Genomic DNA, 55,422 nt, shown 5'->3' on the forward strand with positions numbered 1-55,422 from the left:
TTCACCAGCCCACAACCTGACATCAGCAAGGTCCCCACCCATGACCACATCAACGACCGAGCTGGCCAGCAGTCACGGCAAGCACCGTTGCAGTATTAGCCGCCCGCCCCGCACAGCGGTCCTTCGTATACGACCCGGCCGGTACGGCAGGTTCCCTGCACCTCGCGGCCGCCCGCGTCCTGGAGTCCAACTGGACGGGCGCCTCCACGGTCCCCTCGCGCGGGCTGTATCCGCACCAGTGGTCCTGGGACTCGGCGTTCATCGCGATCGGCCTGCGGCATCTGTCGCCGTTACGGGCCCAGACCGAGCTGGAGACGCTGCTGGCCGCCCAGTGGGGCGACGGACGGATCCCGCACATCGTCTTCAACCCCTCCGTGCCGCTCGACGCGTACTTCCCGAGCCCCGACTTCTGGCGCTCCTCGACCGCGGGGCGCGCTGCGGGCGCCCCGCGCACCGTACAGACGTCCGGGATCGTGCAGCCACCGGTGCACGCCCTGGCGGCCTGGCTGGTGCACCTGGCCGACCCCGGCCTGTCCCGCGGGCGCGGCTTCCTGGCCCGGGTCTACCCGAAGCTGGCGGCCTGGCACCGCTATCTGCTGCACCGGCGGGACCTGGGCGGCGGCGGCCTCGCCTCCGTCGTGCACCCGTGGGAACAGGGTATGGACAACAGCCCCTGCTGGGACGCCCCGCTGGCCCGCGTCGCCCCCGCCCCGGCCCGCTCCTTCCGCCGCGCCGACCTGGACCACGGCGCCCCCGAGGACCGTCCGACGGATCTGGACTACGGGCGGTACGTCCGGCTGGCGACGGACTACCGGGACGGCGGTTACGCCGACGGGACGGGCGCGTTCGCCGTGGAGGACCCGGCGTTCAACGCCCTGCTCATCGCCTCCGAGCACGCCCTGGCCCGGATCGCCCGCGAACTGGGAGCGACGGGCACGGCCCGCCACGCGCGCGCCGAGCGCCTGACGGGCGCCCTGGTGCAGCGCCTGTGGGACCCCGAGCGCGAGATGTTCTGCTGCCGGGACGTGCGCGGCGGCGGGCTGATCCCGGAGCGGTCGGTGTCCGGCCTGATCCCGCTGCTGCTGCCCACGCTGCCCGGCAGAACCGCCGAGGCCCTGGTGCGCACCGCCCGCGGCCCGCACTTCTCGCTCGGCGACACCACCCGTCTGGTGCCGAGCTACGACCTGCTCGGCGAGTCCTTCGACCCGCACCGCTACTGGCGCGGCCCGGCCTGGTTCAACACCGCGTGGCTGATCGAGCGCGGCCTGCGCACCCACGGCGAGCACCATGCGGCCGACGCGCTGCGCCGCTCGGTGCCGGAGCTGGCCGGCAGCTCCGGATTCGCGGAGTACGTCGACCCGTACACCGGCGCGGCCTGCGGCACCGCCGACTTCAGCTGGACCGCGGCGCTCGCGCTCGACCTGCTGCACGACGAGCCCGCGAGGGACACGTACGGCGTGAGGGAAGTCAAGGGAGGGGACCGGGGATGACGGACCGCCATCATCTGCTCGTGCACGGGGAGACGTTCGCCGCCGTGGGGGACGGCGGGGACATCAGCGGTGTGCGGGGCGCCGGCTCGCCGGACGGCTTGTTCGTCCGCGACGCCCGGCACCTCAGCCGCTGGCAGCTGACGCTGGACGGCGCGGTGCCGGAGGCCCTGACCCCGGTGGCCGACGGGGACACCGCCCGCTGCGTCCTGGTCCCCCGGGGCGGCCGCCAGGAGCCCCCGGCGTACACGCTCTTCCGCGAACAGGCGGTGGGGGACGGCTCGTTCGTGGAGTCGCTGCGGGTGACCAGCAACCTCCCCGTCCCCTCCACGGTCCGCCTGGCGATCACCGCGGACGCGGACTTCACCGACCAGTTCGAACTGCGTTCCGACCACCGCACCTACACCAAGACCGGCGCCACCCGCTCCCGCCACGTCCTCGACCACGGCCTGGAGTTCACCTACCAGCGCGGCGAATGGCGATCCCGTACGACGGTCACCGCCGAGCCGGCCCCGGACGCGGTGGAGGAGACCGGAACCGGGGCGCGGCGCCTGGTGTGGACCCTGGACCTGGACCCGCACGGCACGGCGGAACTGGCGCTGCGGGTGATGGCCCGCCCGCACGGCGACAAGCGGGCGCTGCGCGTACCGCGCTCCCCCGCCGCGCTGAACGACCAGCTGATCGCCCTGGAGGGCGAGTTCGTCACGGGCGTCTCCTTCCCCACCGGCTGGCCCGAGCTGGCGGCGGCCTGCGCCCGGGGCCTGGCGGACCTGGCCTCGCTGCAGATCCCGGCGACGGGCCTGGACGGCGAGGAGGTCCGGGTACCGGCCGCGGGCGCCCCCTGGTTCCTGACCCTGCTGGGCCGGGACGCCCTGCTCACCTCCCTGTTCGCCCTCCCGTACCGCCCGGCCCTCGCGGCGGCCGTCCTGCCCGCGCTGGCCGCCACCCAGGCCCAGGAGACGGGCACGGCCTCGGTGGCGCAGCCCGGCAAGATCGTGCACGAGGTCCGGCACGGCGAGCTGGCCCACTTCGGCCAGGTGCCGTACGGCCGCTACTACGGCTCGGTGGACGCGACCCCGCTCTTCCTGGTCCTGCTGGGCGCGTACGTGGAACACACCGGGGATGTCGCCCTGGCCCGCCGGCTGGAACCGCACGCCCGGGCCGCGGTCGCCTGGATGCTGGACCACGGCGGCCTGACCTCCCGCGGCTACCTGGTCTACCGCGCCGACCGCGGCGGCCTGGCCAACCAGAACTGGAAGGACTCCCCCGGCGCCATCTGCTGGGCCGACGGCACCCGGGCGAGCGGCCCGGTGATGGCGGCGGGCGCGCAGGGCTACGCGTACGACGCGCTGCGCCGCACGGCCGGGCTGTCGCGGACGGTGTGGGCGGACGAGACGTACGCGGCGCTGCTGGAGCAGGCGGCCGGTGACCTGCGGGACCGTTTCCAGCGGGACTTCTGGATGCCGGAGCACTCCTTCCCGGCGCTGGCCCTGGACGGCGAGGGCCGCCAGGTCGACGCGCTGGCCTCGGACGCCGGGCATCTGCTCTGGTCGGGCCTGCTGGACAAGGAGTACGGCGAACTGGTGGGCCGGCGCCTGCTGGAGGCGGACTTCTTCTCGGGCTGGGGCGTGCGCACCCTGGCCGCGGGCCAGCCTGCGTACCACCCGCTCTCCTACCACCGCGGCTCGGTGTGGCCGCACGACAACGCGCTGATCACCCTCGGCCTGTCCCGCTACGGCCTGCACGACGAGGCCCGGACCGTGGCGCACGCCCTGGTCGACGCGGCGACGACCACCGGCCACCGCCTGCCGGAGGTCCTGGCGGGCTACGGCCGCGACACCCACCCCGAGCCGGTCCCCTACCCCCACGCCTGCGTCCGGGAGTCCCGCTCGGCGACGGCCCCCCTGGCCCTGCTGACGGCGGTGGGCGGGGCGTAGCGTCCCGGGTGGCCGGGGGTTTCCCTGTTGTTCGCCGAGTAGTGGCGCGGACGGGCTGAACAAGCGCGGGTGCGGGCCCGTACGACATCACGGCGGGCCCCCCGCCACCAGGGACCGCACGGAAGGACCACCGGGTGCCCGCCTTCACACGCCTACACCGCCCACCGGGAACAGCGACCCCCGAGGCCACAACCACGGACACCGCGCCACCTCCGTCCGCCGCAACCGCCCCGCCTGGGGAAGGCGGGGCGGGTGGGGAAGGCGGCGCGGGTGCGGACGGCAACGCGGCCGGGGACGGCGACTCGGCCGAGGACGGCGGCACGGGCGAGGACGGCGGCACGGCCGAGGACGGCGGCACGGGCGAGGACGTCAACGCGGGTGAGGGTGGCGGCGCGGCCGGGGACAGCGGCACGGCGGAAGACATCGACGCGGCCACGGACGGCGGCACGACCGAGAACCGCAGCGCGGCCACGGGCAGCGGCGCGGTCGGGGACGTCAATGCGGGCGAGGACTGCGGCGCCGCCAAAGACGGCGGCTCGGGTGGTCGGGGCCGGAAGCCACTGACCGTCACCGTTCTCTGCGCAGCCCTCGTGCTGGGTGCCCTGCTGCTGCCCAACAGCCTCGCCGCCCTGCGTCCCAACCGCTTCACCCGCATCCCCGCGGAGGCGATCGTCGGTGCCGCCGTCCTGCTCGCGCTGCCCCGGCGTCCGCGCATCGCCCTCGCGGCGGTGGCGGGCACCGCCCTCGGGGCGCTCACCGTCCTCAACTTCCTGGACATGGGGTTCCGCGCCTACCTGGGCCGGGGCTTCAACCTCGTCCTCGACTGGTCCCTCCTCGACGACGCCCAGGGCTACATGAAGGACTCGATGGGCGCCGCCACCACGCTCACCGCGACCATCGGCGCCGTCCTGCTCGCCGTACTGCTCCTCGTCCTCACCGCCCTGGCCACCGTCCGCCTCGCCAACTTCCTGGCCGGCCACCGGCAGCGGGCCACCAAGGCCACCCTCGTCGCCGGGACGGTCTGGATCACCTGCTCCACCCTCGGCCTCCAGCTGGCCGGCATGCCTCTCGCCGCCGACCGGGCGGCCTCCGCGCTGGCGATCCAGGCGCGGCGGGTGCAGGCCACCCTCAAGGACGAGGCGGCCTTCGCGAAGGAGGCGAGGGCGGACACCTTCGGCGCGACTCCGCCCGCCCAGCTCCTGCCGGACCTGCGCGGCAAGGACGTGATCTTCACGTTCATCGAGAGCTACGGCAGAAGCGCCATCGAGGACCCGGTCATGGCGCCGGGCGTGACGGACACGCTCGACGCGAGCACCAAGTCGCTGCAGGCGGCGGGCTACCGCGCGCGGAGCGGCTGGCTGACCTCCTCGACCTACGGCGGCAGCAGCTGGCTGGGCCATTCGACGTTCCTGTCCGGCCTGTGGATCGACAACCAGCAGCGCTACACCACCGTCACCTCCGGCGACCACCTGTCCCTCACCAAGGCGTTCCGGAAGACCGGCGCCTGGGACACGGTGGGCATCATGCCGGGCATCCAGAAAGCCTGGCCGGAAGCCGACTTCTACGGCCTGGACAAGGTCTACGACGCCTTCCGACTCGGGTACCAGGGACCGAAGTTCAGCTGGTCGACCATGCCGGACCAGTACGCGCTGGAGGCCTTCCAGCGCATGGTCCACGGCAAGAAGCGCGACAAGCCGCTGATGTCGGAGATCATCCTGACCTCCAGCCACCAGCCCTGGGCACCGATCCCCACGCTGGTCGACTGGGACGACCTGGGCGACGGCTCGCTCTTCGACGCCGTCCAGCGGGACGGCAAGAAGGCGCAGGACATCATCACGGACACCACCAAGTCCCGGGCGGAGTACGGCAGGTCGATCGAGTACTCGGTGACGTCCCTGACCCAGTGGCTGGAGCGCTACGGCACCGAGGACACGGTCCTGGTCTTCCTCGGCGACCACCAGCCGATCGCAAGGGTCAGCGGCGACGACGCGAGCCGGGACGTCCCCGTCTCCATCGTGGCCAAGGACCCGGAGGTCCTGGAGAGGATCACGGACTGGAACTGGACGGAGGGCCTGCAACCCGCCCCCGACGCCCCGGTCTGGAAGATGGACGCCTTCCGCGACCGCTTCCTGACGGCCTACGGCTCAACACCCCACCCCACCAAGGACTGACCCCGCCAAGGACTGACCCCGTCAAGGACTAGCCGCCGGAGGTGTCCAGCTCCGCGTCCTCGCTCACACCCGCGCAGTCGTACGGGTCCTTCAGCCAGCCGTCCGGCAGGACGACCCGGTTGTTGCCCGACGTACGGCCCCGCGGCCCGTCCGCCCCGAGCGGCCAGGGCTGATCGAGGTCCAACTCGTCAAGTCCGTACCGCAGTTCCGCCAGCGACGAGGTGACGGCGAGCCGCTTGCGCATCTCGGAGCCGACGGCGAAGCCCTTCAGGTACCAGGCGACGTGCTTGCGGAAGTCGATGACGCCCCGCGCCTCGTCGCCGATCCACTCGCCGAGGAGCGTGGCGTGCCGGACCATCACGTCGGCGACCTCGCGCAGCGGGGGACGCGCGATGTCCTCGGGGCGGCCCTCGAAGGCGGCCACCAGGTCCGAGAACAGCCACGGCCGCCCCAGGCACCCGCGTCCGACGACGACGCCGTCGCAGCCGGTCTCCCGCATCATCCGGACCGCGTCCTCGGCCGACCAGATGTCGCCGTTGCCGAGCACCGGGATCTCCGGCACATGCTCCTTCAGGCGGGCGATGGCCTCCCAGTCGGCGGTGCCGCCGTAGTGCTGCGCGGCGGTACGGCCGTGCAGCGCGATCGCCGTGACGCCCTCCTCGACCGCGATCCGGCCGGCGTCGAGGTAGGTGATGTGATCGTCGTCGATGCCCTTGCGCATCTTCATCGTCACCGGCAGCTCCCCGGCCCCGGAGACCGCCTCGCGCAGGATCGCCCGCAGCAGATTCCGCTTGTACGGCAGCGCCGACCCGCCGCCCTTGCGCGTCACCTTCGGCACCGGGCACCCGAAGTTCAGGTCGATGTGGTCGGCGAGGTCCTCCTCCGCGATCATGCGGACGGCCTTGCCGACGGTCGCCGGGTCCACGCCGTACAGCTGGATCGAGCGGGGCTTCTCGGTGGCGTCGAAGTGGACCAGCTGCATGGTCTTCTCGTTGCGCTCGACCAGCGCCCGAGTGGTGATCATCTCGCTGACGAACAGCCCTTTTCCGCCGCTGAACTCCCGGCACAGGGTGCGGAAGGGCGCGTTGGTGATCCCGGCCATGGGGGCCAGGACGACGGGCGGCTGAACGGTGTGCGGGCCGATCTGCAGGGGCTTGGGCATGGCTCCATTGTGCCGTGCAATGAGTTCGCCCAATTCTTTAGTTAACCGCACTATCGAATTTCGGGTTACGCTGGAGTGCATGCCCGAGCTCAGCCCCCGCCGCCGCCTGCTGGTCCTCGCCGTCTGCTGCATGAGCCTGCTCGTCGTGAGCCTGGACAACACCGTGCTGAACGTGGCACTGCCGTCGCTGCAGGAAGACCTGCGCGCCGACACCGCCGGGCTCCAGCGGACGATCGACGCCTACACCCTGGTCCTCGCGTCCCTGCTGATGCTCGCGGGCTCCACGGCCGACCGGATCGGCCGCAAGCGGGTCTTCATGGCGGGGCTGGTCGTGTTCACGCTCGGCTCGCTGCTGTGTTCCCTGGCACCCAGCCTGGAGCTGCTGATCGCGGCCCGGACGCTCCAGGCCGTCGGCGGTTCCATGCTCAACCCGGTCGCCATGTCGATCATCACCAACACCTTCACCGATCCCCGCGAGCGGGCCCGCGCGATCGGCGCCTGGGGGGCGGTGGTCGGCATCTCGATGGCCGCCGGGCCGCTGGTGGGCGGGCTGCTGGTGGACTCCGTCGGCTGGCGCTCGATCTTCTGGATCAACCTGCCGGTGGGGCTCGCCGCGCTGCTGCTGACCCTGCGGTACGTGCCCGAGTCCCGGGCGCCCGAGCCCCGCCGGGTCGACCCGGTCGGGCAGGTGCTGGTGATCGCGCTGTTCGGCGCGCTGACGTACGCGATCATCGAGGCGCCGCACGCCCCGACCGTCGCCGTTCCCTTCGCGGTGCTGGCCGTGGTCGCGCTGGTGGCCCTGCTCCGGTACGCACCGCGCCGCGCCGAACCCCTGATCGACCTGCGCCTCTTCCGTTCGGCGCCGTTCAGCGGGGCGACGGTGATCGCGGTCGGCTCGTTCGCCGCGCTCGGCGGGTTCCTGTTCCTGTCGACGCTTTACCTGCAGAACGTGCGCGGGCTCAGCGCCCTGGAGGCCGGGCTGTGGATGCTGCCCATGGCCGTGCCGACCTTCCTGTGCGCCCCCCTGTCGGGGCGGCTGGTGGGCAGCCGGGGGCCTCGGGTGCCGCTGCTGGTCGCGGGGGGCTCGATGACGGTGAGCGCGCTGCTGTTCGCCCTGTTCGACGCGGAGACGTCCGACGCCGGCCTCTTCACCGGGTACGTCCTGTTCGGCATCGGCTTCGGGTTCGTCAACGCGCCCATCACCAACACGGCGGTCTCCGGCATGCCGCGCGCGCAGGCCGGGGTCGCGGCGGCCGTCGCCTCCACGAGCCGGCAACTGGGCCAGACACTCGGCGTCGCCGTCATCGGAGCGGTACTGGCGGCGGGCATCGGCACCGCGTCGTACCGGGAGGCGTTCGTGTCGGCCGCGGTACCCGGCTGGTGGATCCTCACGGCCTGCGGGCTGGCGGTCCTGGTCCTCGGCCTGCTCACCACCGGCCCCTGGGCCCGCGGCACCGCGGAACGCACGGCACGGCGACTCGAGACGGTGCGAGCGCGCGACCGGAGTCGTCTCCACGCGTAGCCGCCCATGGCCCGCAGGGCACAGGTTGGCCAACTCCCTGTGAAGAGGGTCCCTGTCGATCATCATCTTGCTGCACACTCCTCCATGACTTCCCGGGACTCTGGAGGCGTCGTGCCGCCGATCAACACGAGCAAGGTCACCCGCTGGGACCAGCACGGACGCGAGCACGTCGTACAGGTGCGGCGGGCCGGAGTGCAGCGCACGGTCAGGTGCGAGACCTGCGGGTGGCGCATCTCGGCGCAGTTCCTGCCGTGGCTGAAGGCCGAGGAGCATCTGGCTCAGGCGCACCAGGCGACCGTGGACCCGTCCGTCGCCTGACCCGGCGCACCGCGCGGCGTGAACGCCCGCCTGGCGAAAGCGTCTTGTGGGAGCGCTCCCAGACACGGCAGGATGCACGGGTGACCCCACTGCCCGCCGTACGCCCCTATCGCCCCGCGGACCGCGCCGCGCTCGACGACATCTGCGTCCGCACCGCCCATGTGGGCGGCGACAGCCGGCCCTTCTACGCGGACCCCGGCGTCTTCCCGGCCACGTTCTCCGCCCCCTACGTCGAGTTGGAGCCGGAGCTGGCCTTCGTCCTCGACGACGGCCAGGGACAGGCGGTGGGGTACATCGTCGGCACCGCCGACACCCCCCGCTTCGCCGCCGACTTCCGCCACAAGTGGCTGCCGGCGGTCGCCGACCGCTACCCGGCGCCCGAGGGCCCGCCCACGACCCCCGACGAGACGATCGCCGCGCTGCTCCACCACCCCGAGCGGATGGTCCTGCCGGAGCTGCTGGCCTACCCCGCCCATCTGCACATCGACCTGCTCCCCGACTGGCAGGGCAAGGGGCACGGCCGCGTCCTGATGCGGACGTTCCTCCACGCCCTGCACACCGGCGGGGTCCCGGCCGTCCACCTGGCCATGGCGACGGCCAACACCCGGGCGCGGGCCTTCTACGACCGGATGGGCTTCCACGAGATCCAGGTGCCGGACCCGGGCGGGGCCACCTACCTGGGGCGGACGACCAAGGAGACCTGAGCCGTCACACCGCCCGCAGCCCCCGCGCCAGCAGCTCCACCACGGCCTCGAACTCGTCCTGGGCCCCCGGCCGTTCCCACTCCCGGTGGTAGCCGGGGTCGTGGAAGCGCGCGGTGGCCTGGAAGACGGCGCGGGCGGTGGTGAGCGGGTCGGCGGAGGCGAAGGCGCCGGACGCCACGCCCGAGCGGACGATCTCGGCGAGCTGACCGGTCAGTTCGTCGATGTGCTCGTCCACCGCGTCGCTGTTCTCCGCGGTCAGCACGGTGTACGTGGCGAACAGCTCGGGGTCGTCCCCGGCCTTGTGCCGCTTGGCGTCGAACAGGGCCAGCAGCCAGGCCCGCAGCCGGGTCTCCGGGTCGCGTCCGCCCTCCGCGACGATCCCGGCCAGCACCGCCGACGTACGGTCCAGCCAGCGCTTGGTCACCGCCTCGCGCAGCGCCGCCTTGGTCCGGAAGTGCCGGTAGACGCTGCCGTGGCTGACGCCGAGCGCGCGGGCCACGTCCACCACGGTGGCCTTGGCCGGGCCGTGGCGGCGCAGCACGTCCTCGGTGGCTTCGAGGATGCGCTCGGCGGTCAGGGCTTCGGAGGTCGGTGCCATGCAGGAGACCGTACCGCCGGGTGCTACTTGCTGCCGAGGTGGGCCATCTGCGCGGCCGGGTAGCGGTCGCCCGCGGCGGCGTCGGCGGGCACCGCGCGCTCGATCGCGGCGAGGTCGGCGGCGTCCAGCGTGACGTCGAGGGCGCCGAGCGATTCGGTCAGCCGCTGCCGGGTGCGGGCGCCGACGAGCGGCACGATGTCCTCGCCCCGGGAGAGCACCCAGGCGATGGCGGTCTGCGCGACGGTGACGCCCTTGTCCTCGGCGATCGTGCGCAGGGCCTCGACCAGGTTCAGGTTGTGCCGGAGGTTGTCGCCCTGGAAGCGGGGCGACAGGGAGCGGAAGTCGTCGGGGGCGAGCCGGCGGTCGCCGGTGAAGTGGCCGGAGATCAGGCCGCGGGACAGGACGCCGTAGGCGGTGATGCCGATGCCGAGTTCGCGGGTGGTCGGCAGGATCTCCTCCTCGATACCCCGGGAGATCAGCGAGTACTCGATCTGGAGGTCGGCGATCGGGGCGGTGGCGGCGGCCCGGCGGATGGTGTCGGCGCCGACCTCGCTCAGGCCGATGTGGCGGACGTAGCCCTTCTCGACGAGTTCGGCGATGGCGCCGACGGTCTCCTCGATCGGCACGTCCGGGTCGAGCCGGGCGATGCGGTAGACGTCGATGTGGTCGACGCCGAGCCGCTGGAGGGAGTACGCGGCGAAGTTCCGCACCGCGGCGGGCCGTCCGTCGTAGCCGCTCCAGCCGCCGTCGGGGTCGCGCAGGGCGCCGAACTTCACGCTGACCAGGGCCTGTTCGCGGCGCTCGGCGGGGGCGCCGCGCAGTGCCTCGCCGATCAGCATCTCGTTGTGGCCCATGGCGTAGAAGTCGCCGGTGTCGAGCAGGGTCACGCCGGCCTCCAGCGCGGCATGGACGGTCGCGATGGACTCGGCCCGGTCGGCGTCGCCGTACAGCGCGGACATGCCCATGCAGCCGAGGCCGAGGGCGGAGACCCGGGGGCCGCTGGTTCCGAGGGTTCGGGTGTTCATCGTCATGCCTCCACCTTGCCCCAACGGCTGACAGATTTCAATATCTGTCAGTCCATACTTGTCAGCCCGGCCCTTGCCGGTCAGCCGGACGCATCGGGCCGCTCGGCCGGGACCCCGAGGACGTCGAGCATCGCCCGGGTCGCCGGGCTGGGGTTGAACCGGCTCCACGCGAGCACCTCGATGCGGCGTGGTCCGCCGACCACCGGGACCAGCGCCAGTCCGGGGTCACCGGCCGCCAGGGGGCGGGCGAAGGCCGACGGCAGCAGGGCCACCCCCAGCCCGCGCGCCGCCAGCCGGACGATCAGCTCGACGACGCCGACCTCGTACGCCACGTCCCGCGCCAGCCCTGCCGCGGTGAACGCCCGGTCGGACTGGGCCCGGGCGGGCGTGCCGGGCATGAAGTCCACGAACGTCTCGCCCGCGATGTCCCGCAGGGTGACCCGGGAGGCCGCCGCGAGCCGGTGCCCGGCCGGTACGACCAGCACATGCTCGTCATGGTCGAGCACCAGGGTCTCCACCGTCGCGGGCCGCTCGCCCTCGGGCAGACCGAGAAAGGCGATGTCCAGCTCCCCGGCCCGGACCGCCGCCACCAGATCGTCGCTGCGCCCGGAGCGCAGCACGACCCGGACCTCCGGGTGCCGCGCGCGATACCGCTGCAACAGCTCCGGCACGTCGACCGCGGCGGTGGTCACGATCACGCCGACGGCGAGCCGGCCCCGTACCACCCCGGCCGCCGCGGCGGCGTCCGCGGCGGCGCGGTCGGCGGCGGCCAGGCACTCCCGGGCCCGCGCGACGAACGCCTCACCGGCGCTGGTCGGTTCCACCCGCCGGCTGGAGCGGGCGAACAGCCGGACCCCCAACTCCCTTTCCAGGGCGGCGATCCGGTGGCTGAGCGAGGACTGCACCACGGCGCACCGCTCCGCCGCCCGCGTGAAGTTGCGGGTCTCGGCGACGGCGACGACGTACCGCATCTGCTGAAGATCCATCGAACGATGGTCCTCATTCATCGCTGCCATGGCAACCATGCTTTGGAGCCATGACGGGGCCCGGCCGAGACTGCACCCCATGCAGACCTCGACCGCACGGGCCCCGGCCGCGCGGCACGCGGCGACCGTCGCGCTGACCGCCCTCGCTCCCGCGTCCTGGGGCACCACCTACGCCGTGACCACGGAGCTCCTGCCGCCCGGACACCCGCTGTTCGCCGGGCTGATGCGGGCCCTGCCCGCCGGGCTGCTCGCCCTGGCGGTCACCCGCGTGCTGCCGCGCGGCGACTGGTGGTGGAAGGCCGCCGTCCTCGGCACCCTCAACATCGGCGCGCTGTTCCCCCTGCTGTTCGTGGCGGCCGAACGGCTCCCCGGCGGTGTCGCGGGCACCCTCAGCGCCGTTCAGCCGTTGCTGGTCGCCGCCTTGGCGATCGGGGTGCTGCGCCACCGGCCGACGGCCTGGACCTGGACGTGGGGGGTGCTCGGCGTGGTCGGGGTGGGGCTCGTGGTGCTCGGGCCCCAGGCCCGGCTGGACGCCGTCGGCGTGCTCGCCGGCCTCGGCGGTACGGCGGGCATGGCGGCCGGCGTCGTCCTCACCAAACGCTGGGGCCGCCCGGCGGGCATCGGCGCGATGACGCTGGCCGGCTGGCAACTGACGGTCGGCGGGCTCGTGTTGCTGCCGCTCACCGTCGCCTTCGAGGGGGCACCGCCGGCGGTCGGCGGGCAGGCCCTCGCCGGGTATCTGTGGCTGGGCGGGATGGGCGGGCTGATCTCGTTCACCCTGTGGTTCCGCGGGATCGGCAGGCTGCCGGTCGGCGCGTCCGCCCCGCTGGTGCTGCTGTCCCCGCTGGTCGCGACCCTCGTCGGGCTCGCGCTCGGCGAGACGCTGAACCCGCTCCAGGCCCTCGGCTTCGCCCTCGCCCTGGCCGCGCTGCTGGCCGCGCAGTTCACCTCCCCTGACGTGTCACGCCTGTTCAGGCGGGACGCGGCCAGGACCCCCGTACCGGAAGACCGGACCCAAGGAGAGCGGATCCCATGACCACAGGACTGACGACAGGACAGACGACGGCCGTGCTCGGCGCCACCGGCATGGTCGGCAGCCGGGTGATCACCGAGGCCGTCGCACGCGGCCACCGGGTGCGCGCCCTGTCCCGGAAACCCGCCGATGAGCGCCCGGGTGTGACACCGGTCCCGGTCGACGCGAGCGACCCGGACGCCCTGCGCGCGGCCCTCACCGGCGCCGCCGCCGTCGTGGTGGCCGTGCGGACCGAACCGGCCGACCGGGACTTCCTCGTCGGTACGACCCGTGCGGTGCTGGACATCGCGGCCGGGACGGGAATGCGCGTCCTCGTGGTCGGCGGCGCCGGCGTCCTGCGCAGCCCCGGGAACCCCGCGCTGCTGGTCGCCGACAACCCCGCGTACGTTCCCGCCGAGGTGACGGCGGTCGCCGCGGCCGGGGTGGCCCAGCTGCGGGCCTGCGAGGCCCACGCCCACGACGACTGGGCCTGTCTCGCGCCGCCCGCCCTGCTCGCCCCCGGCAAGCGGACCGGCCGCTACCGGCGCGGCACCGGCACCCTGCTCACCGCCGCCGACGGCCGCTCCTGGATCAGCGCCGAGGACCTGGCCGTCGCCGCGCTCGACGAACTGGACTCCCCCGGCGCCGACCGCCTGTTCACCGTCGTCCATCACGGCTGAGGAACTACCGGGCGGTGAAGGCCAGTTTCGCCCCGAGGGCCACGAAGGACCCGGCGAAGCTGCGGCGCAGCCAGGCCATCACCCTCGGCCGGGCGACGACCTGGTCGCGGACGGAGGCGGCGAGGACGCCGTAGAGCGCGAAGACGACGAAGGTCGCCGCCATGAACACCCCGCTGAGCGCCAGCATCCGCGGCACCGCGCCCGGCCCTTCCGGGTCCACGAACTGGGGCAGGAAGGCGAAGAAGAACATCGTCAGCTTGGGGTTGAGGAGATTGATCAGCACGCCCCGGACGATCATCCGCCCGGCCGACATCGGCGCCGCCGTACGGTCCACGGTGATCGTTTCCTTGTCCCGCAGCGTGGCCCAGGCCATGTAGAGGAGGTAGGCGACACCGGCGTACTTCAGGATCTGGAAGGCCGTGGCGCTGGCGTGCAGCAGGGCGGCCACCCCGGTGATCGTGGCCAGCATGTGCGGCAGGATCCCGAGGGCGCAGGCGAAGGCGGCCACGACACTGGCCCGCCGCCCGTGCGACAGACCGGCCGCGAGGGTGTAGACGACCCCGGTACCGGGGGTGGCGACGACGACCAGCGTGGTCAGCAGGAATGCGAGGCTCATGCGGACCAGCCTGGCCTCACGGTGGCCCCGGCTACAGGGCCAATGAGACGCCTCTATGCGGGACCACCACGACGCCCCCGCCGGACGAGCTGGTGCGCTCGTCCGGCGGGGGCGTCGGCGGTCGTCAGCAGCCCAGCAGGCGCTGGGCCAGGTAGCCCTCGATCTGGTCGAGGGAGACCCGCTCCTGCTTCATCGAGTCGCGCTCGCGGACCGTCACCGCGTTGTCGTCCAGGGTGTCGAAGTCGACGGTCACGCAGTACGGCGTGCCGATCTCGTCCTGGCGGCGGTAGCGGCGGCCGATGGCGCCGGCGTCGTCGAACTCGATGTTCCAGTTCTGCCGCAGCGCCTGGGCGAGGCCCTTGGCCTTCGGGGAGAGCTCGGCGTTGCGGGACAGCGGCAGCACCGCGACCTTCACCGGGGCCAGCCGGTGGTCGAGGCGCAGCACCGTGCGCTTCTCCATCTTGCCCTTGGCGTTCGGCGCCTCGTCCTCGATGTAGGCGTCCAGCAGGAACGCCAGCATCGCGCGGCCGACACCGGCCGCGGGCTCGATGACGTACGGCGTCCAGCGCTCCTGGGCCTCCTGGTCGTAGTAGGCGAGGTCCTGGCCGGAGGCCTTGGAGTGCGCGGAGAGGTCGTAGTCGGTGCGGTTGGCGACACCCTCCAGCTCGCCCCACTCGTTGCCGCCGAACCGGAAGCGGTACTCGATGTCGGCGGTGCGCTTGGAGTAGTGGGAGAGCTTCTCCTTGGGGTGCTCGTACCAGCGCATGTTCTCCTCACGGAGACCCAGGCCGGTGTACCAGTTCCAGCGCTGCTCCATCCAGTACTCCTGCCACTTCTCGTCCTCGCCCGGCTTGACGAAGAACTCCATCTCCATCTGCTCGAACTCGCGGGTGCGGAAGATGAAGTTGCCGGGCGTGATCTCGTTGCGGAAGGACTTGCCCATCTGGGCGATGCCGAACGGCGGCTTGCGGCGCGAAGTGGTCTGCACCTGGGCGAAGTTGGTGAAGATGCCCTGGGCGGTCTCGGGGCGCAGGTAGGCGACGGAGCCGGAGTCCTGCGTCGGGCCGAGGTGGGTGGAGAGCAGACCCGAGAACTGCTTGGGCTCGGTGAACTGGCCCTTGTTGCCGCAGTTGGGGCAGTTGACGTCCGCGAGGCCGTTCTCCGGGAGGCGGTTGTGCTTGGCCTCGTAGGCCTCCTCCAAGTGGTCCGCGCGGAACCGCTTGTGGCAGGAGGTGCACTCGGTCAGCGGGTCCGTGAAGGTGGCGACGTGGCCGGAGGCGACCCAGACCTCGGAGGCCAGGATCACGGACGAGTCGATACCGACGACGTCCTCACGCGACGTCACCATGTAGCGCCACCACTGGCGCTTGAGGTTCTCCTTGAGCTCGACACCCAGGGGTCCGTAGTCCCAGGCGGCCTTCTGCCCGCCGTAGATCTCACTGCAAGGGAATACGAAGCCACGGCGCTTGCTCAGGCTGACGATGGTGTCGATCTTGTCGGCGGCCACGGTGCTCTCTTCATGACGAATGGACGGCAGCGAATGCCCCAGGTTACCGGCGGGGCCACCCCCGGTATCAAATCGGTCCCGTGACCGGCGTTTGTTGACAACCGTTTCCACATTCATTGAAAATGACTGTCATGAACGTACGACGACAGCACATATCCGGGGTGGCCGTGGCGGCCGTCACCGCCCTCGGTCTCGGCACCCTCTCCGCCTGCTCCGGCAGCGCCGCCGCGGGCAACACGGAGAAGTTCGACGTCGTCGCGTCGTTCTACCCGATGGCCTACCTCGCCGAGCAGATCGGCGGGGACCACGTGAACGTCACCAGCCTCACCGAGCCCGGCCAGGAGCCGCACGACCTGGAGATCAGCGCCCAGCAGACCGCGCAGCTCCAGGAGACCGACGCGGCCCTCTACCTCAAGGGCCTCCAGCCCGCCGTCGACGAGGCCGTCGCGCAGGCCGGCGTGAAGACCACGATCGACGCCGCCACGCTCACGAAGCTCGAGGACCACGGCAGCCTGGAGGACAGCCACGAGCACGCCGAGGAAGAGGGGCACGCGGAGGAAGAGGGGCACTCCGAGGAGGAGGAGCACGCCCTCGACCCGCACATCTGGCTCGACCCCGTGAAGTACGCCGAGGTCGCCAAGGGCGTCGGCGCCGCCTTCGAGAAGGCCGACCCGGACCACGCGGCCGACTACAAGAAGAACACCGAGGCCCTGGTCGAGAAGCTGAACAGCCTCGACACCCGGTTCGAGGAGGGCCTGAAGAACACCGGGACCAAGGTGTTCTTCACCAACCACGCCGCCTTCGGCTACCTCGCCGAGCGCTACGGCCTGACCCAGGAGGCCATCTCCGGACTCGACCCGGAGAGCGAGCCCAGCCCGGCCCGGATCAAGGAGCTCCAGGAGGAGGCCAAGGCCGACGGCGTCACCACGGTCTTCTACGAGACACTGGTCTCGGACCGGACCGCGAAGACCCTCGCCAAGGACGCCGGCCTCAAGACGGACGTCCTCGACCCGGTCGAGGGCATCACCGACAAGTCCGAGGGCGAGGACTACATCCAGGTCATGGATGCCAACCTCAAGGCCCTCCAGGCCGCGTTGGGCGCCAAGTGACCGTTTCGGAGGACCGCATGAGCGAGCCCGTCATATCCCTGCGCGGCGTACGCGCCGACCTGGGTTCGCGGCCCGTCCTGCGCGGCATCGACCTCACCGTGTCCCGCGGTGAGGTCGTCGCGCTGCTCGGCGCCAACGGCTCCGGCAAGTCCACCGCCGTGCGCAGCGTCATCGCCCAGGTGCCGGTGAGCGCCGGCGAGATCGAGCTGTTCGGCACCCCGCGCCGCCGCTTCCGCGACTGGCACCGGCTCGGTTACGTCCCCCAGCGCACCACCGCAGCGGGCGGCGTCCCGGCCACGGTGACCGAGGTCGTCTCCTCCGGCCGGCTCTCCCGCGCCCGCTTCGGCCTGCTGCGCAAGGCGGACCGGGCGGCGGTGCGCCGGGCCCTGGAGCTGGTCGGCATGGCGGACCGCGCGAAGGACTCCGTGGACGCGCTCTCCGGCGGCCAGCACCAGCGCGTGCTGATCGCGCGGGCGCTCGCCGCCGAACCCGAGCTGCTGATCATGGACGAGCCGATGGCGGGCGTCGACCTGGCCAGCCAGGAGGTGCTGGCGCGGACCCTGCGCGAGCAGGTCGCGGCCGGTACGACGGTCCTGCTCGTGCTGCACGAACTGGGCGCCCTGGAGCCGCTGATCGACCGCGCGGTGGTGCTGCGCGACGGCTGTGTCGTCCACGACGGCCCGCCCCCGAAGGCCGTCGGCCAGCACGCGCTGCCCGGCCACGACCATGTCCACCCGCACGCCCCCGCGGGCGCCGAGCCGATCCGCACGGGACTGCTGAGCTGATGGAAATCCTCGACTACGCCTTCATGCAGCGGGCCCTGCTCGCCGCCGTCCTGGTCGGCATCACCGCCCCCGCGGTCGGCATCTACCTGGTCCAGCGCCGCCAGGCCCTGATGGGCGACGGCATCGGCCACGTGGCGATGACCGGCGTCGGCCTGGGCTTCCTGCTCTCCTGGTCCCCGATCTGGATGGCGACCGTCGTCTCCGTCCTCGGCGCGGTCCTCATGGAGCTCATCCGCTGGTACGGCAAGACCCGCGGCGACCTCGCCCTCGCCATGCTCTTCTACGGCGGTATGGCCGGCGGCGTGATGTTCATCAACCTCGCGCCGACGGGCTCCAACGCCAACCTGACCTCGTACCTCTTCGGCTCCCTGTCCACGGTGAGCGAGTCCGACGTCACCGCGATCTGCGTACTGGCCGCCTTCGTGGTGCTGGTCACACTCGGCCTGCGCCGCCAGCTGTTCGCGGTGAGCCAGGACGAGGAGTTCGCCCGGGTCACGGGCCTGCCGGTGCGCGCCCTGAACCTGCTGACGGCGGTCACGGCGGCCGTGACGGTGACCGTCGCGATGCGCGTGGTCGGGCTGCTCCTGGTGTCGGCGCTGATGGTGGTCCCGGTGGCCGCCGCCCAGCAGCTCAGCCGCAGCTTCGCCGCCACCTTCGCCATCGCGGTGGCCATCGGCGTGACCGTCACGATCAGCGGCACGGTCACCTCGTACTACCAGGACGTGCCGCCCGGCGCGACGATCGTGCTGCTGACCATCGGGGCGTTCGTCCTGCTGACCGCGCTGGCCACGCCGCTCGCCCGGCGCCGCGCGCGGGCCCTGGCCGCCGCGCAGGGCACCGGGGACCCGGCGGAGTGCGTGATTCCGCCGAGCCGGGGTCCGGGCGGAAAGGTCGGCGTCTGACCGCGCCGACAGCCCGGGCTGGCACAATGGCCCGGCAGGCAGACCTGAGGAGGCACCCCGTGACGACCGCTGGACCGCCCGTGAAGGGCCGATCCACCCGGCAGCGGGCCGCCGTGGCGGCGGCCCTCGACGAGGTCGACGAGTTCCGCAGCGCGCAGGAACTGCACGACATGCTCAAGCACAAGGGCGACTCGGTCGGTCTGACGACGGTCTACCGCACGCTCCAGTCCCTCGCCGACGCCGGCGAGGTCGACGTCCTGCGCACCTCCGACGGCGAGTCCGTCTACCGCCGCTGCTCCAGCGGCGAACACCACCACCACCTGGTCTGCCGGGTCTGCGGCAAGGCGGTCGAGGTCGAGGGCCCCGCGGTCGAGAAGTGGGCGGACGCGATCGCGGCCGAGCACGGCTATGTCAACGTGGCCCACACGGTGGAGATCTTCGGCACCTGCGCGGAGTGCGCCGCGCGCTGAGCGGCCTCGCGTCCTCCGGCGCCGGACAGGCTGTGCATGCCTGACCGGCGCTGAGAAGTCCGTTCAGTCCTCGGTCCGGCCCTCCATGGCCAGCAGTTCCTCGTTCGGGACGGCGCCGCCGAAGCGGCGGTCCCGGGAGGCGAACTCCACGCAGGCCCGCCACAGGTCGCGCCGGTCGAAGTCGGGCCACAGGACGTCCTGGAAGACCATCTCGGCGTAGGCGCTCTGCCAGAGCAGGTAGTTGGACGTGCGCTGCTCACCGCTCGGCCGCAGGAACAGGTCCACGTCCGGCATGTCCGGGTAGTACAGGTACTTGGCGAAGGTCTTCTCGGTCACCTTCGACGGGTCGAGCCGCCCGGCCCGCACGTCCTCCGCCAGCGCCTGCGCCGCGTCCGCGATCTCGGCGCGCCCGCCGTAGTTCATGCAGAAGTACAGGGTCAGCTTGTCGTTGTCCTTGGTCTGCTCCTGGGAGATCTCCAGCTCCCTGGCGACCGACTTCCACAGCTTGGGCATCCGCCCGACCCACCGCACCCGCACCCCGAGCTCGTCCAGCTGGTCCCGGGTCTTGCGGATGAAGTCGCGGTTGAAGTTCATCAGGAACCGCACCTCGTCGGGCGAGCGCTTCCAGTTCTCGGTGGAGAAGGCGTACAGCGAGATCGCCCCGACGCCCATCTCGATCGCGCCCTGCAGCACGTCCAGCACCCGCTCGGCGCCGACCTTGTGCCCCTCGGTGCGCGGCAGCCCGCGCTCCTTGGCCCAGCGCCCGTTCCCGTCCATGACGATCGCCACATGCTTCGGGACGAGCTCCCCGGGGAGCTTCGGCGCACGGGCCCCGGACGGATGCGGCTCCGGCGCCCTGTACTCCCGACGCTGCCGCCCCAGGATCCCGCGTACGACCATGTGCCCCTCGTCTCCCTTACTTTTCCACGTACCGAAGCGAACGCAGCCCGCGCTCCAGATGCCAGTGCAGATAGGCCGACACCAGCCCGCTGCCCTCCCGGACGTGCCGCGCCTCGCAGGCGTCGGCGGTGTCCCAGTCTCCCGTAAGCAGCGCACCGAGCAGTTCCAGGGTGGCCGGCGAGGGTACGACGCTACCGGGCACCCGGCAGTCGACGCATACCGAGCCTCCGGAGGCCACCGAGAAGAAACGGTTGGGTCCCGGCATCCCGCACTTCGCGCAGTCGCTGAAGCTCGGGGCGTAGCCGTTGACGGCGAGGGACCGCAGCAGGAAGGCGTCGAGCACGAGGTGCGGGGCGTGCTCACCGCGGGCGAGCGTCCGCAGCGCCCCGACGAGCAGCAGATACTGCTGCACGGCCGGCTCGCCCTCGTGGTCGGTGAACCGCTCGGCGGTCTCCAGCATGGCCGTCCCGGCGGTGTAGCGGGCGTAGTCGCTGACGATGCCGCCGCCGTACGGCGCGATGGTCTCGCTCTGCGTGCACAGCGGCAGCCCGCGCCCGATCAGCTCGCTCCCCCGGGCGAAGAACTGCACGTCCACGTGGGAGAACGGCTCGAGCCGGGCCCCGAACTTCGACTTGGTCCGCCGCACCCCCCGAGCGACGGCCCGCACCCGCCCGTGCCCCCGCGTGAGCAAGGTGATGATCCGATCCGCTTCGCCCAGCTTCTGGGTGCGCAGGACGACGCCGTCATCGCGGAACAGACTCATGGCGCCATTCTCCCGTACGCCGCGGGTCAGCGGGGACGGTCGGGGTGGCTCACCGTGAGCGTGCTCGCGCGGAGTCGTTCGGCGGGGGTGGCGTGGCGCAGGGCGTCCGGCGCCACGTCCCATTCGCGGCCCCCGCCGTACGGTCTGAGCTGGACGTACGGGCCTTCGTGGCCCATGACGATGCCGATCCTCCCGGTACAGACGTCCACCACGTGCGAACCGACGGCTGGCTTCACCGCTGTCATTCCTTCCCCGCTGCCCCCGCTGTCCCCGCTGCCTCAGTCGGCGCTGCTGGCCTCCCACAGAGTGTCGAATCGTTCGATGCGCTCCGCCACATGGCCCGGCGTCATCTTCAGCGTGGTCTTGGTGGGCGCGGCCCGCACATCGGGCTCGATCTCGTAGCAGAGCTCACCGTCGAAGATGATGAAGTCGTTCACCGAGGTCACCGGCGCGTTGTCCAGCTCGGACTGGTCGACGATCCGCGCGTCGATGCCGTACCTGCGCTGCCGCTCGCACAGCTTGCGCAGCGCCTCCGTGATCTCGTCGGGGCCGTCGACGAGGAACAGCCGCCGTATCTCCACGCCCCGCTTCCTGATCGCGTCGCCCTGCGCGACCAGGTACCGCTTGCCGGGGCCACTGGACCAGAAGTCCCGGTCGACGGAGGTGCTGGTGGCGTAGAGCGTCTTCTTGGTGCACGCGGTCAGGTCGATCAGCCACTCGTGGTTCTCGCCGGGGCAGTCCGCGGTGCCGTTGCTGAGGCTCTCCATCAGCAGCGCGAGACTGGCGATCTCCTCCTGCGCGAACCGCTTCACGATCTCCGAGCCGTGCTCGCCGACCTGGGTGTACTTGCGGGCCAGCCGCGTCACCCCGTCGGAGCGCAGGACCGAGCGGTCGACCTGGCTGAACAGCTCGGTCGCCGCGTTGATCTTGGCGAAGCTCTCGTCGACCGCCGACCGCATCTCCCGGTGATGGTCGGCGAGACTGTCCCGCATCCCCCGGATCCGGCGCGTCTGGGCCTCCTCCACGGCTTCCAGCCGCTCACCGAAATCGACCAGGTACTGCATGATCAGCACGGCGCTGCCGACCACCACGGGCATCGTCCACTGCCACTGCTCACTCGCGTCCGGGCTCAGGACGTTGGTCAGGACGAACGTCCCGGTCGCCAGTAACACGGTGACCAGCGTCTTGCGGAACAGTTTCGACCGGCGTTCCTCCTCGGGCGGTGGTGCCGTCCTCACGTCCCCCGTCGTCGCTCCGTTCATGTCGCTCCCCCGTCGGGTGTGTCGTTCGGGCCGCCCCTCAGCGCGTACTCAGCGCCTGGTGCAGCAACGGAATGGTCTGTACGGCCAGTTGGTCACGGATCCGCTGGACGAGGCTCTGCCACTGCCGGGTGAACCCCGGCTCTCGTTCCAGCTCGTCCCAGAGATGGCCCAGCGCGCGGTCCACATGGGCGCGCGGCATCCACAGGTGCAGCAGATGATCGACGGCCGGCCGCAGCGCGAGCACGGCCGCGGGCCCGTCCGCCGCGCCGAGCCGACTGCTGTCCAGCAGCCGCACGACGGTCGTCAGCAGCCAGTCGTGCAGCGCGAGGTCCTCGCACAGTCCGGCCGCCGCGCTCGCCGGGGTGTCCGCCGGCAGCCGCAGCTCCATCGTCCGCAGCCCGTCCTCGGCCAGCGTGAAACGGGTCAGCGCCGGGCCCTCGGCGTCCGGGGCCCGCCGCGCGGTCCACCGCAGGTGGGTACGGCGGGACTTGAAGGGCGCCTTGTGGTCGAGCAGGGGATGGCGCGCCAGCTGGGCCAGCAGCCCCTCGGCGATCGCCCCGAGGTCCAGCTCGCCCCGCCCGGCGCCGCGCAGCACGCCCTCCGCGGTGGCCTGCTCGGGCAGCTTCCCGAACGGCTCGACGAGCCCGGGCCGGACCAGGTACTGCCCCCACGGCCGGCGCAGATCGGGACCGGTGGCCGGGGCGCTGAACCAGGCGGTCGCCTGGAGCACCCGGCCCTCGGTGAGCGCGGCGCGGGCGGCCACCGTGCCGACGGCCCGCACCCGGGCGCCGTTGGAGGTGGGCAGCCGGCAGTCCACGCCGGTCAGCACCTCGGGCGAGCGGACGTACAGATTGGGCCGCTCGGAGACCCGGACGGGTTCGTCGGCGCGCAGCCTGAGCAGCTGTGCCGCGGCCCGGCCGTCCAGCGCCTGGAAGGACGGCAGCAGACCGGTGCGCACCTCGCCGCAGACGAGGACCGGACGTGCCGACGGTCCGGGGGCCGCCATCTCAGGCCCCTTCGGGGGCGGGCTCGGCGGGCTCCTCGTAGAAGACGTAGGAGGCGCGCTGGGCGACCGCGGCGGGGACCTCGACCTGTTCGCCGCGCGAGCGCCGGTCGACCTGTTCCAGCGCCCGGGCGTCGACGTCTATCTGGTCCAGGACCAGCCGGACGGCGTCCTCGACGGCGAGGAAGCGGTTGGGCATCAGGGTGCAGGTGCGGTAGGCGCTGAACGGGTCGGCGTCCGGGTTCAGCTGGAGCAGCGGCGGCAGCCGGTCCCAGTCGTGCGGGAAGCCGGTGCCGTCCCAGGGCTTCGGGGTCAGCACCGGTTCGCCGAGGTGGCGCAGGAGGCCGAGCCGGGCCAGTTGCCAGACGGCGGCCAGGAAGGGGCAGGACCACAGGCGCCGGCCGTCCTTGTCGGACCACAGCTCGACGTCCATGAAGACGGAGTGGTTGCGGGCGGCCGTCTCCTGGGGCGGCTGCCAGGCGGTGACCTCGGCGAGGGCGGCGCCCCGGCCGGGGCTGCGCTGGCCGTTGGCGAGCCAGCCGGTGCGGCTGACCGGCGGGCGGGACCCGGAGGAGCCGGGCGGCGGCGACTCGACGAGGCGGTGCATCACGGACTCGGCGAGGTCGACGCGGCCGGCGACCGCGCAGCCGGACTCGCGGGCCAGGTAGTCGATGGTGAGCCCGGCCTCCTCGGCCTCCTTGAGGATCAGGGGGAGGAGTTCGGCCGGGGTGGAGAAGCGGCTGAAGTAGTCGTCGACGAGGAAGCAGGTGCTGATCCGCGGCCGGTTCGCGCCGGCCCGGCGGGCGGCGGAGGCGCGGGCGGCCTCCACCCAGATCCGCACCTCGGCGAAGTGCTCGCCGAGCCGCTTGGGCCCGGCCTCGAAGTCCTCCATGTAGAGGTGGCCGAGTTCGAGGGAGAGATGGGACAGCGGTACGGCCTGGGTGCGCGGCTCGGCGCTGGTCTCCCGGAAGACGACATCGCTCATGCCTGCTCCCAGTACTTGTCGTCGGTGAGCCGGCCGGCCAGGTCGCTCAGCGCCTGCCAGGTCTCCATGTTGGCGATCTGGCTGTCGAGCACGTCCTCGTCGGTGATCAGCTGCTCCCGCCACTGGAGCACCGGTTCCAGCGGTACGGCGCCCAGGACCTGGCTGTAGCCGATGCCGTGCGAGGAGGCGAGCTGCTTGAGGTCCCGGTCGCACTCGCGCATCCACGCCGACTGGGTCGCCGAGACCTGCGACCACAGCGCCGACGAGGGATCGGGCACGGCGGCCCGTACGAACCGGATGGAGCCGCGCAGCGCGTCCTCGTCGTGGCCGCGGGCGACCCCGCCGGCGACGATGCCCCGCTTGCCGAAGACCAGTCCCGCGGCGGCCGCCACATGCTGCCGGGTCCAGCGGTGGAAGATCAGCCAGCGCGCCTCGACGCCCCGCATCTCGGGCACCGAGGTGGCTTCCAGGGCCATGTCGACGGCGTAGGAGCGGCCCGCGCTGAGGTCGACGACGATCAGGTCGAACTCGGAGTTGAGCCGCAGCAGCAGATCCACGCAGCGCCGGAGGTTGTCGTCGTCGGTGGCGAACTCGCCGCCGCTGAGGTCGCCCGGCATCAGCACCAGCCGGCCCGAGCCGGGCGGCCGGTTGCGCAGCACCCGGTGCTCGGTGTCCGCCCAGACGTCGACCCGGACGGGTTCGCCGACCTCGCCCACCAGGTAGGAGTGCAGTCCGCGGTCCTCGGCGGCCTGGCGGGCGTCGGGCACGTCGAAGACGGCGGAGGCGGTGGGCGAGCCGAAGTCGAAGTCCAGGTAGCAGACGTCGTCCCCGGCCAGCGCCCGGTGGTAGGCGAGGTTGGCGCTGGTCACCGAGCGCCCGGTGCCTCCTTTGTCGGAGGCGGCGAAGATCAGCACCGGGTCACACTCCCTGGGCCGCGGCTTCGCGCGCCCGGCCGAGGGCGTCGAGCTGCCCGAGGACGTCGAGGGCCAGCGAGTAGGCGGTGCCGGGCTGTTCGTCGACGAGGAGCCGGGCGCGGCGCAGCTTGACCTCGATCTGGCGCAGCTGCATGCCGTGCCGGCCGTCGTCCTTGGGGGCGGGCTCCATCTGTTCGTTGCCGAGGAGATGGGCGGCCTCGGAGAGCAGCGCCTTGGCCAGCTCGATCAGTTCGAGGCTGCGGATCGGGGGCTGCTGGTACATCTGGTGGGCCTGCACCATCACTTCGGTGACGCGCTCGGTGATGCTCCAGGACACCGGGACGCGCCGCTTGAGGATGTCGGCCTCGGGGTAGGCGGCGTGGACGTTGTCCCAGAGTCCCGCGCCCTCGCCGTCGCGGATCCGGCGGCGCCACATGTGGTCGAAGATGGCCTCGGCGAGCCCGAGCAGCCGGTCGTGCGCGGTCAGGTTGCGGGAGAGCGTGCACAGTTGGACGGTCCGCTTCAGCAGCTGCGCGGAGAAGTCGCTCATGGACCAGGTCATCAGCGGCCCGAGCCGGTCGCTGCCTTGCAGGGGCAGGGCGACGCCGACGTTGTGCAGGGCGTGGACCATGGGGTCGTCCACCGTCATCCGGCTGGTGATGCGGCCGCGTTCGGCGAGGCGCTCCATGATGGTGACCGTGCGGTTGAGGTCCTCGTCGGTGGCCCGGCGGCGCATCAGGTCGTGCACGAGGATGGCGGCGACGGAGAGGGAGAAGTACTCGGACTCCAGCTTCTGTCCCGTCGTACGCCAGGGGATGTCCTCCAGGGGCCAGCGGTCGGCGTCGAAGCGGGCGATCCGGGACCAGTACTGCTGGGTGAGCTCCCAGCGCAGGCGGAGCGCCTCGGCGAGCCGTTGCTGCTCGGTGTTGAGCAGGCCGAGGGTGAGGGTGCGGTCGGAGAACAGGTCCTGGATGCCGTCGAGGGCCACGACGGTGAAGTACAGGTAGGGCACGGCGTTGGCGGTGCCCTCGGGCTGCGGTCCGATGGGTTCGTCGGTCTCGACCTCGGGGGCGTCCTTCACCAGGGTCCAGGCCCAGCCGCACTCGAAGAGCTGGCTCTCGTCCTTCAGGCCTTCCTGGACGTCGATACCGAGCTGGAGGCTCTCGACGATCGCGGCCCGCAGCGGGCGGAAGCGGTCCTGGAACTTCTTCAGCACCTGGCGCTGCGACATCCGCCCCTGGCCGAGGAGTTCGCACAGGGTCTGGCCCTGGGAGGAGTCGGTGTCGAAGACGTTGACGGTGAAGGAGCGCAGCAGGCTGACCATGGCGGCGGTGAGCCGGCTGCTGGTGGCGGAGCGCAGTTCGGCGATGGTCTCCTTGATGTCGGTGCGCCGGGTCTTGTTCTCGTAGACCTTGAGGAAGCCGAGGGTGGCCAGGCACAGGGTGATCGACATCGAGTAGGAGTCGACGACGCCGAGCCGGCGCTGTTCCTCGGTGAGTTCCTCGGACGGGTCGCGGGCGCCGAAGTAGTAGCCCCCGGCGAACGTGGGCCGCTTGTCCTCGCCGGTGTGGGTGCGCATGAACTCGGCGGCGGCCGTGACGAGGTTGGCGGGGATGTCCAGGCGCCCGCCGGCCTTCTTCAGCACCTGCTGGACGTCGTCCTGGGTGGTGTCCGGATCGTCCAGCCGGAACGCGGGAATCTCGGTGGCCGGGTAGAAGAGGCAGAGCAGCCGCTCCGCGTCGGCGACGCTGCTCTCACCGCCGTACTCGCCCCAGTTCCACTCCCCCGCTTCGAACGAGTGGCGACCGAGCGCCTGCCAGATGTCCAGCAGATGCTGGCGTGGCTTGATCTGCATCCCATGCCCCTCACACAGGCCGCACTGCCAGGAATGGAGGAAAAACCCCTCCGCTGTTTTTCAGTCACCCAACGGCGGAATCCGGGAATCCGAATTCCGCCGGCCATAGGCGACGATCATTCCGGAATACCCGTCCCGCACCGCGGCCGAGGATTTCAGACGGACGCTCGTGAAATCGTCGGAGAACCGCTCCAGACTGGCGGACACCTCCGACTCCCCCACATCGCAGGCGGGGAAGAAATGCGCACCCGCGTGATAGCCCTTGGAATGCTCCATGAAGGCCGCGGCAAAGGGCGCCCCGGGGGCCAGGGCGCGCAGGAAGCACTCGACGCCCCGGTCGAACTCCTCGTGGGAGGAGGTCATCGACTCGGCGACGAAGAACATCGTCCCCATCGACCACCGGCCCTCGTGCCGCACCAGCTCGAAGAGGTTGCCCTCGGCCACCCGGGCGACGTCCCGGAAGCGGGCCCGCGGGTCCATGTCCAGGGCGCCGTAGGCGTCGTTCTTGCACAGCACGCGCCAGAACTGGTCCCAGTTCCCGTCGTAGGAGTCCACCTGGGACCTGAGGTAGCGGACGTTGGCGGACGAGCGCTCGAAGAGCGTGATCTCGTCGCACCAGGGCAGCATGGCGAGCGCGGGGTAGAGATTGGCGCCGGCGCCGACGTCGATTCCCGAAACAGGTCGGACACCACGGTTCGGAAAATGATCGCCGAAATGATCCCTGATGATGGAAAGGATCTCCGCGTCTTCCGCCTGCAAGTCGCGGTAGTTGTGATCCACATAGGCGATCGGGTCGAATGCCGCCCAGGACACATCCGCATTCAGCTGGGCATCCCCCGAGGAGCGCAAGGTCATTCATCAACGGTACCAACGGCGGGAGCACCACGGATCCCCCTTGCACCAATCCGGCAGAACAACGACCCCCGGTGGGGCGCACGCGGGGCGCATGGGGGCGAATGGATTCCCGCGACCTGATCCGGCCTTGAACGGCCCTGTCGTCCCCCGCAAGATGGTCGGAACTCTGCCGAACACACCCGAAAGGCAGACCCCTCGCGTCTCGCTCGTACCACCCGTACGGGTGTCAACGCGCAATTGACCCGGACCCGCAGGGGGGCGGCATGGCGGTTCTTCCAGAGGAACGTTTCCCTTCGCGCGGCGGCCGCACCGGCCATGCGCTCCTCCGCGACCGGGCGTTCATCGACCGGCCCCTGACGATGAGAGGCGTCACCGAGGCCGACCTGCCCGAGCTCGTCCGCGTCGACCGCGAGGCGTTCCCCGAGGAGCCCTACCCCTACTTCATCCTGCGGCAGTTGTACGACGTCCACGGCGACCGTCTGCTGGTCCTGGACGACGGCGAGCGGCTGCACGGCTACGTCCTCTTCCCGACCACCTCGGACGGCCGCCGGGGCTGGATCATGAGCCTGGGCGTCACCCGGGACCAGCGCGGCCGGGGGCTCGGCCGGCGGCTGATGCTGGAGGTGCTGCGCCGGCTGCGCACCGAGGGCGTGCGCGAGGTCGGGCTGACGGTCGAGCCGACCAACGCCGCCGCGATCATGCTGTACCGGTCGATCGGGTTCTCGTCGCAGGAGGGCGTGCGCGAGGACTACTTCGGGCCCGGCGAGGACCGACTGGTGATGACGCTGAACCTGTGACCCGGAGGGGTCACCCCGAGCCCGGAGATGGGGGTAATCCCCCGGGAACACAGGGCCGTTACCCGGATGTGACGTGCCGTCACGATCCGCCAGGCTGCTGTGCATGCAGCAGATCACGAGAAGTGCAGCCCTGATCGCCGCGACCGCGGTCGTCCTCGGTCTCGCCGTACCGGCCGGCGCCTTCGACGGCGGCGGCGGCCGTGCCGAGGCGCTGGAGTGGAGCGCGTGCGAGGGGGACGGGCTCGATCCACGGCAGCGGTGCGCGACCGTCCCGGTTCCGATGGACTACTCCGACCCCGGCGGCCGGACGATCGACATCGTCATCTCCCGTATCCCCAGCGAGAATCCCGCGGCCCGCCGGGGCGCCCTGCTGTTGATCCCCGGCGGCCCCGGCGGCGACAGCCTCGGCGACCCGTCGGGCAAGGGCCAACGGCTCCCGCAGAAGGTGCGGGACGCCTACGACCTGATCGGGTTCGCCCCGCGCGGGATGGCCCCGTCCACCGCCGTCGGCTGCGACGTGGAGTACGGCGACCTCGCCGCCTCCAAGCTGCGGCCCTGGCCCGCCGTCGACGGCTCCGTCACCGAGAACATGGCCACCGCCCGGCGCGTCTCCGCCGCCTGCGCCGAGAACGGCGGCGAGCTGATCCGGCACATCAGCACCGCCAACCAGGCCCGCGACCTCGACCGCGTCCGGGCCGCGCTCGGTGAGCGGAAGGTGTCCGCGTGGGGCGTGTCGTACGGCACCTATGTCGGCGCCGTCTACGCCCAGCTGTTCCCGCACCGCACCGACAGGTTCGTGCTGGACAGCAACAACAACCCCGATCCCGACCGGGTGGTGCGGGCCTGGCTGGCCGCGTTCGAGCAGGGCGTGGAGGACGTCTTCCCCGCGTTCGCCAGGTGGGCGTCCCGGCCCGGCAACCCGGACCGGGTGGCCCGTACTCCCGAGGAGGTGCGTGCGCGGTTCCTGGCCCTGGCCGCCCGGCTGGACCGCGAGCCGCTGCCCCGGCCCGGCGCCAACCCGCCGGTGCTGGACGGCAACGAACTGCGCCAGGCCATGCTCTCGGCCATGTACGACCCGGACGACTTCCCCGGCCTCGCGCGGCTGATCCGGGCCGCGGAGAGGGGCGAGGTGCCGCCCGCGCCGCCGTCCCCGCCCGAGGAGGTGCTGCAGAACTACCTCGGCGTCGGCGCCGGGAGCATCTGCAACGACTCCGCGTGGCCGACGGACGCCGCCGTGTACCAGAAGGGCGTCACCGAGAGCCGCGCGAAGTACCCGCTGACGGCGGGCATGCCGCGCAACGCCATGCTCTGCGCGGCCTGGCCGTTCCCGCAGAAGGAGCCGGCGGTGCGGATCACCGACCGCGGTCCGTCCAACATCCTGCTCATCCAGAACGAGCGTGACCCGGCCACCCCGCTCGGCGGCGCGAGGAAGTTGCGCGAGGCGCTCGGCGAGCGGGCGGTCATGGTGGTCAACGACGCCACCGGCCACGACGCCTACCTCGCCAACGGCACCGAGTGCGGCGACCGGCTGGTCTCCCGCTTCCTGGCCACCGGTGAGCGGCCCGCCCGGGACGTCCACTGCGACTGAGGCCCCGGCACCGCTCAGCCGAACCGCCGTACGTACCGCCGCTGCCACGGCGTCTCCACCGCCCGCGGGTCGTAGTGGCGGCGGACGTACGCGACGGCCTCCCCGGCCGGTACGCCGTCCAGTACCGCGACACAGGCCAGCGCCGTCCCCGTACGGCCGCGTCCGCCGCCGCAGGCGAGTTCCACCCGCTCGCCCGCGGCCCGCCGCCAGACCTCGGCCAGCACCGCGCGGGCCGCCGCACGGTCGGCCGGGAGCCGGAAGTCGGGCCAGCGCAGCCAGCGGGACTCCCAGGGGACCTCGGGCGGCCGCCGGCCCAGCAGGTAGACGCCGTACGACGGCGGCGCGTCCGGGGCGAGGGGGCGGCGCAGCGCCCGGCCCCGGATCAGCCGCCCGGAGGGCAGCCGGAGCACTCCGGGGGCCCGCTCGTCCCACTGTTCCTCGCCGGTCATGGCGGCAAGCTGTACCAGCAGTCGTTCCTCGACAAGGGCGACTGGGCGCTCCCCTTCCGGTGGGGCGTGGTCGGCACCGTCGACCCCTCCTCGGTCGCGAAGGTCACCGTCTCCTACGGCGGCGTCACCAGCGAGGCGGCCCTGGACCACGGCTGGTTCGCCGCCTCCGGCGTCCTGGACGAGCAGGTCACCGTCGCGCCCCGGATCAAGGGCTACGACACCGACGGCACGCTGGTCTACGACTCCGACCAGGACACGTCGTACGAGAAGACGCTGCCGTAGCGGCGCGGGAGGGGGTGCCGCACAGGGGTCGGCACCCCCTCGGGCGCCCACTGCGCTACTGGTCCGATTTATCCCGGTCTAGGCCATCCGCGCGGGATGTCTTGACCGTCCCCATCGCCCCTCCTATGGTCGCGGCTGACTGGCAGGACCTAGGACGTCGCATCTCCCCTCCCCCCACCCCGTCCTCCTGGAGGAACCGTGCACGACGTGACCCGCGGCGTGCCGGCGCCCGGTCGCCGGACCTTCCTGAAGCACACCGGCGCGCTGGGCGCCGCCGCCTCCGCGTCCCTGTCGGCCTGTTCGGTGGGGCCCGCGTCCACCATCGACACCGGCAGCGGGGCGGGCGGCGCGAACCGGACGCTGACCGCGGTCATCGGCTACGGCAACGACGGCAGCTGGGACCCCACCCAGACCGCGTCGGCGTTCTGCACGGCCGCCAACAACCACATCTACGAGGGCCTGCTGGACACCGACCCGATCTCCCGTGAGCCGTACGCGGCCCTCGCCACCCGGGTGCCGGCCGACCCCGACGCCACCACCTGGCGGTTCACCCTGCGCGAGGGCGCGACCTTCCACGACGGCGAGCCGGTCACCGCCGACGACGTGGTGTTCGTCTTCGACCGGATCCTCGACCCGAGGACCCAGACCCTCGCCAAGGGCTTCTTCGCCGGCTGGCTGGAGGAGGTCCGCAAGGTCGACGCGCGGAGCGTGGAGCTGGTGCTCAAGTTCCCGTTCCCGGAGGGGCTTTCACGGCTCACCCTCGCCAAGATCATGCCGGAGCACGTCTACTCCCGGCCCGGCGGCTGGGACGACGCCATCCGGGGCAAGGCGATCGGTTCGGGGCCCTACCGGCAGACCGCGCACCACCCGAAGTCCCACACCACCTTCGAGGCGTTCGCCGCCTACAACGGCCCGCGCAGACCCGCCTTCAAGAAGATGAACTGGCTGACCATCGTGGACGCCGCCCCCCGCGTGGCCCGCATCTCGGGCGCCGGCGCCGGCGCGCAGATCTCCGACAACATCCCCTACGCCAACATCGGGCAGCTCCAGAGCAGCGGGCTCACCGTCGGGGGCGGGGCCGGGATGAACAACCTGTTCCTGATGTTCAACACCCGGCAGCGCCCCTTCGACGACGTCCGCGTCCGCCAGGCCCTGCACTACGCCATCGACACCGAGAAGCTGGTCGAGGTGGCCCTCAAGGGCCACGGCAAGCCGTCGAGTTCCTTCCTGAACGAGGCCAACCCCGCCTACCGGCGCGCCAGGACCGTCTACGACCACGACCCCGACCGGGCGAAGGCGCTGCTGAAGGAGGCCGGGGTCAGCGGGCTGGAGATCGACATCCTGGCGGTGAACGTCAGCTGGATCGTGGACTGCCTGCCGACCATCAAGTCCTCCTGGGACGCGATCGGCGTGCGGACGACCCTGTCCCCGCAGGAGACGACCGCCGTGTTCACCAAGCTGGACCAGAAGCAGGACTACCAGGTCGTCGCCGCCGCCTCGAACCCCAACCAGTTCGGCCTCGACGCCGACCTGATCATGCGTTACAACTACGGCCCCGACAACCTGTGGATGGGCTACACCCGCTGGGCCACCGACCCGGTCGCCCGGCAGCTCTTCAAGGACATGGACCGGGCCGCCCAGGAGCCGGATCCGGAGCGGAAGAAGACGATGATCCAGGAGTACATCGACGTCGTCGCCGAGCAGGCCGTGCTCTACCCGGTCGTCCACAACGAGCTGATGACGGCCTGGAACGCGGGACTCCTCGCCGGGATAAGGGCACAGCCGTACCCCGGCATCAACGTGCTCCAGGCGAAGTGGGCCTAGCGGCATGACCGCGGTCCTGCGGATTCTGCTCCGCCGTGTCCTGCTGCTCGTCCCGCTGATGCTCGGCATCGTGCTGTTCGTCTTCGTGGTGATGCGCTTCTCGGACGTCGACCCGGCGTCCGCCTTCTTCCAGGGGGCGAACCCCACCCCCGAGCAACTGCACCGGTTCCGCGAGGACAACGGCCTGCTGGACCCGATGCCGGTGCGCTACCTCGCCTTCGTGGGCGCCCTGCTCCACGGCGACCTGGGCATCAGCGCGCTCACCCGCGGCGAGGTGATCGACCAGGTGCTGACCGCCCTGCCGCTCACCATGCAGCTCACCTTCCTCGGCCTCGGCATCGCCATGGTGCTGGCGCTGTTCGGCGGCGTCACCGCGGCCGTCTACCGCGACCGGCTGCCGGACCAGATCATCCGGGTCGTCTCCCTGACCGGCGTGGCCGCGCCCGGCTTCTGGCTGGCGCTGCTGATGATCCAGTACCTGGCGGTCGACCTGGGCTGGTTCCCGGCGGGCGGCTACATCAACCCGGCGGACTCCTTCACCGGCTGGCTGAAGACGATGACGCTGCCCGCGCTCGCCCTGTCCCTCCCGGTGGCGGCCCAGCTCACCCGGATCGTGCGGACCTCGGTGGTGGAGGAACTGGACAAGGACTACGTCCGTACGGCGATCGGCAGCGGTCTGCCGCCCCGGGTGGTGGTGGGCCGGAACGTGCTCCGGAACGCCCTGGTCAATCCGCTGACCGTGCTCGGACTGCGGGTGGGCTACCTGCTGGGCGGCGCGGTCGTCATCGAGACGATCTTCTCGCTGCCCGGCATGGGCAAGCTGATGATCGACGCGGTGAAGAACGGCGACCCCGCGGTCGTCCAGGGCGTGGTGCTGACCACGGCGTTCGGCTTCGTGATCGTCAACCTCGTGATCGACGTGCTCTACCTGCTGGTCAACCCGCGACTGAGGGATGCGACCGCATGATCATGACGCGCAGGAGCCTCACCGAGGCCCTCTCCCGCCCCGGCATCCGGCTGCGCGGCCGGCGGCGGCTGCCCCTGATGTCGAAGCTGGCGCTCTGCTTCCTGGCGCTGGTGGTCCTCGTCGCGGTGTTCGCGCCGCTGCTGGCCCCGTACGATCCGCTGGACCAGCAGCCGCCGGTCGACGGCACCGGGCATCCCTCCACCGCGTACTGGATGGGCCAGGACAGCCTGGGCCGGGACATCCTCAGCCGGCTGATGTACGGGGCCCGCTGGTCCCTCGCCATCGGCCTCGGCGCCACCGGGCTCGCCCTGGTGGCGGGCGCGCTGATCGGGGCGGTCGCGGCGACCTCCCGCAAGGCGGTCGACGAGACGCTGATGCGCTGCCTGGACGTGGTGATGGCGTTCCCCGGGATCGCCCTCGCGGCCGTCCTGGTGGCCGTGTTCGGCGGCGGGATCACCGTCCTGATCTGCGCCATCGCCTTCCTGTTCACCCCGCCGGTGGCCCGCGTGGTGCGCGCCAACGTCGTCGACCAGTACGGCGAGGACTACGTCACCGCGGAACGGGTGATCGGCGCCCGCACCCCGCACATCGTGTGGCGGCACGTGGCCGTCAACTGCGCGGCCCCGGTGCTGGTCTTCTGCACCGTGCAGGTCGCCGAGGCCATCGTGTTCGAGGCGTCGCTGTCCTTCATCGGCGCGGGGGTGCGGCCGCCCGACCCGTCCTGGGGCAGTGTCATCGCGGACGGCAAGAACATGGTGCTGACCGGGGGCTGGTGGGCGACGGTCTTCCCGGGCCTGGTGATCCTGTTCACCGTGCTCTCGCTGAACATCCTGTCCGAGGGCGTCTCGGACGCGTGGGCGGCACCGGCGGCCCGGGAGGTGGAGGTCCCGAAGGAGGCGGACCCGGTCGAGGCGCCCGAGCCGGGCGGTGGCGCGGTGGTCGCCCTGCCCGGCCTGGCCGAGGCGGCCCGCCGGCTGCGGACCCGGGCCCGGCCGCTGCCCGCGGGGGCCCAGCCGGTGCTGGCCGTGGAGAACCTCGCCATCGGCTTCGAGGGGCGTCACCGGGGCGTGGACATCGTCGACGGCATCAGCTTCGAGGTGCAGCCCGGCGAGGTGCTGGGCCTGGTCGGCGAGTCGGGCTGCGGCAAGTCGCTCACCGCGCTGACCGTCATGGGGCTCCAGCCCCGGGGCGCCCGGGTCAGCGGCCAGGTCCGCTTCCACCACCGGGACCTGCTGGCCGAGCCGATGCGGGCGCGGCGCAGACTGCTCGGCCACGAGATGGCGATGGTCTACCAGGACGCCCTGTCCTCCCTGAACCCGGCGATGACCATCCGCGCCCAGCTCAAGCAGGTCGTACGGCGCGGTGGCCGGCGCAGCCCCGGGGAACTGCTCACCCTGGTCGGCCTCGACCCGGAACGCACCCTGCGCAGCTACCCGCACGAGCTCTCCGGCGGCCAGCGCCAGCGCGTGCTGATCGCCATGGCCCTGTCCCGCGACCCGCAGCTGATCGTCGCCGACGAGCCGACGACCGCGCTGGACGTCACCGTGCAGGCGCAGATCATGGCGCTGCTGCTGCGGCTGCGCGAGGAGCTGGGCTTCGCGCTGATCCTGGTCTCGCACGACCTGGCCCTGATCGCGGACGTCACCGACCGGGTGGTGGTGATGTACGGCGGACAGGTCGTCGAGACCGGGGTGACCGCCGACCTGGTGGAGGCACCGGCCCACCACTACACGCGCGGGCTGCTCGGCAGCGTGCTGTCGCTGGAGGGGGCCGCCGAGCGGATGACGCAGATCAAGGGCGTCGTCCCGTCCCCCGCGGACTTCCCCGCAGGCTGCCGCTTCACCGACCGCTGCCCCCGGGCGACGGAACGCTGCCGCACCACCCCGCCCGACCTGCTGGGCACCCCCACCCACACGGCCGCCTGCCACCACCCGGCGGTCGCCCTGGCGCCGACGGAGGCCGTGCAGTGAGCACACTCGACGGAGGCCGTGAGATGAGTGCGATCGTCGAACTCTCCGGCGCCGACGTCGTCCACAAGGCCCGCAGCGGCGGGCTGTTCGCGCGGGACCGGGTGTACGCGTTGACCGGTGCCGATCTCACCGTGGCGCCCGGTGAGACCGTCGGGGTCGTGGGCGAGTCGGGGTGCGGGAAGTCGACGCTGGCGAAGGTGCTGGTGGGGGTGGAGCGGCCGACCGCCGGGACGGTGGCCTTCCGGGGGCGTGACCTGTGGAGGATGTCGGCGGACGAGCGGCGCAGGACCGTGGGCCGCAGCACCGGCATGATCTTCCAGGACCCCTCGACCGCCCTGAACCGGCGCCTGCCCATCCGGCGGATCCTGCGCGACCCGATGGACGTCCACGAGGAGGGCACCCGACGCGAACGGGAGGAACAGGTAAGGGAGTTGATGGCCCTGGTGGGTCTGCCCCGGGCCCTCGCCGACGCCCTTCCCGGCCAGCTCTCCGGCGGTCAGCGGCAGCGCGTCGCCATCGCCCGCGCCCTCGCCCTCGACCCGGACCTGGTGGTGGCGGACGAACCGACCAGCGCGCTGGACGTGTCGGTCCGCGCCCAGATCCTCAACCTCCTGCTCGACCTCAAGGAGCGCCTGGGCCTGTCCCTGGTCTTCGTCTCGCACGACATCCAGACGGTCCGCCGGATGAGCGACCGCGTGATCACCATGTACCTGGGCCGGATCGTGGAGGAGACCCCGGCCGACCGGGTGACCGACCGCTCCTGTCACCCGTACACCCGCGCCCTGTTCTCCGCCACCCCCGGCCTGCTGGACCCGGTCGACCCGATCCCGCTGACCGGACCGGTCCCCTCGGCCACCCGGCCGCCCAGCGGCTGCCCCTTCCGGACGAGGTGCTGGAAGGCGACGGAGCTGTGCGCACAGCAGATGCCCGGATTCTCCGACGCGTCCACCCCGGGGCACCGGTACCGCTGCCACCATCCTGTCGAGGAGGACCGGTCGACCCGCGACCTGGCACAGCCCGCAACGGAGCCCTCATGAACACGCTCACCGGTGTCGTCCCGCCCGTCTGCACGCCCCTGACACCGGACCGCGAGGTCGACGTCCCCTCGCTGCTCAGGCTGGTCGACCATCTGATGGACGGCGGAGTGCACGGCCTGTTCGTGCTCGGCTCGACCTCCGAGGCGGCCTACCTGACGGACCGCCAGCGTCGGCTGGTGGTGGAGACGGTGGCCCTGCACGTGGGCGGCCGGCTGCCGGTGCTGGCCGGGGTGATCGACATGACGACCCCCCGGGTGCTGGACCACGTGGGCGAGGTGGTCGCGGCCGGGGCGGACGCGGTGGTGGCGACGGCGCCGTTCTACACCGCGACCCACCCCGCCGAGATCGCCCGCCACTACCGGCTGATCGCCGCCGAGAGCCCGGTCCCCGTCCTCGCCTACGACATCCCGGCCGCCGTGCACACCAAGCTCCCCGCCGAGCTGGTCCTGGACCTGGCCGCCGAGGGCGTGCTGGCCGGGCTCAAGGACTCCAGCGGCGATCTGGCCGGGTTCCGCGAGATCGTCACCGGCGCCCGCGCCCGCCCCGGCCTCACCGGCTTCACCCTGCTCACCGGCTCCGAGCTGCTCGTCGACGCCGCGCTCGCGCTGGGCGCGGACGGCGCGGTGCCCGGCCTCGCCAACGTCGACCCGCACGGCTACGTCCGGCTGGACCGCCTGTGCCGGGCCGGCGACCGGCACCGGGCCCGGGCCGAACAGGAGCGGCTGTGCGCCCTGTTCGGCATGGTCCGGACCGGCGACCCCACCCGGATGGGCGGCAGCTCCTCGGCGCTCGGCGCCTTCAAGGCGGCCCTGCATCTGCGCGGGATCATCGACTGCCCGGCGACCGCGGAGCCCCAGGTGCCGCTCGGCGCCGAGGAGACCGAACGGGTCGGCAAGCACCTCGCCGCGGCGGGGCTGCTCTAGAGCGCGTCCACCGGCAGCCGGCGGAACTCGATCGTCTCGTACGGGCTCTTCGCCCCCGTCTCGTACAGCACCCCGACCGTCGCCGGGTCGACCTGGACCAGGTCGGAGTAGGCGGCCCGCTGCTGGGACAGGGTCACCGCCTTGGTGAACGTCGCCCCGCCGTTGCCGCTGCGCCACACCGCCATGGCCTGCCGCGAGGTGGGCACCGACGGACCGGAGAACAGCAACGGCGCGCCGAACCCGGGAAGTTGCAGGACGCTCGCCTGCACCACCGGCACCTCGTTGAGGGTGGGCTGGATCGCGTACGGGCGGGCCAGGGTCCGCGCCCCGTCCGCCGACCAGCTGTCGATCCGGTGGCCGATGTCGGCGCCGTGCTGGTCGCGGGCGTTGAAGTAGAGCCTGCCGTCGGGGAGTTCGGCGGCCGCGGTCTCGTTGGCGTTGTGGCTGTTGTCGTAGACGTCGTCCATGAAACCGATGTGCCAGGTGGTGCCGCCGTCGTCGCTGTAGATGGCGTGGCCGCCGTAGTACTTGGGCTCCTGGCCGGAGTCGGCGGAACCGGGCGCCGGGGCGGCCGAGTGGTTGGACGGGACCACCAGCCGGCCCGGGTGCGCGCCGTGGCGGAGGGCGACGGCGTGTCCGGGGCCGGTGGCGTACCAGCGCCAGTTCGCCCGCTTCACCTGATCGGTGATGTCCCGCGGCGCGCTGAAGCGCACGCCGTCGTCCCAGCTCTTCTGGACGAAGACCCGGCGGCTCTGCTCCGGTGTCACCTCGCCCCGCATGATCTGACCCTCGGTCACCGTGCCGCCGTTGTAGGAGGTGACCAGGACGATCGCGCCCGTAAGGGGGTCCACCACCGGCGACGGGTTGCCCCGGGTGTCGCCGTTCCCGGCGGCCACCACTCTCAGGGGGCCCCAGGTGCAGCCGCCGTCGGAGGAGCGTCGGACGACGACGTCGATGTTCCCGGTGTCGCCCGCGCCGTCGTGCCGGCCCTCGGCGAAGGCCAGCAGGGTGCCCAGGCGGGTGGTGATCGTCGCCGGGATGCGGTACGTGTCGTAGCCGCCCTGCCCCGAGACGTACGGGACGGAGGACGTGCATTCGGCGGCCGCCGAGGCCCGGCCGGTCGCGGTGAGCGGGGTGAGGAGTACTGCGGTGACGAGGAGTGTGCGGGTCAGGAGGGTCATCGAGCTCCCTTGACGGAATGTCAGGCATTGACCTGTCCGTCACATGGTTCCCGGAGTCACCAGACCCGACTCGTAGGCCACGATCACCAGCTGGGCCCGGTCACGTGCCCCGAGCTTGCCCATGATGCGGCTCACGTGGGTCTTCGCGGTGAGCGGGCTGAGCCCCAATGCCTCAGCGATCTCAGTGTTGTTGAGGCCGCGCGCGACCAGTGTGAGCACCCCGCGCTCCCGCTCGGAGAGGCACTCGGGACCGCCCACGGCCGGGGTCGAGGGGCTGCGCAGAAATCGCGCGATCAGCCGTGCCGTGGGGCCCGGCGACAGCAGTGCCTCACCGGCGGCGACCGTGCGGATCGCGTCCAGGAGTTCCGCCGGACGGGTGTCCTTGACCAGGAAGCCGGAGGCCCCGGCCCGCAGCGCCTCCACGATGTGCTCGTCGGTGTCGTACGTCGTCAGCACCAGCACCCGCACCCCGGCCAGGTCCTCGTCGGCCGCGATCAGCCGGGTGGCCTCGATGCCGTCGAGGTCGGGCATGCGGATGTCCATCACCACCAGGTCGGCCCGCTCGGTGCGGGCCAGCTCCAGCGCCTCCCGGCCGGTGCCGGCCTGCCCCACGACCTCCATGTCCGGCGCGGACTCGACGAGCATGGCGAACGCGGCCCGGACGAGGGTCTGGTCGTCGGCGAGCAGGACGCGGATGGTCACGTGGCTCCTCCCAGCGGTAGTACGGCGGTCACGGGGCTGCTCCCAGCGGTAGTACGGCGGTCACGGGGTTCCGCCGAGGGGCAGTACCGCGGTCACCCGGAAGCCGCCCCCAGGGCACGGCCCGGCGTCGAGGGTGCCGCCCACGCTGCGGGCGCGCTCGCGCATGCCGACCAGCCCGAAGCCCGGCGTCTTCCCGGGGGCCGGCCCGGAGCCGTCGTCGCTGACCGCGAGGTGCAGGGCGCCGTCCTCCTCGTGCAGGTCGACGGCGACGGCCGGTTCGGGTCCGGCGTGCCGTACGGCGTTGGTGAGCGCCTCCTGCACGATGCGGTAGGCGGCGGCGCCGACGGCGGGGGGCGCCTGCCGGACCCGTACCGTCTGCTGCACCTTGGCGCCCGCGAGCCGGGCCGCCGCCACCAGGTCGGGCAGTCCGTCGAGGCCGGGCAGCGGGCCGCGTCCGTCCGTGCCGGGCTCGCGCAGCACCTCCAGGGTGGTGCGCAGTTCGCCGCGCGCGCTGCGGCAGGTCCCGGCGATGTCGTCGAGGGCCTTGGCGACCGTCTCCCGGTCCAGGCGCTCGGGGTCGGCGGCCAGCACGTGGGCGGCGACGGAGGTCTGCACCCCGATGAGGGTGATGCTGTGGGCGAGCAGGTCGTGCAGGTCGCGGGCGATGCGCAGGCGTTCCTCGGCGACCCGGCGGCGGGCCTCCTCCTCGCGGGTGCGCTCCGCGCGGTCGGCCCGTTCGACGATGGCGGCGATGTACTGGCGGTAGTAGCGCACGTCGATGCCGACGAAGATGACGGCGAGGACCCAGCCGTAGATGCGCAGCAGTTCGGCGGCCTGCTTGTGCTCGCCGAAGGTGAGCATCGCGGCCAGGGAGAGGCCGAGGCCGGCGGTGGTCACCAGGAGGGTGCGGGCGGGGCGTTGGGTGACGGTGACGGTGTACAGCGCGATGAACGATGCGGGGACGGGCGCGCTGTGGTTGTTGTCCAGGGCGTGGTACGGCAGGACGAGCGCCACCACCGCCGCGAACACGAGCAGCGGCCCGCGCCGCCGCCACACCAGCGGCACATGGGCGGCGATCAGGAGCGTCCAGCCGAGGGCGTCGGGCCGGCGGGCGTCGTCGCTGACCAGCGCCAGGCAGACGGCCGCACCGGCCGCCACCGCGGCGAGCAGCGCGTCGTTGCGGGTGCCGTGCGGGGCGGTGGTGGGGTCACGGTTGATCGCGGCCATGATCCGCTCGCCGATCCGGGGGCGCGCCGCTGGGGTGTTTGGCTGCACGGGGTCATCTTCCGCTGCGAGGGCGCCCCTCCGGGAGGGAGGGGCGCCCGGTCGGTCAGTGAGCGGCTGCGGTGATCCGCTCCGGTTCCTTCGGGGGTACGGGGTTCTCGGGCTCCTCGGACAGGGCGCCCGGCCACCACAGCTTGCGGCGCAGGGCGACGCTGGCGCTGGTCACCAGGTAGGTGCGGACCAGGAAGGTGTCGAGGAGCACGCCGACGGCGATGACGAAGCCCAGCTCGACGAGCTGCACCATCGGCATGCTGGTGAGCACCGCGAAGGTGGCGGCGAGGACCAGTCCCGCGGAGGCGATGACACCGCCCGTGGTGCGCAGCGCGGTCAGCGCGGCCGGGACGGGTTCGGCGCCGTTCAGGGACTCCTCGCGCATCCGGTGCATCAGGAAGATGCCGTAGTCGACGCCGAGGGCGACCAGGAAGACGAAGGAGAGCAGTCCGAGCCCCGGATCCGTGCCCTCGAACCCGAACACCGGCCCGAAGACCAGCCCGCCGATGCCGAGGGCGGCGGCCCACACGGCGACCACGGCCGCCACCAGGATCAGCGGCGCCACGATCGAGCGCAGCAGCGCGACCAGGATGAGGAACACGGACACCAGCACGATCGGCACGACGATCATCCGGTCGCGGGCGTTGGTGTCCTTCAGGTCGATCTGCTCGGCGCTCGGTCCGCCCACGTAGGAGCCGTCGAGCCGGTCGCGCAGGTCCTCGATGGTCGCGGTCTCCCCCGCGGACTGCGGTGCCGCGGCGGCGAGCACGGAGATCTCGGTCCAGCCCTCTCCGGTACGTCCGGGCGCGGCGCTGTCGACGCCCTCGGTGCCGCGGACGGCGGCGAGGGTGGCCGCGGCGCGGTCGGCGGGGGTGATGACGGTGATGGCCTGGGTGGAGCGCTCGGGGTAGGCCGCCGCGAGCGTCTCCATGGCGGCGACCGCGTCGGGCTTGCTGGTGAAGGAGTCCTCCTGCTTGAGATTGCCGGGCAGGTTGAACGTGCCGAGCGCGAGCGCTCCGAGCAGCAGGGCGCCGCCGACGAGCACGGTCACCGGCCGGCGCCCGGCGGAACTGCCCATCGCGGCGAACAGCGACCGGCGGACCTTGGGGCTGCTGCCGTAGCGCGGGATCAGCGGCCAGAACACGCGCCGCCCGAGCAGCACCAGGACGACGGGCAGCAGCGTCAGCATGGCGACGAGCGCGCACAGCACCCCGACGGTGCCGAGCGGACCCATGCCCCGGCTGGAGTTGAGATCGGCGGCGAGCAGACAGAGCAGTCCGGCGGCGACGGTCCCGGAGGAGGCGAGCACGGCGGGCCCGCAGCCCCTGAGCGCGGCGGCCATGGCGTCGTACGGCCGTTCGATGCGGCGCAGTTCCTCGCGGTAGCGGGCGACGAGCAGCAGGGCGTAGTCGGTGCCCGCGCCGAAGACGAGGATCGTCATGATCCCGGAGCTCTGGCCGGACACGGACGTGCCGAACCACTGGTTGAGCCCGTAGGCGACGGCCATGGACAGGTAGTTGGCGACCCCGGCGACGACGAGCGGCACCAGCCAGAGGAACGGGCTGCGGTAGATGACGATCAGCAGCAGCGCCACCACGGCGACGGTGGTGTAGAGCAGGGGCCCGTCGAGCGAGTTGTAGACCTCGGCGGCGTCGGTGGCGAGGGCGCCCTCGCCGCCCACCTCCACGCTCAGCCCGTCGCCGCCCCGGGCGACGTCCCGCACGTCGTTGACGAGTTCGTCCCGGGCCTTCTCGTCGGTGCCGGGCTCGTTGCTGGCGACGGGGTACATCAGGGTGGTGCCGTCCTTCGACGGCACCCCGGCGGGCTCACCGGTCAGCCGGTGCGCCCCGGCGATCTCGGCGATCTGATCGGCGGCCGTGTCCTTGTCGGCCTGCGTGAGCCCGCCGTCCCGGTGGTAGACCACGATCATCTGCGTGGTCTCGCCGCCGGGCAGCCGCTCCTGGATCCTGGCGACCTGCGTGGAGTCCGCGCCGGCCGGCAGATAGTCCACGGCCCGGTCCCGCTGCACGTCGGCGAGTTTCGAGGCGAACGGCGAGGCGATCGCCAGCACGACGATCCACAGCCCGAGCACGAGCCAGGGAATGCCCCGCCGTCGTCGTACGGATGTCCTTACGGCCCCCATCAGACGGGCCCCCCTCCGGTGCGGTGTCTGGGTCGTCTCCAGACTCCCGGCGCGAAGGGCCGTGTTCGTCGGGCGCGAGGGCGAGGTGGACGCTACTTCCGCGGGTGGCTGAAAGCCGCCGTTACTCCCCGGGGAGTACTACGACGGAGTACGGGCCGCCGCCAGCAGCCGGGTCACGTCGTCCCCGCAGATCGTCAGCGCCGCGCCCACGGTGCTCAGGACTTCCCGCTCGGCGGGGGTGTACGGGCCGTCCGCGAGGGCGATGCGGGCGCCCTGGAGGAGGATCGACTCGCGGCCGGCGGGGGCCAGGTGCGGGGCGAGGGGGTCCAGGGCCTCGTGCAGCTCTATGGCCAGGCCCGCTCCGCAGGGTTCGCCCAGGACGCGGCCGGTGTCGGCGGCCAGGGCCTCGACCAGGGCGTCCAGCTGCTCCTCGGTGCAGTCGTCGAAACCGGCCGCGCGGACCGCGCAGGCGGCGGTCTCCAGGGCCGTACGGGCACAGGAGCCGCCCGCGGCGAGGACGGCGAGGGCGACGGTGTGGACGGCGTCGCGGAGCATCGCGGAGAAGCGGGTGGTGGTGGGGTGGTCCAGGACGTCGGTGCCGAAGTGCCGGCGGCAGGCCGCGCACTCCACCACGGGCCCGGTCTCACCGCGCGGCAGCACCGGTACGCCCAGCAGGGTGAACCGGCGCCGGCCGGTCAGCCGCTGGTAGTTGCGGTCGCCTCCGCAGCCGGGACAGAAGAACTCTCCGTCACCGACGGCCGTCCACGCGGTCCGGTTGCCCAGGATGCGCGCAGGCCTCGCGGCACGGCCGTTTCGTCCCCGTCCTGGCAGCACGTCGCACCTCCGCGTGACCTCGCGGCAACATCGCCGCGCTTGCGTGATGTTAGCCACATCCCGCCGACCTAGTCAGCACCTTGGACGAGACCTTTCCGTGACCTGCGCGAGGATTGGCTTGTATACGCCGGGTCAGTGCGGCCCACCCAGGGGCGCGGGGAACTGCGCGACCGGCCACGACGGCGCAGCAGTCGCCCCACGACCTGGCGCGGCAATTCCTAGCGCGCAGCCCTGTTCACGGCGGAGACGACCGCCTTCAGCGAGGCCCGCGTCGTGTTCGCGTCGATCCCGATCCCCCACAGCACCTTGCCGTCGATCGCGCACTCGATGTACGACGCGGCCTGCGCGGACGCGCCCTCGCTCATCGTGTGCTCCTGGTAGTCCAGCAGCCGCACGTCGATGCCGATGGACTGCAGGGCGTCGAAGAAGGCCGAGATCGGACCGTTGCCGGTACCCGTCAGCACGGTGTCCTCACCGTCGACGGTCGCCTCCACGCGCAGCACGTCCACACCGTCGGTGTCGGTCGTCGACTGCCCGTTCCTGACCTGGATCCGGCCCCAGGGGTTCTCGGGGTTGGGCAGGTACTCGTCCTGGAACACCGACCAGATCGCGGCGCCGGTCACCTCGCCGCCCTCGGCGTCCGTCTTGGCCTGGATGAGCCGGGAGAACTCGATCTGCATCCGGCGCGGCAGGTCCAGCTTGTGGTCGTTCTTCAGGACGTACGCGATGCCGCCCTTGCCGGACTGCGAGTTGACCCGGATGACCGCCTCGTAGGAGCGGCCGACGTCCTTGGGGTCGATCGGCAGGTAGGGGACCGCCCACTCGATGTCGTCGACGGTGACGCCCTTCGCGGCCGCCTCGGCCTCCATGGCGTCGAAGCCCTTCTTGATGGCGTCCTGGTGGGAGCCGGAGAAGGACGTGTAGACCAGGTCGCCCACGTACGGGTGGCGCGGGTGGACCTCCATCTGGTTGCAGTACTCCCACGTACGACGGATCTCGTCGATGTCGGAGAAGTCGATCTGCGGGTCGACGCCCTGCGAGAAGAGGTTCATGCCCAGGGTGACCAGGTCGACGTTGCCGGTGCGCTCGCCCTGTCCGAACAGGCAGCCCTCGACGCGGTCGGCGCCGGCCATCAGCGCCAGCTCGGCGGCGGCGACGGCGGTGCCGCGGTCGTTGTGCGGGTGGATCGACAGGCAGACGTGCTCGCGGCGGGACAGGTTGCGGCCCATCCACTCGAAGCGGTCGGCGTGCGTCGACGGGGTCGAACGCTCCACCGTGGCGGGCAGGTTGAGGATGATCTCGCGGCCCGGGCCGGGCTGGTAGACGTCCATCACCGCCTCGCAGACCTCCAGCGCGAAGTCCAGCTCGGTGTCGGTGAAGATCTCGGGGCTGTACTGGTAGCCGAACTCCGTCTCCGGGCCCAGCAGCTTTTCGGCGTACTCCATGACCAGGCGGGTGCCGTCGACGGCGATCTGCTTGATGTCGTCCCGGGAGCCGCGGAACACCACCCGGCGGAAGACCGGCGCGGTGGCGTTGTACAGGTGGACGGTGGCCCGCTTGGCGCCCTTCAGGGACTCCACGGTGCGCTCGATCAGGTCCTCGCGGGCCTGGGTCAGTACGGAGATCGTGACGTCGTCGGGGATGGCCCCGGGCTCCTCGATGATCGACCGCACGAAGTCGAAGTCGGTCTGGCCGGAGGCGGGGAAGCCGACCTCGATCTCCTTGTAGCCCATCTTGACCAGCTGGTCGAACATCCGGCGCTTGCGCTCGGGCGACATCGGGTCGATCAGGGCCTGGTTGCCGTCGCGCAGGTCGGTGGAGAGCCAGCGGGGGGCGGTGGTGATGCGCTGCTCCGGCCAGGTGCGGTCCGGGATGTCGACCTGCTCGTACCGGCCGTACTTGTGGATCGGCATGGAACTGGGCTGCTGGCGGTTCGCCATGATTGCGGGGCTCCTCAGGATGTCCGGAAGGACGGCCGACGACGCAACGCGAAGCTCCGCGGGGAGGGAGTCGACCTGGACTACAGGCCCTCGCCGCGGCAGCTAAGAAGGAGCAGCCCGAAAAGCATGATGCGCAGCATGCTAGCCGAGCCGCCCGCGATGCGGCGGTGCGTATCACTATGCGGGACCGTCGGGACGAACGGGACAAAAAGTGCGCCATACCACTCCGTGACCGTCCGCCGGGCACCTTGTCGGCACATTTCACCAATCATGGTGGCCGCTAGTGACAGAATCGTCACGCAGTGCGATGGTGCCGGGCATGACGACCAACGGGGGCCATGAGCCCGTCTTCTGCACCGTCGTACCGCCCCACATCCTCGACAAGCTCGCCCAGGCCGAGGACCCCGTGCTCGCCGGCCCGGCCCGCCGGACCCTCCAGCGCGACGCCTACGAGCGCACCCACCGCCGGCTGACCACCGTGCTCGGCGCCCCCGCCGTCCCGACGCCCCCCGGGGCCCGGCCCGGCACGCCGCGGCGCACGGTGTACGACGCCCGGCACGGCACCGGCCTGCCCGGCAGGAAGGTCCGCGCGGAGGGCGAGGAGCCCGGCAAGGACGCCACCGTCAACCGCGCCTACGCGGGCCTCGGCGCCACCTTCGAGCTCTTCCTCCAGGCCTTCCGGCGCGACTCCATCGACGGCGCCGGGCTGCCGCTGGACGCGACCGTGCACTACGACAAGGACTACAACAACGCCTTCTGGAACGGCGAGCAGATGGTGTTCGGCGACGGGGACGGGGAGATCTTCCTCGACTTCACCATCCCCATCGACGTCATCGGGCACGAACTCGCCCACGGCGTCACGCAGTACACCGCGAACCTGACCTACTTCGGCCAGCCCGGCGCCCTGAACGAGTCGGTGTCGGACGTCTTCGGCGCGCTCATCAAGCAGTACACGCTCGGCCAGACCGCCGCCGAGGCCGACTGGCTGATCGGCGCCGGGCTGCTCGCCCCGCGGGTGACGGGCAAGGCGCTGCGCTCCATGAAGGAGCCGGGCACGGCCTACGACGACGACGTCCTCGGCAAGGACCCGCAGCCCGCGACGATGGACGACTACGTCCGCACCGGCCGCGACAACGGCGGCGTGCACATCAACTCCGGCATCCCCAACCGCGCGTTCTACCTCGTGGCCACCGCCCTCGGCGGCCACGCCTGGGAGCGCGCCGGGCAGATCTGGTACGACGTGCTGACCGGCGGCGAGCTCACGACGCAGGCCCTGTTCGCCGACTTCGCCACGCTGACCGCCGCCGCCGCGCAGGCACGGTACGGCGACGGCAGCGAGGAGCTCCAGGCCGTGCGCAAGGCGTGGGAACAGGTCGGGGTGCGCACCCTCTGATTCCGTACTAGACAGGTCCCATGCGTATTCAGGTGAGGCGCACGGGCGGATTCGCGGGCATCGAGCGGCACGCCGAGGTGGACACCTCCGGCCGGCCCGACGCACCCGAGTGGCACGCCCTGGCCGAGCAGGCGGTCGCCGCGGGCCGGGGCACGCCGCCGGTCGGGGTGCCCGACGGGTTCCGCTACCAGATCACGGTGGACGGAAGGACCGTGTACTGCTCCGATCCCCGGCTGACCGGGGAACAGCGCACGCTGATCACCAGAGTGCTGAAGGAAGGCGCGTAACCGCCCGTCTCCGCCGGGCCGTTGACACCCCGTCTGCCGGGTGCCGATGATCCGGCGCATGGCGACTCAAGAGCACCCGATACCCCGGTTCCCGGCGGGCTTCCTGTGGGGCGTGTCGACGTCCGCGCACCAGATCGAGGGCGCGGCCGAGCTGCGCGAGCCGTCCGTGTGGGACGCGTTCACGCAGGTGCCGGGCCGGGTGAAGGACGGCTCGACGGCGGCGGTGGCCTGCGACCACTACCACCGCTACCGCGAGGACGTCGCGCTGCTGGCGGGCCTCGGCGTGGGCGCCTACCGCTTCTCCGTCTCCTGGCCGCGGGTGAACTCCCCCGGCGGGCTGGACTTCTACGACCGGCTGGTGGACGAGCTGTGCGCGGCGGGCGTCCGCCCGGTGCCCACGCTCTTCCACTGGGATCTGCCGGCCGGCCTGGACTGGCTGGAGCGGGACACCGCCGCCCGGTTCACCGAGTACGTGTCGGTGGTGGCCGAGCGGCTCGGGGACCGCGTACACCAGTGGATCACCCTCAACGAGCCCGCCGAGCACACCCTGTTGGGCCACGCCCTCGGCACCCACGCCCCGGGCCGGCGGCTCCTGTTCGACGCGCTCCCGGTCGCCCACCACCAGTTGCTCGCCCACGGTCTGGCCGTACGGGCGCTGCGCGCGGCCGGGGTCGGGGACGTCGGGATCGCCAACTCCCACGCGCCGACCTGGCCGGCGTCGCGGGAGCCCGCCGACGTGGAGGCGGCCGAGTTCTACGACGTCCTGCTCAACCGCCTGTTCGCGGACCCCGTGCTGCTCGGCGCATACCCGGCCGGGATCGGCGAGTTGATGCCGGGCGACGTCGAGGCGGATCTGAAGGTCATCGGGGAGCCGGTCGACCGGTACGGCATCAACTACTACGCGCCGACCAGGGTGGGCGCCCCGCAGGGCACCGAGATCGAGTTCGGCGGGATCACCATGCCCGCCGAACTTCCCTTCTCCGTGCGGGAGATCGAGGGCGTCCCGGTCACCGACTTCGGCTGGCCGGTGGTCCCGGAGGCGCTCACCGAGCTGCTCACCGGCTTCCACGAGCGCTACGGCGACCGGCTCCCGCCCGTCGTCATCACCGAGAACGGCTGCTCGTACGACGGCCTCGACGACCGGGACCGGATCGCCTACCTCGACGGCCACATCCGCGCCCTGCACCGGGCGACGGAGGCGGGTGTGGACGTCCGCGGCTACTTCGTCTGGTCGCTGCTGGACAACTTCGAGTGGGCCGAGGGGTACGCGCGCCGCTTCGGCCTGGTGCACGTCGACCACGACACCCAGGAGCGAACCCCGAAGGCGTCGTACCACTGGTACCAGGAGATGCTCCGGGCCCAGGGCTGACGCGCCCTCAGAATCCCAGCTTGCGCAGCTGCTTGGGGTCTCTCTGCCAGTCCTTGGCGACCTTCACGTGCAGGTCCAGGAAGACCGGCGTGCCCAGCAGCGCCTCGATCTGTTTGCGGGACTTGATGCCGACCTCCTTCAGGCGCTTGCCCTTGGGGCCGATGATGATGCCCTTCTGGCTGGGGCGCTCGATGTAGACGAAGGCGTGGATGTCCAACAGCGGCTTGTCGGCGGGGCGGTCCTCGCGGGGGAGCATCTCCTCCACCACCACGGCGATGGAGTGCGGCAGCTCGTCGCGGACGCCCTCCAGGGCCGCCTCGCGGATCAGCTCCGCGATCATGACCTGTTCGGGCTCGTCGGTGAGGTCGCCCTCGGGGTACAGGGGCGGGCCCTCGGGCAGCAGCGGGACCAGCAGGTCCGCCAACAGGTCGACCTGCTGGTTCGCGGTCGCCGACACCGGGACGATCTCGGCCCACTCGACGCCCAGCTCCTTGCCGAGCTGGTCGATCGCGATCAGCTGCTCGGCGAGCGTCCTGGAGTCGACCAGGTCCGTCTTGGTGACGATGGCGACCTTCGGGGACTTCTTGATCGCCGCCAGTTCCTTGGCGATGAAGCGGTCACCGGGGCCGATCTTCTCGTTCGCCGGCAGACAGAAGCCGATCACGTCGACCTCGGCCCAGGTGGTGCGGACCACGTCGTTCAGCCGCTCGCCGAGCAGGGTGCGCGGCTTGTGCAGGCCGGGGGTGTCCACCAGGATCAGCTGGGCGTCCGGGCGGTGCACGATCCCGCGGACGGTGTGCCGGGTCGTCTGCGGCTGGTCGGCGGTGATGGCCACCTTCTGCCCGACCAAAGCGTTCGTGAGGGTGGACTTGCCCGCGTTGGGGCGGCCGACGAAGCAGGCGAAGCCGGCCCTGTGGCGGGCCTCGGCCGGCTCTTCGGAAGACTGGGTACGAACGCTCATGCCGCCCATTCTCCCTGATCCACGGAGCCCCGCCGCACAGACGTCCGTCCCGCGCCGGGCAACCGGTCCCCCGGGGCCTTACGGTGCGTGCCGGGAGCGCATACGATCACGGCGTCCCGGGGCGAGGCGCCCCGGCCTGCTCCGCTCTCTTCCCCCCAGAAGGCCACGGCATGAAGCTCATCACCGCGATCGTCAAGCCCTACCGCCTCGACGAGGTGAAGTCGGCGCTCCAGGAGCTGGGTGTGCACGGTCTGACCGTGACCGAGGCGAGCGGCTACGGCCGGCAGCGCGGCCACACCGAGGTGTACCGCGGCGCCGAGTACCAGGTCGACCTGGTGCCCAAGGTGCGGATCGAGGTGGTCGTGGAGGACGCCGACTCCGACGCCGTGATCGACGCGATCGTGAAGGCCGCGCACACCGGCAAGATCGGCGACGGCAAGGTGTGGGCGCTGCCCGTCGAGACCGTCGTACGGGTCCGGACGGGCGAGCGCGGCCCCGACGCGCTCTGAGGGGCCACGCCCGCCCACCGGATCAGAACACGAACGGGCCCGGCGACTGCGGCGCCGTCGCCGTGCAGGTGATGGTGATGCCGAGGACCGTCATCGTCAGCGAACCGCCGTACGCCTCCAGGCTGTCGCCCAGGGCCACGGTGCCGGGCAGCGGGCCGACCCGGACCGGGTCGCCGGCGGCCATCGCCGGGTTCTCGGTGGCCGTGAAGACGGTCGTGCCGCCGTCCGCCTTCACCAGGGTGAGGGTCGAGGCGATGGAGTCCTCGCCGAGCGCGATCGGCGCGGTGATCGCAGCGGAGTCGAGGGTCATGGTGGCGGCCGTCCCGTCCTGGGTGGCCGTCAGGGTGGCCGCGCCGCCACCGAAGCCGCCGCAGTCGGCGTCGATCGTGGCCGAGGTGGGGGTGACGGCCGCGGCGGTGGGCGCGAGGACGAGTCCGGTCAGGGCGAGTGTGCCGGCCGCGAGTGCCGCACCGGTGCCCAGGCGTGTGCCTCTCATGGGGTTCCGGGTCCCTTCGGGTGTGGGGGGACCGACGGGGCCGTGCTCCCGGCAGGTGGGTGCGGACACACTGCGCGCGGATCGGATCTGACGGCCCGTCGGAACGTACGGTCCCATTGATGCGCGAGAGACGGACCCCGGCAAGGATGAATTCCGGACTACTCCGCGGGCACGGTCCGCCGCACCGCGCCGTCGGTCCCGGCGAGCAGCACCGGCGTACCGGCCCCGCCCAGGTCCCGTACGGCCGCGAGATCCTCGGCCGCCGCGCTCTGCGCCTCCGTCACCACGGCCGCCGCCTCCAGCGACTTCGCCCCGGACGCCACGGCCATCGCCACCGCCGTCCTGAGCGCGCTCAGCTTCAGCGAGTCCAGCTCCACGGTCCCGGCGACGTACGTACGTCCCGTCTCGTCGCGTACGGCGGCACCCTCGGCCACGCCGTTGCGGGCCCGCGCGGAACGGGCCAGGGTGACGATCTTGCGGTCCTCGGGGTCAAGCGCGTTGCTCTCGGTCATGCCCCGAGCATACGAAGTGCCCGTCAGGGCCGGTCCAGGCGGAGCCGCTCGGCGCGCGGCAGTCCGGCGACGACGAGGTCGTAGGAGTCCTCGACGAGTTCGCGGACCAGGCGGTCGGGCAGGCCGCCGTCGACGGTGACGGTGTTCCAGTGCCGCTTGTTCATGTGGTAGCCGGGGACGACGAGCCCCGGATGCTCCTCGCGCAGCCGGATCGCGTCCTCGGGGTCGCACTTGAGGTTGACCGTCAGGGGCCGCGCGTCCAGGTTCGTCAGCGCGAACAGCTTGCCGAGGACCTTGAAGACGGAGGTCTCCGGGTTGAACGGGAAGTCCTCCACCACGGCATTGAAGGACAGGCACAGGGCGCGCAGCTCCTTGGGGGTCACTCGTCCTCCTCGCCTTCCTTCGCGGCGCCCACCGGCTCCACCAGCACGGTCACGATCTTGTTCCGGCGGCCTGCCGCGGCCTCCGCCGTCAGCCGCAGCTCCCGGTCGTCGGGGAGCCTGACGACGGCCGAGGCACCGGCGATCGGGACCCGGCCCAGCGCCTTGGCGAGGAGTCCGCCGACGGTCTCCACGTCCTCGTCGTCGTACTCGTCGAGGCCGTACAGCTCGCCGAGGTCGGTGATGTCCAGGCGGGCGGTGACCCGGTAGCGGTCCTCGCCCAGGTCCTCCACCGGCGGCAGCTCCCGGTCGTACTCGTCGGTGATCTCGCCGACGATCTCCTCCAGGATGTCCTCGATGGTGACGATGCCCGCGGTGCCGCCGTACTCGTCGATGACGACGGCGACGTGGTTGCGGTCCTGCTGCATCTCGCGCAGCAGGTCACCGGCGTTCTTGGTGTCGGGCACGAAGGCGGCGGGCCGCATCGCGGTCGACACCAGCTCGCTCTCCGCGTCCCGGCTGATGTGCGTCTTGCGGGCGAGGTCCTTCAGGTACACCATCCCGACGATGTCGTCCTCGCTCTCCCCGGTGACCGGGATGCGCGAGAAGCCGGACCTGAGCGCGAGGGTCAGGGCCTGGCGGATGGTCTTGTAGCGCTCGATGACGATGAGGTCGGTGCGCGGCACCATGACCTCCCGCACGAGGGTGTCGCCGAGTTCGAAGACGGAGTGCACCATCCGGCGCTCGTCGTCCTCGATCAGGGACTCCTTCTCGGCGAGGTCGACCAGCGCGCGCAGCTCGGCCTCGGAGGCGAAGGGGCCGCGGCGGAAGCCCTTGCCGGGGGTGAGGGCGTTGCCGAGGAGGATCAGCAGGGACGGGATCGGGCCCATGATCCGGGCGAGCGGCAGCAGGACGTACGCCGCGGCCGTCGCGGTGTTCAGCGGGTGCTGGCGGCCGATGGTCCGGGGGGAGACGCCGACGGCGACGTACGACACCAGGACCATGACCGCTATCGCCACCAGAAGTGCCTCGGTGGTGCTGGAGAACTCCTGGAGGCAGGCGTAGGTGACGAGCGCCGCCGCGGCCATCTCGCAGGCCACGCGGACCAGCAGCGCCACGTTCAGATAGCGCGTCGGGTCGGCGGCGATCTGCGCGAGCTTGGCGCTGCCGCGCCGCCCCGAGCGTGCGGCCTCCTCGGCGCGGAAGCTGGAGACGCGCGCCAGGCCCGCCTCCGCGCAGGCGGCGAGCCAGGCGACCACGACGAGCGCGATCGCGCCGAGGACCAGTTGCACACTCATGAGACGGTCGGAGCCGGGGAGGGACCGGTCAGGCCCTTCTCCGCACGCCAGCCGTCCACGATCGCCGCCTGGAGTCCGAACATCTCGGCCTTCTCGTCGGGTTCCTCGTGGTCGTAGCCGAGCAGGTGCAGCACGCCATGGACGGTGAGCAACTGGAGCTCCTCGTCCATGGAGTGCTGCGTCGGCGCTTCCTCGCCCTGCCGCTTGGCGACCTCGGGGCAGAGCACGATGTCGCCGAGCAGGCCCTGCGGGGGCTCGTCGTCGTCCTTGGACGGCGGCCGCAGCTCGTCCATCGGGAAGGACATGACATCCGTCGGGCCGGGCAGGTCCATCCACTGGATGTGCAGCTGCTCCATGGCGTCGGCGTCCACGACGATCACCGAGAGCTCGGAGAGCGGGTGGATGCGCATCCGAGCGAGCGCGTAGCGGGCGATGTCGAGGATCGCCTGCTCGTCGACCTCGGTTCCGGACTCGTTGTTGACGTCGATCGACATGGTCGTGCTGGTCTACTTCCCCTTGGAGCCCTTGGCAGCCGTCTTCGACCGGCCCTTGTGCGTGCCGTTCTCGGTGCCGTGCTTGCTGTCGTACACCTCGTACGCGTCGACGATACGGCCGACCAGCTTGTGCCGGACGACGTCGTGGGACGAAAGCCGGGCGAAGTGGACGTCGTCGACGCCCTCCAGGATGTCCTGCACCTGCCGCAGACCGGACTTGGTGCCGGACGGCAGGTCGACCTGGGTCACGTCACCGGTGATGACGATCTTCGAGTCGAAGCCGAGGCGGGTGAGGAACATCTTCATCTGCTCGGGGCTCGTGTTCTGGGCCTCGTCCAGGATGATGAAGGCGTCGTTGAGGGTACGGCCGCGCATGTAGGCCAGCGGCGCGACCTCGATGGTCCCGGCGGCCATGAGCCGCGGGATGGAGTCGGGGTCGAGCATGTCGTGCAGCGCGTCGTACAGCGGGCGCAGGTAGGGGTCGATCTTCTCGTACAGGGTGCCCGGCAGGAAGCCGAGCCGCTCGCCCGCCTCGACCGCGGGGCGGGTCAGGATGATGCGGTTGACCTGCTTGGACTGCAGCGCCTGCACCGCCTTGGCCATGGCGAGGTAGGTCTTGCCGGTACCGGCGGGGCCGATGCCGAAGACGATCGTGTGCTTGTCGATCGCGTCGACGTACCGCTTCTGGTTGAGGGTCTTCGGGCGGATCGTGCGTCCGCGCGAGGAGAGGATGTTCTGGGTGAGCACCTCGGCCGGGGTCTCGGGGGTCCCCTCACCGCTCTCGCTCGCCCGGAGCATGGCGATCGAGCGTTCCACTGCGTCCTCCGTCATCGGCTGTCCGGTGCGGAGCACCAGCATCATCTCGTCGAACAGGCGCTGGACAAGGGCGACTTCACGGGCCGCGCCGACCGCGCTGATCTCATTGCCCCGGACATGGATGTCGACCGCCGGGAAGGCCTTCTCGATCACACGCAGGAGGGAGTCACCGGACCCCAGCACGGTCACCATGGGGTGCTGGGCGGGGACGGTGAACTGTGCTCTCGCCTGCCCCTGCGCGGATGTGTGAGCTGTGGGTGTCTGAGTCATGGGCCGGCTCTGTAGGCCTTGCTCGTCCTCCTCGAAACGGTGCGTCCGCCACAGGGGCGGCCTGGCGATTCCAGGGTACGCCGCACGACTGACAAGCCTGTAGGCCTTTTCCGCCGCGGTGACCCGATCGACTCGGCCCGGCCCCGATCGACACCGCTCGACTCCGCTCGACTCCGCTCAGGCGGAGCGGCCGAAGCCGATCGTCGGGACCGCGCGGCGCAGCGGCCAGGGGCGGGCCGGCTCCGTGGGGACCAGGCCGGCGAGGAAGGCGTAGCGGCGCAGCGCCGCCGGGTCCTGGTCGTCGTAGGACTGGATCCTGCGCCACCAGGCGCCGATCTCGGCCCAGCCGGGGGCCGAGAGGGAGCCGCCGAACTCCTGGACGGACAGGGCGGCGGTCAGGCCCGCGAAGGCGAGGCGGTCGGCGAGCGGCCAGCCGGCGAGGGTGCCGGCGACGAAGCCGGCCACGAAGACGTCCCCGGCGCCGGTGGGGTCGAGGGCCTCCACGGCGATGGCCGGGACCTCGGCGCTCTCGCCGGTGCGCCGGTCCACGGCGTAGGCGCCCTCGGCGCCGAGGGTGACCACGGCGAGCGGCACGTGCGCGGTGAGGGCGTGGGCGGCGGCGCGCGGGCAGGTGGCGCCGGTGTAGCGCATGGCCTCCTCGGCGTTCGGCAGGAACGCCTCGCAGTGCGCGAGGTCGGTGAGCCCGGCGAGGTCCCAGGCGCCGGTCTCGTCCCAGCCGACGTCGGCGAAGATCCGGGTGCCCTTGGCGGCGGCCTGGGCGATCCAGGGGGCGCTCTTTCCCGGTTCCAGGGAGGCGACGGCGGCACGCGCGCGTGGGGGGCAGTCGGGGGCGGGCTCCTCGGGGGGCGGTTCGTGGCCGTGGGAGACCATCGTGCGTTCGCCCTCGTAGGCCATGGAGACGGTCACCGGGGAGTGCCAGCCGGGGACGGAGCGCGAGGAGGTCAGGTCGATGCCCTCGCCCTGCTCCAGGGCGTCCCAGCAGTACTCGCCGTAGTGGTCGTCGCCGAAGGCCGCGGCGAGGGAGGTGCGCAGGCCGAGGCGGGCCAGGGCGGTGGCCATGTTGGCGACGCCGCCGGGGCTCGACCCCATGCCGCGGGCCCAGGACTCGGTCCCGCGCACCGGGGCGGAGTCGAGCCCGGTGAAGATGATGTCCAGGAAGACGGTGCCCGTGAGATA

The 55,422-nt window shown here is 71.9% G+C and carries 54 protein-coding genes (1 of these 54 only partly in view); 24 read left to right on the forward strand and 30 right to left on the reverse strand.

Going from position 1 to position 55,422, the window contains the following annotated elements:
* Window positions 1-155 precede the first annotated feature (155 nt).
* The 3 genes from ACWD1Z_RS28770 (at window position 156) to ACWD1Z_RS28780 (ending at window position 5,595) form a co-directional block, all read left to right on the forward strand.
* Complete coding sequence (locus tag ACWD1Z_RS28770; RefSeq protein ID WP_451122629.1) at window positions 156-1,490, forward strand: MGH1-like glycoside hydrolase domain-containing protein; 1,335 nt, start codon at window positions 156-158, stop codon at window positions 1,488-1,490.
* On the forward strand, window positions 1,487-3,424 hold the full coding sequence (locus tag ACWD1Z_RS28775; RefSeq protein WP_451122499.1) for an amylo-alpha-1,6-glucosidase: 1,938 nt from the start codon (window positions 1,487-1,489) through the stop codon (window positions 3,422-3,424). Before ACWD1Z_RS28770 ends, ACWD1Z_RS28775 begins: the two co-directional genes overlap by 4 nt.
* Window positions 3,425-3,558: 134 nt before the next feature.
* Window positions 3,559-5,595: a CDP-alcohol phosphatidyltransferase gene (locus tag ACWD1Z_RS28780; protein WP_451122500.1), complete on the forward strand. Its 2,037-nt coding sequence runs from the start codon at window positions 3,559-3,561 to the stop codon at window positions 5,593-5,595.
* Between the two features lie 28 nt (window positions 5,596-5,623).
* Here ACWD1Z_RS28780 and dusB read toward each other — a convergent pair whose 3' ends face one another.
* Window positions 5,624-6,757, reverse strand: coding sequence for a tRNA dihydrouridine synthase DusB (gene dusB, locus ACWD1Z_RS28785; RefSeq protein WP_451122501.1), 1,134 nt, complete (start codon window positions 6,755-6,757; stop codon window positions 5,624-5,626).
* Window positions 6,758-6,836: 79 nt separating this feature from the next.
* On the opposite strand from dusB, the gene ACWD1Z_RS28790 reads away from it, so the two are divergent.
* From ACWD1Z_RS28790 to ACWD1Z_RS28800, 3 genes are all read left to right on the forward strand, one after another.
* Window positions 6,837-8,279 carry an MFS transporter gene (locus tag ACWD1Z_RS28790; RefSeq protein ID WP_451122502.1) on the forward strand — a complete coding sequence of 481 codons (1,443 nt, stop codon included), beginning with the start codon at window positions 6,837-6,839 and terminating at the stop codon, window positions 8,277-8,279.
* A 111-nt stretch (window positions 8,280-8,390) separates the two neighbouring features.
* Window positions 8,391-8,597, forward strand: a complete 207-nt coding sequence (locus tag ACWD1Z_RS28795) for a hypothetical protein (RefSeq protein ID WP_389416146.1) — start codon at window positions 8,391-8,393, stop codon at window positions 8,595-8,597.
* A gap of 80 nt (window positions 8,598-8,677) precedes the next feature.
* A complete protein-coding gene (locus tag ACWD1Z_RS28800; protein WP_451122503.1) occupies window positions 8,678-9,301 on the forward strand; it encodes a GNAT family N-acetyltransferase in 624 nt (207 codons plus the stop codon).
* Window positions 9,302-9,305: 4 nt separating this feature from the next.
* Here the strand turns inward: ACWD1Z_RS28800 and ACWD1Z_RS28805 are convergent, their stop codons facing one another.
* From ACWD1Z_RS28805 to ACWD1Z_RS28815, 3 genes are all read right to left on the reverse strand, one after another.
* Window positions 9,306-9,899, reverse strand: coding sequence for a TetR family transcriptional regulator (locus tag ACWD1Z_RS28805; protein WP_451122504.1), 594 nt, complete (start codon window positions 9,897-9,899; stop codon window positions 9,306-9,308).
* Window positions 9,900-9,922: 23 nt separating this feature from the next.
* Window positions 9,923-10,930 carry an aldo/keto reductase gene (locus ACWD1Z_RS28810; RefSeq protein ID WP_451122505.1) on the reverse strand — a complete coding sequence of 336 codons (1,008 nt, stop codon included), beginning with the start codon at window positions 10,928-10,930 and terminating at the stop codon, window positions 9,923-9,925.
* 74 nt (window positions 10,931-11,004) lie between these two features.
* Complete coding sequence (locus ACWD1Z_RS28815; RefSeq protein WP_451122506.1) at window positions 11,005-11,910, reverse strand: LysR family transcriptional regulator; 906 nt, start codon at window positions 11,908-11,910, stop codon at window positions 11,005-11,007.
* A 79-nt stretch (window positions 11,911-11,989) separates the two neighbouring features.
* Between ACWD1Z_RS28815 and ACWD1Z_RS28820 the strand changes: the two genes are divergently transcribed.
* A complete protein-coding gene (locus ACWD1Z_RS28820) occupies window positions 11,990-12,946 on the forward strand; it encodes an EamA family transporter (protein WP_451122507.1) in 957 nt (318 codons plus the stop codon).
* Complete coding sequence (locus ACWD1Z_RS28825; protein ID WP_451122508.1) at window positions 12,943-13,602, forward strand: NAD(P)-dependent oxidoreductase; 660 nt, start codon at window positions 12,943-12,945, stop codon at window positions 13,600-13,602. The genes ACWD1Z_RS28820 and ACWD1Z_RS28825 overlap by 4 nt, the downstream gene beginning before the upstream one ends.
* A 4-nt stretch (window positions 13,603-13,606) precedes the next feature.
* Here ACWD1Z_RS28825 and ACWD1Z_RS28830 read toward each other — a convergent pair whose 3' ends face one another.
* Both ACWD1Z_RS28830 and ACWD1Z_RS28835 read right to left on the reverse strand, forming a co-directional pair.
* The gene (locus ACWD1Z_RS28830) at window positions 13,607-14,218 is read right to left on the reverse strand and encodes a LysE family translocator (RefSeq protein ID WP_451122509.1); all 612 of its coding nucleotides are present in this window, start codon (window positions 14,216-14,218) and stop codon (window positions 13,607-13,609) included.
* A 124-nt stretch (window positions 14,219-14,342) separates the two neighbouring features.
* On the reverse strand, window positions 14,343-15,725 hold the full coding sequence (locus tag ACWD1Z_RS28835; RefSeq protein ID WP_250075025.1) for a glycine--tRNA ligase: 1,383 nt from the start codon (window positions 15,723-15,725) through the stop codon (window positions 14,343-14,345).
* 131 nt (window positions 15,726-15,856) lie between these two features.
* On the opposite strand from ACWD1Z_RS28835, the gene ACWD1Z_RS28840 reads away from it, so the two are divergent.
* Genes ACWD1Z_RS28840 through ACWD1Z_RS28855 form a run of 4 tightly spaced genes read left to right on the forward strand, consistent with a single transcriptional unit; the run spans window position 15,857 to window position 18,991 of the window.
* Window positions 15,857-16,834, forward strand: a complete 978-nt coding sequence (locus tag ACWD1Z_RS28840; protein WP_451122510.1) for a metal ABC transporter substrate-binding protein — start codon at window positions 15,857-15,859, stop codon at window positions 16,832-16,834.
* Window positions 16,835-16,851: 17 nt separating this feature from the next.
* Window positions 16,852-17,619: a metal ABC transporter ATP-binding protein gene (locus ACWD1Z_RS28845; protein WP_451122511.1), complete on the forward strand. Its 768-nt coding sequence runs from the start codon at window positions 16,852-16,854 to the stop codon at window positions 17,617-17,619.
* The gene (locus ACWD1Z_RS28850) at window positions 17,619-18,521 is read left to right on the forward strand and encodes a metal ABC transporter permease (protein ID WP_451122512.1); all 903 of its coding nucleotides are present in this window, start codon (window positions 17,619-17,621) and stop codon (window positions 18,519-18,521) included. The genes ACWD1Z_RS28845 and ACWD1Z_RS28850 overlap by 1 nt, the downstream gene beginning before the upstream one ends.
* A 59-nt stretch (window positions 18,522-18,580) precedes the next feature.
* Window positions 18,581-18,991: a Fur family transcriptional regulator gene (locus ACWD1Z_RS28855; protein WP_389416134.1), complete on the forward strand. Its 411-nt coding sequence runs from the start codon at window positions 18,581-18,583 to the stop codon at window positions 18,989-18,991.
* 63 nt (window positions 18,992-19,054) lie between these two features.
* Here ACWD1Z_RS28855 and ACWD1Z_RS28860 read toward each other — a convergent pair whose 3' ends face one another.
* Genes ACWD1Z_RS28860 through ACWD1Z_RS28900 form a run of 9 tightly spaced genes read right to left on the reverse strand, consistent with a single transcriptional unit; the run spans window position 19,055 to window position 27,528 of the window.
* Window positions 19,055-19,891 (reverse strand): isoprenyl transferase, encoded by an 837-nt coding sequence (locus tag ACWD1Z_RS28860; protein WP_451122513.1) that lies wholly within the window; start codon window positions 19,889-19,891, stop codon window positions 19,055-19,057.
* 16 nt (window positions 19,892-19,907) lie between these two features.
* Window positions 19,908-20,654, reverse strand: a complete 747-nt coding sequence (recO, locus tag ACWD1Z_RS28865) for a DNA repair protein RecO (protein ID WP_389416131.1) — start codon at window positions 20,652-20,654, stop codon at window positions 19,908-19,910.
* A gap of 26 nt (window positions 20,655-20,680) precedes the next feature.
* Entirely contained in the window at window positions 20,681-20,890 is a 210-nt protein-coding gene (locus ACWD1Z_RS28870) for a hypothetical protein (protein WP_451122514.1), read from the reverse strand.
* 42 nt (window positions 20,891-20,932) lie between these two features.
* Complete coding sequence (locus ACWD1Z_RS28875; protein ID WP_451122515.1) at window positions 20,933-21,916, reverse strand: DUF6879 family protein; 984 nt, start codon at window positions 21,914-21,916, stop codon at window positions 20,933-20,935.
* 37 nt (window positions 21,917-21,953) lie between these two features.
* Window positions 21,954-22,922: an SCO2521 family protein gene (locus tag ACWD1Z_RS28880; RefSeq protein WP_451122516.1), complete on the reverse strand. Its 969-nt coding sequence runs from the start codon at window positions 22,920-22,922 to the stop codon at window positions 21,954-21,956.
* 1 nt (window position 22,923) lies between these two features.
* Window positions 22,924-23,904, reverse strand: a complete 981-nt coding sequence (locus ACWD1Z_RS28885; RefSeq protein ID WP_451122517.1) for an SCO2522 family protein — start codon at window positions 23,902-23,904, stop codon at window positions 22,924-22,926.
* Window positions 23,901-24,818 (reverse strand): SCO2523 family variant P-loop protein, encoded by a 918-nt coding sequence (locus ACWD1Z_RS28890; RefSeq protein WP_451122518.1) that lies wholly within the window; start codon window positions 24,816-24,818, stop codon window positions 23,901-23,903. The genes ACWD1Z_RS28885 and ACWD1Z_RS28890 overlap by 4 nt, the downstream gene beginning before the upstream one ends.
* Before the next feature lie 4 nt (window positions 24,819-24,822).
* The gene (locus ACWD1Z_RS28895) at window positions 24,823-26,673 is read right to left on the reverse strand and encodes an SCO2524 family protein (protein ID WP_451122519.1); all 1,851 of its coding nucleotides are present in this window, start codon (window positions 26,671-26,673) and stop codon (window positions 24,823-24,825) included.
* Window positions 26,674-26,733: 60 nt separating this feature from the next.
* A complete protein-coding gene (locus tag ACWD1Z_RS28900; RefSeq protein ID WP_451122520.1) occupies window positions 26,734-27,528 on the reverse strand; it encodes an SCO2525 family SAM-dependent methyltransferase in 795 nt (264 codons plus the stop codon).
* 263 nt (window positions 27,529-27,791) lie between these two features.
* On the opposite strand from ACWD1Z_RS28900, the gene ACWD1Z_RS28905 reads away from it, so the two are divergent.
* Together ACWD1Z_RS28905 and ACWD1Z_RS28910 are read left to right on the forward strand one after the other, a co-directional pair.
* Window positions 27,792-28,325 carry a GNAT family N-acetyltransferase gene (locus ACWD1Z_RS28905; protein ID WP_451122521.1) on the forward strand — a complete coding sequence of 178 codons (534 nt, stop codon included), beginning with the start codon at window positions 27,792-27,794 and terminating at the stop codon, window positions 28,323-28,325.
* A gap of 103 nt (window positions 28,326-28,428) precedes the next feature.
* The gene (locus tag ACWD1Z_RS28910) at window positions 28,429-29,913 is read left to right on the forward strand and encodes an alpha/beta hydrolase (protein ID WP_451122522.1); all 1,485 of its coding nucleotides are present in this window, start codon (window positions 28,429-28,431) and stop codon (window positions 29,911-29,913) included.
* A 14-nt stretch (window positions 29,914-29,927) separates the two neighbouring features.
* Here ACWD1Z_RS28910 and ACWD1Z_RS28915 read toward each other — a convergent pair whose 3' ends face one another.
* On the reverse strand, window positions 29,928-30,362 hold the full coding sequence (locus ACWD1Z_RS28915) for a protein-tyrosine phosphatase family protein (RefSeq protein WP_451122523.1): 435 nt from the start codon (window positions 30,360-30,362) through the stop codon (window positions 29,928-29,930).
* 66 nt (window positions 30,363-30,428) lie between these two features.
* Between ACWD1Z_RS28915 and ACWD1Z_RS28920 the strand changes: the two genes are divergently transcribed.
* The 6 genes from ACWD1Z_RS28920 (at window position 30,429) to ACWD1Z_RS28945 (ending at window position 37,365) form a co-directional block, all read left to right on the forward strand.
* Window positions 30,429-30,644, forward strand: coding sequence for a hypothetical protein (locus ACWD1Z_RS28920; protein ID WP_451122524.1), 216 nt, complete (start codon window positions 30,429-30,431; stop codon window positions 30,642-30,644).
* Window positions 30,645-30,842: 198 nt separating this feature from the next.
* Window positions 30,843-32,468 carry an ABC transporter substrate-binding protein gene (locus ACWD1Z_RS28925; RefSeq protein WP_451122525.1) on the forward strand — a complete coding sequence of 542 codons (1,626 nt, stop codon included), beginning with the start codon at window positions 30,843-30,845 and terminating at the stop codon, window positions 32,466-32,468.
* Between the two features lie 4 nt (window positions 32,469-32,472).
* On the forward strand, window positions 32,473-33,435 hold the full coding sequence (locus ACWD1Z_RS28930) for an ABC transporter permease (protein WP_451122526.1): 963 nt from the start codon (window positions 32,473-32,475) through the stop codon (window positions 33,433-33,435).
* Entirely contained in the window at window positions 33,432-35,405 is a 1,974-nt protein-coding gene (locus ACWD1Z_RS28935) for a dipeptide/oligopeptide/nickel ABC transporter permease/ATP-binding protein (protein WP_451122527.1), read from the forward strand. Before ACWD1Z_RS28930 ends, ACWD1Z_RS28935 begins: the two co-directional genes overlap by 4 nt.
* A 23-nt stretch (window positions 35,406-35,428) precedes the next feature.
* Window positions 35,429-36,442: an oligopeptide/dipeptide ABC transporter ATP-binding protein gene (locus tag ACWD1Z_RS28940; protein WP_451122528.1), complete on the forward strand. Its 1,014-nt coding sequence runs from the start codon at window positions 35,429-35,431 to the stop codon at window positions 36,440-36,442.
* Entirely contained in the window at window positions 36,439-37,365 is a 927-nt protein-coding gene (locus tag ACWD1Z_RS28945; protein WP_451122529.1) for a dihydrodipicolinate synthase family protein, read from the forward strand. The genes ACWD1Z_RS28940 and ACWD1Z_RS28945 overlap by 4 nt, the downstream gene beginning before the upstream one ends.
* On the opposite strand, the gene ACWD1Z_RS28950 is transcribed toward ACWD1Z_RS28945, so the two are convergent.
* From ACWD1Z_RS28950 to leuA, 6 genes are all read right to left on the reverse strand, one after another.
* Entirely contained in the window at window positions 37,362-38,546 is a 1,185-nt protein-coding gene (locus tag ACWD1Z_RS28950; RefSeq protein WP_451122530.1) for a sialidase family protein, read from the reverse strand. The genes ACWD1Z_RS28945 and ACWD1Z_RS28950 overlap by 4 nt on opposite strands.
* 39 nt (window positions 38,547-38,585) lie before the next feature.
* On the reverse strand, window positions 38,586-39,248 hold the full coding sequence (locus tag ACWD1Z_RS28955) for a response regulator (RefSeq protein WP_451122531.1): 663 nt from the start codon (window positions 39,246-39,248) through the stop codon (window positions 38,586-38,588).
* Between the two features lie 60 nt (window positions 39,249-39,308).
* The gene (locus ACWD1Z_RS28960; protein ID WP_451122631.1) at window positions 39,309-40,475 is read right to left on the reverse strand and encodes a sensor histidine kinase; all 1,167 of its coding nucleotides are present in this window, start codon (window positions 40,473-40,475) and stop codon (window positions 39,309-39,311) included.
* 103 nt (window positions 40,476-40,578) lie between these two features.
* Window positions 40,579-42,666, reverse strand: a complete 2,088-nt coding sequence (locus tag ACWD1Z_RS28965; protein WP_451122532.1) for an MMPL family transporter — start codon at window positions 42,664-42,666, stop codon at window positions 40,579-40,581.
* Between the two features lie 138 nt (window positions 42,667-42,804).
* The gene (locus ACWD1Z_RS28970) at window positions 42,805-43,500 is read right to left on the reverse strand and encodes a tellurite resistance TerB family protein (RefSeq protein WP_389416111.1); all 696 of its coding nucleotides are present in this window, start codon (window positions 43,498-43,500) and stop codon (window positions 42,805-42,807) included.
* A 218-nt stretch (window positions 43,501-43,718) separates the two neighbouring features.
* The gene (gene leuA, locus ACWD1Z_RS28975; RefSeq protein ID WP_451122533.1) at window positions 43,719-45,440 is read right to left on the reverse strand and encodes a 2-isopropylmalate synthase; all 1,722 of its coding nucleotides are present in this window, start codon (window positions 45,438-45,440) and stop codon (window positions 43,719-43,721) included.
* A gap of 319 nt (window positions 45,441-45,759) precedes the next feature.
* Between leuA and ACWD1Z_RS28980 the strand changes: the two genes are divergently transcribed.
* The 3 genes from ACWD1Z_RS28980 to ACWD1Z_RS28990 are packed head-to-tail and all read left to right on the forward strand — an operon-like array spanning window position 45,760 to window position 48,489.
* Complete coding sequence (locus tag ACWD1Z_RS28980) at window positions 45,760-46,833, forward strand: M4 family metallopeptidase (RefSeq protein WP_451122534.1); 1,074 nt, start codon at window positions 45,760-45,762, stop codon at window positions 46,831-46,833.
* Window positions 46,834-46,853: 20 nt separating this feature from the next.
* Window positions 46,854-47,120: a protealysin inhibitor emfourin gene (locus ACWD1Z_RS28985; protein WP_451122535.1), complete on the forward strand. Its 267-nt coding sequence runs from the start codon at window positions 46,854-46,856 to the stop codon at window positions 47,118-47,120.
* Between the two features lie 46 nt (window positions 47,121-47,166).
* On the forward strand, window positions 47,167-48,489 hold the full coding sequence (locus ACWD1Z_RS28990; RefSeq protein ID WP_451122633.1) for a GH1 family beta-glucosidase: 1,323 nt from the start codon (window positions 47,167-47,169) through the stop codon (window positions 48,487-48,489).
* A gap of 7 nt (window positions 48,490-48,496) precedes the next feature.
* Here ACWD1Z_RS28990 and era read toward each other — a convergent pair whose 3' ends face one another.
* The gene (gene era / locus ACWD1Z_RS28995; protein WP_451122536.1) at window positions 48,497-49,450 is read right to left on the reverse strand and encodes a GTPase Era; all 954 of its coding nucleotides are present in this window, start codon (window positions 49,448-49,450) and stop codon (window positions 48,497-48,499) included.
* Between the two features lie 170 nt (window positions 49,451-49,620).
* Between era and ACWD1Z_RS29000 the strand changes: the two genes are divergently transcribed.
* Window positions 49,621-49,959 carry a P-II family nitrogen regulator gene (locus tag ACWD1Z_RS29000; protein WP_315888081.1) on the forward strand — a complete coding sequence of 113 codons (339 nt, stop codon included), beginning with the start codon at window positions 49,621-49,623 and terminating at the stop codon, window positions 49,957-49,959.
* Window positions 49,960-49,981: 22 nt separating this feature from the next.
* On the opposite strand, the gene ACWD1Z_RS29005 is transcribed toward ACWD1Z_RS29000, so the two are convergent.
* From ACWD1Z_RS29005 to ACWD1Z_RS29035, 7 genes are all read right to left on the reverse strand, one after another.
* The gene (locus ACWD1Z_RS29005) at window positions 49,982-50,455 is read right to left on the reverse strand and encodes a hypothetical protein (RefSeq protein ID WP_451122537.1); all 474 of its coding nucleotides are present in this window, start codon (window positions 50,453-50,455) and stop codon (window positions 49,982-49,984) included.
* Window positions 50,456-50,613: 158 nt separating this feature from the next.
* Window positions 50,614-50,967, reverse strand: a complete 354-nt coding sequence (locus ACWD1Z_RS29010; RefSeq protein WP_451122538.1) for a cytidine deaminase — start codon at window positions 50,965-50,967, stop codon at window positions 50,614-50,616.
* 23 nt (window positions 50,968-50,990) lie between these two features.
* Window positions 50,991-51,350, reverse strand: coding sequence for an MmcQ/YjbR family DNA-binding protein (locus tag ACWD1Z_RS29015; protein WP_451122539.1), 360 nt, complete (start codon window positions 51,348-51,350; stop codon window positions 50,991-50,993).
* Entirely contained in the window at window positions 51,347-52,645 is a 1,299-nt protein-coding gene (locus ACWD1Z_RS29020) for a hemolysin family protein (protein ID WP_451122540.1), read from the reverse strand. Before ACWD1Z_RS29020 ends, ACWD1Z_RS29015 begins: the two co-directional genes overlap by 4 nt.
* Window positions 52,642-53,139, reverse strand: a complete 498-nt coding sequence (gene ybeY, locus ACWD1Z_RS29025; protein ID WP_186287118.1) for an rRNA maturation RNase YbeY — start codon at window positions 53,137-53,139, stop codon at window positions 52,642-52,644. Before ybeY ends, ACWD1Z_RS29020 begins: the two co-directional genes overlap by 4 nt.
* A gap of 12 nt (window positions 53,140-53,151) precedes the next feature.
* Entirely contained in the window at window positions 53,152-54,225 is a 1,074-nt protein-coding gene (locus ACWD1Z_RS29030; protein ID WP_451122541.1) for a PhoH family protein, read from the reverse strand.
* A 177-nt stretch (window positions 54,226-54,402) separates the two neighbouring features.
* Window positions 54,403-55,422 carry the 3' portion of a carbohydrate kinase family protein gene (locus ACWD1Z_RS29035; RefSeq protein ID WP_451122542.1) on the reverse strand. The gene runs 126 nt beyond the window's last position, so 1,020 of the gene's 1,146 nt are visible here — the last part of the coding sequence; its start codon lies off the right edge, out of view — the gene reads right to left on this strand; it ends in the stop codon at window positions 54,403-54,405.

It is taken from the genome of Streptomyces sp. NPDC002784 (assembly GCF_053592135.1).

Bases quoted from the DNA above. Each gene is read 5' to 3' on its own strand.
- leuA (WP_451122533.1), bottom strand. From the start codon at position 45,440: ATGGCGAACCGCCAGCAGCCCAGTTCCATGCCGATCCACAAGTACGGC.
- ACWD1Z_RS28915 (WP_451122523.1), bottom strand. From the start codon at position 30,362: ATGACCGGCGAGGAACAGTGGGACGAGCGGGCCCCCGGAGTGCTCCGG.
- recO (WP_389416131.1), bottom strand. From the start codon at position 20,654: ATGAGTCTGTTCCGCGATGACGGCGTCGTCCTGCGCACCCAGAAGCTG.
- ACWD1Z_RS28990 (WP_451122633.1), top strand. From the start codon at position 47,167: ATGATCCGGCGCATGGCGACTCAAGAGCACCCGATACCCCGGTTCCCG.
- ACWD1Z_RS28860 (WP_451122513.1), bottom strand. From the start codon at position 19,891: ATGGTCGTACGCGGGATCCTGGGGCGGCAGCGTCGGGAGTACAGGGCG.
- ACWD1Z_RS28880 (WP_451122516.1), bottom strand. From the start codon at position 22,922: ATGGCGGCCCCCGGACCGTCGGCACGTCCGGTCCTCGTCTGCGGCGAG.
- ACWD1Z_RS28905 (WP_451122521.1), top strand. From the start codon at position 27,792: ATGGCGGTTCTTCCAGAGGAACGTTTCCCTTCGCGCGGCGGCCGCACC.
- ACWD1Z_RS29020 (WP_451122540.1), bottom strand. From the start codon at position 52,645: ATGAGTGTGCAACTGGTCCTCGGCGCGATCGCGCTCGTCGTGGTCGCC.
- ACWD1Z_RS28825 (WP_451122508.1), top strand. From the start codon at position 12,943: ATGACCACAGGACTGACGACAGGACAGACGACGGCCGTGCTCGGCGCC.
- ACWD1Z_RS28805 (WP_451122504.1), bottom strand. From the start codon at position 9,899: ATGGCACCGACCTCCGAAGCCCTGACCGCCGAGCGCATCCTCGAAGCC.
- ACWD1Z_RS28885 (WP_451122517.1), bottom strand. From the start codon at position 23,904: ATGAGCGATGTCGTCTTCCGGGAGACCAGCGCCGAGCCGCGCACCCAG.
- ACWD1Z_RS28830 (WP_451122509.1), bottom strand. From the start codon at position 14,218: ATGAGCCTCGCATTCCTGCTGACCACGCTGGTCGTCGTCGCCACCCCC.
- ACWD1Z_RS29010 (WP_451122538.1), bottom strand. From the start codon at position 50,967: ATGACCGAGAGCAACGCGCTTGACCCCGAGGACCGCAAGATCGTCACC.
- ACWD1Z_RS28950 (WP_451122530.1), bottom strand. From the start codon at position 38,546: ATGACCCTCCTGACCCGCACACTCCTCGTCACCGCAGTACTCCTCACC.
- ACWD1Z_RS28820 (WP_451122507.1), top strand. From the start codon at position 11,990: ATGCAGACCTCGACCGCACGGGCCCCGGCCGCGCGGCACGCGGCGACC.
- ACWD1Z_RS28850 (WP_451122512.1), top strand. From the start codon at position 17,619: ATGGAAATCCTCGACTACGCCTTCATGCAGCGGGCCCTGCTCGCCGCC.
- ACWD1Z_RS28810 (WP_451122505.1), bottom strand. From the start codon at position 10,930: ATGACGATGAACACCCGAACCCTCGGAACCAGCGGCCCCCGGGTCTCC.
- ACWD1Z_RS29005 (WP_451122537.1), bottom strand. From the start codon at position 50,455: ATGAGAGGCACACGCCTGGGCACCGGTGCGGCACTCGCGGCCGGCACA.
- ACWD1Z_RS28790 (WP_451122502.1), top strand. From the start codon at position 6,837: ATGCCCGAGCTCAGCCCCCGCCGCCGCCTGCTGGTCCTCGCCGTCTGC.
- ACWD1Z_RS28960 (WP_451122631.1), bottom strand. From the start codon at position 40,475: ATGGCCGCGATCAACCGTGACCCCACCACCGCCCCGCACGGCACCCGC.
- ACWD1Z_RS28935 (WP_451122527.1), top strand. From the start codon at position 33,432: ATGATCATGACGCGCAGGAGCCTCACCGAGGCCCTCTCCCGCCCCGGC.
- ACWD1Z_RS28840 (WP_451122510.1), top strand. From the start codon at position 15,857: ATGAACGTACGACGACAGCACATATCCGGGGTGGCCGTGGCGGCCGTC.
- ACWD1Z_RS28980 (WP_451122534.1), top strand. From the start codon at position 45,760: ATGACGACCAACGGGGGCCATGAGCCCGTCTTCTGCACCGTCGTACCG.
- dusB (WP_451122501.1), bottom strand. From the start codon at position 6,757: ATGCCCAAGCCCCTGCAGATCGGCCCGCACACCGTTCAGCCGCCCGTC.
- ybeY (WP_186287118.1), bottom strand. From the start codon at position 53,139: ATGTCGATCGACGTCAACAACGAGTCCGGAACCGAGGTCGACGAGCAG.
- ACWD1Z_RS28945 (WP_451122529.1), top strand. From the start codon at position 36,439: ATGAACACGCTCACCGGTGTCGTCCCGCCCGTCTGCACGCCCCTGACA.
- ACWD1Z_RS28965 (WP_451122532.1), bottom strand. From the start codon at position 42,666: ATGGGGGCCGTAAGGACATCCGTACGACGACGGCGGGGCATTCCCTGG.
- ACWD1Z_RS28875 (WP_451122515.1), bottom strand. From the start codon at position 21,916: ATGAACGGAGCGACGACGGGGGACGTGAGGACGGCACCACCGCCCGAG.
- era (WP_451122536.1), bottom strand. From the start codon at position 49,450: ATGAGCGTTCGTACCCAGTCTTCCGAAGAGCCGGCCGAGGCCCGCCAC.
- ACWD1Z_RS28895 (WP_451122519.1), bottom strand. From the start codon at position 26,673: ATGCAGATCAAGCCACGCCAGCATCTGCTGGACATCTGGCAGGCGCTC.
- ACWD1Z_RS28775 (WP_451122499.1), top strand. From the start codon at position 1,487: ATGACGGACCGCCATCATCTGCTCGTGCACGGGGAGACGTTCGCCGCC.
- ACWD1Z_RS28815 (WP_451122506.1), bottom strand. From the start codon at position 11,910: ATGGATCTTCAGCAGATGCGGTACGTCGTCGCCGTCGCCGAGACCCGC.
- ACWD1Z_RS28930 (WP_451122526.1), top strand. From the start codon at position 32,473: ATGACCGCGGTCCTGCGGATTCTGCTCCGCCGTGTCCTGCTGCTCGTC.
- ACWD1Z_RS29000 (WP_315888081.1), top strand. From the start codon at position 49,621: ATGAAGCTCATCACCGCGATCGTCAAGCCCTACCGCCTCGACGAGGTG.
- ACWD1Z_RS28985 (WP_451122535.1), top strand. From the start codon at position 46,854: ATGCGTATTCAGGTGAGGCGCACGGGCGGATTCGCGGGCATCGAGCGG.
- ACWD1Z_RS29030 (WP_451122541.1), bottom strand. From the start codon at position 54,225: ATGACTCAGACACCCACAGCTCACACATCCGCGCAGGGGCAGGCGAGA.
- ACWD1Z_RS28940 (WP_451122528.1), top strand. From the start codon at position 35,429: ATGAGTGCGATCGTCGAACTCTCCGGCGCCGACGTCGTCCACAAGGCC.
- ACWD1Z_RS28900 (WP_451122520.1), bottom strand. From the start codon at position 27,528: ATGACCTTGCGCTCCTCGGGGGATGCCCAGCTGAATGCGGATGTGTCC.
- ACWD1Z_RS28910 (WP_451122522.1), top strand. From the start codon at position 28,429: ATGCAGCAGATCACGAGAAGTGCAGCCCTGATCGCCGCGACCGCGGTC.
- ACWD1Z_RS28845 (WP_451122511.1), top strand. From the start codon at position 16,852: ATGAGCGAGCCCGTCATATCCCTGCGCGGCGTACGCGCCGACCTGGGT.